Annotated in this window: 50 protein-coding genes (1 of these 50 running past the window's edge); 17 read left to right on the top strand and 33 right to left on the bottom strand. The window is 44.4% G+C overall.

From position 1 onward, the window contains the following. The 3 genes in view from HW45_RS09520 to HW45_RS09510 are tightly spaced (at most 44 nt apart) and all read right to left on the bottom strand, a layout consistent with a single transcriptional unit that may run on beyond the window. Positions 1 to 819: the beginning of a glycerol-3-phosphate dehydrogenase/oxidase gene (locus tag HW45_RS09520; protein WP_038226595.1), read on the bottom strand. 954 nt of this gene lie to the left of the window's left edge; the window shows 819 of its 1773 coding nt (coding positions 1-819); its start codon is at positions 817 to 819; its stop codon lies beyond the left edge, outside the window. A gap of 44 nt (positions 820 to 863) precedes the next feature. Further along, on the bottom strand, positions 864 to 1850 hold the full coding sequence (locus tag HW45_RS09515; RefSeq protein WP_038226594.1) for an aldo/keto reductase: 987 nt from the start codon (positions 1848 to 1850) through the stop codon (positions 864 to 866). Between the two features lie 9 nt (positions 1851 to 1859). Then, positions 1860 to 2819, bottom strand: a complete 960-nt coding sequence (locus tag HW45_RS09510; protein WP_038226593.1) for a sugar-binding transcriptional regulator — start codon at positions 2817 to 2819, stop codon at positions 1860 to 1862. Positions 2820 to 3253: 434 nt separating this feature from the next. On the opposite strand from HW45_RS09510, the gene HW45_RS09505 reads away from it, so the two are divergent. The 6 genes from HW45_RS09505 to idi all read left to right on the top strand — a co-directional run bounded on the left by HW45_RS09505 (position 3254) and on the right by idi (position 9589). Further along, a complete protein-coding gene (locus HW45_RS09505; RefSeq protein ID WP_006070493.1) occupies positions 3254 to 4279 on the top strand; it encodes a sugar ABC transporter substrate-binding protein in 1026 nt (341 codons plus the stop codon). A 148-nt stretch (positions 4280 to 4427) separates the two neighbouring features. Then, positions 4428 to 5936 carry a sugar ABC transporter ATP-binding protein gene (locus HW45_RS09500; RefSeq protein WP_038226592.1) on the top strand — a complete coding sequence of 503 codons (1509 nt, stop codon included), beginning with the start codon at positions 4428 to 4430 and terminating at the stop codon, positions 5934 to 5936. Then, positions 5936 to 6961 (top strand): ABC transporter permease, encoded by a 1026-nt coding sequence (locus HW45_RS09495; RefSeq protein ID WP_088878264.1) that lies wholly within the window; start codon positions 5936 to 5938, stop codon positions 6959 to 6961. Before HW45_RS09500 ends, HW45_RS09495 begins: the two co-directional genes overlap by 1 nt. A 14-nt stretch (positions 6962 to 6975) precedes the next feature. Beyond that, on the top strand, positions 6976 to 8034 hold the full coding sequence (locus tag HW45_RS09490; protein ID WP_038226589.1) for an ABC transporter permease: 1059 nt from the start codon (positions 6976 to 6978) through the stop codon (positions 8032 to 8034). A gap of 189 nt (positions 8035 to 8223) precedes the next feature. Beyond that, positions 8224 to 8865 (top strand): START domain-containing protein, encoded by a 642-nt coding sequence (locus HW45_RS09485; RefSeq protein WP_051867964.1) that lies wholly within the window; start codon positions 8224 to 8226, stop codon positions 8863 to 8865. Between the two features lie 187 nt (positions 8866 to 9052). Next, entirely contained in the window at positions 9053 to 9589 is a 537-nt protein-coding gene (gene idi / locus HW45_RS09480) for an isopentenyl-diphosphate Delta-isomerase (protein WP_038226586.1), read from the top strand. Here the strand turns inward: idi and HW45_RS09475 are convergent. The 5 genes from HW45_RS09475 to HW45_RS09455 are packed head-to-tail and all read right to left on the bottom strand — an operon-like array spanning position 9586 to position 14745. Beyond that, positions 9586 to 10719 carry a hypothetical protein gene (locus tag HW45_RS09475; protein WP_235225485.1) on the bottom strand — a complete coding sequence of 378 codons (1134 nt, stop codon included), beginning with the start codon at positions 10717 to 10719 and terminating at the stop codon, positions 9586 to 9588. The genes idi and HW45_RS09475 overlap by 4 nt on opposite strands. A 53-nt stretch (positions 10720 to 10772) precedes the next feature. Continuing rightward, positions 10773 to 11483 carry an ABC transporter ATP-binding protein gene (locus tag HW45_RS09470; protein WP_038226583.1) on the bottom strand — a complete coding sequence of 237 codons (711 nt, stop codon included), beginning with the start codon at positions 11481 to 11483 and terminating at the stop codon, positions 10773 to 10775. Positions 11484 to 11504: 21 nt separating this feature from the next. Further along, positions 11505 to 12740, bottom strand: coding sequence for an ABC transporter permease (locus HW45_RS09465; protein WP_038226581.1), 1236 nt, complete (start codon positions 12738 to 12740; stop codon positions 11505 to 11507). Beyond that, positions 12730 to 13959 carry an ABC transporter permease gene (locus HW45_RS09460; protein ID WP_038226579.1) on the bottom strand — a complete coding sequence of 410 codons (1230 nt, stop codon included), beginning with the start codon at positions 13957 to 13959 and terminating at the stop codon, positions 12730 to 12732. Before HW45_RS09460 ends, HW45_RS09465 begins: the two co-directional genes overlap by 11 nt. Positions 13960 to 13992: 33 nt before the next feature. Further along, positions 13993 to 14745: an outer membrane lipoprotein-sorting protein gene (locus HW45_RS09455; protein ID WP_038226577.1), complete on the bottom strand. Its 753-nt coding sequence runs from the start codon at positions 14743 to 14745 to the stop codon at positions 13993 to 13995. A gap of 275 nt (positions 14746 to 15020) precedes the next feature. Here HW45_RS09455 and glgC point away from each other — a divergent pair, with 275 nt between their 5' ends. Continuing rightward, positions 15021 to 16265 carry a glucose-1-phosphate adenylyltransferase gene (glgC, locus tag HW45_RS09450; protein WP_327196410.1) on the top strand — a complete coding sequence of 415 codons (1245 nt, stop codon included), beginning with the start codon at positions 15021 to 15023 and terminating at the stop codon, positions 16263 to 16265. A 68-nt stretch (positions 16266 to 16333) separates the two neighbouring features. Here glgC and HW45_RS09445 read toward each other — a convergent pair whose 3' ends face one another. After that, positions 16334 to 18736, bottom strand: coding sequence for a chitinase C-terminal domain-containing protein (locus tag HW45_RS09445; protein WP_235225483.1), 2403 nt, complete (start codon positions 18734 to 18736; stop codon positions 16334 to 16336). Positions 18737 to 19202: 466 nt separating this feature from the next. On the opposite strand from HW45_RS09445, the gene HW45_RS09440 reads away from it, so the two are divergent. After that, positions 19203 to 19808 carry a hypothetical protein gene (locus tag HW45_RS09440; RefSeq protein ID WP_038226572.1) on the top strand — a complete coding sequence of 202 codons (606 nt, stop codon included), beginning with the start codon at positions 19203 to 19205 and terminating at the stop codon, positions 19806 to 19808. Between the two features lie 147 nt (positions 19809 to 19955). Next, the gene (locus tag HW45_RS09435; protein ID WP_038226570.1) at positions 19956 to 21098 is read left to right on the top strand and encodes an iron-containing alcohol dehydrogenase; all 1143 of its coding nucleotides are present in this window, start codon (positions 19956 to 19958) and stop codon (positions 21096 to 21098) included. A gap of 96 nt (positions 21099 to 21194) precedes the next feature. Here HW45_RS09435 and HW45_RS09430 read toward each other — a convergent pair whose 3' ends face one another. The 10 genes from HW45_RS09430 to HW45_RS09385 all read right to left on the bottom strand — a co-directional run bounded on the left by HW45_RS09430 (position 21195) and on the right by HW45_RS09385 (position 31465). Then, positions 21195 to 22199 carry a substrate-binding domain-containing protein gene (locus HW45_RS09430; protein WP_038226569.1) on the bottom strand — a complete coding sequence of 335 codons (1005 nt, stop codon included), beginning with the start codon at positions 22197 to 22199 and terminating at the stop codon, positions 21195 to 21197. A gap of 59 nt (positions 22200 to 22258) precedes the next feature. Next, on the bottom strand, positions 22259 to 23179 hold the full coding sequence (gene rbsK, locus HW45_RS09425) for a ribokinase (protein ID WP_038226568.1): 921 nt from the start codon (positions 23177 to 23179) through the stop codon (positions 22259 to 22261). A 150-nt stretch (positions 23180 to 23329) separates the two neighbouring features. Next, a complete protein-coding gene (gene rbsB / locus HW45_RS09420; RefSeq protein WP_006070510.1) occupies positions 23330 to 24208 on the bottom strand; it encodes a ribose ABC transporter substrate-binding protein RbsB in 879 nt (292 codons plus the stop codon). Between the two features lie 75 nt (positions 24209 to 24283). Next, the gene (gene rbsC, locus HW45_RS09415; protein ID WP_006070511.1) at positions 24284 to 25264 is read right to left on the bottom strand and encodes a ribose ABC transporter permease; all 981 of its coding nucleotides are present in this window, start codon (positions 25262 to 25264) and stop codon (positions 24284 to 24286) included. Beyond that, a complete protein-coding gene (rbsA, locus tag HW45_RS09410; RefSeq protein WP_038226566.1) occupies positions 25261 to 26766 on the bottom strand; it encodes a ribose ABC transporter ATP-binding protein RbsA in 1506 nt (501 codons plus the stop codon). Before rbsA ends, rbsC begins: the two co-directional genes overlap by 4 nt. A gap of 33 nt (positions 26767 to 26799) precedes the next feature. Next, entirely contained in the window at positions 26800 to 27219 is a 420-nt protein-coding gene (gene rbsD, locus HW45_RS09405) for a D-ribose pyranase (protein WP_038226564.1), read from the bottom strand. 229 nt (positions 27220 to 27448) lie between these two features. Then, complete coding sequence (locus tag HW45_RS09400; RefSeq protein WP_160171213.1) at positions 27449 to 29053, bottom strand: sensor domain-containing protein; 1605 nt, start codon at positions 29051 to 29053, stop codon at positions 27449 to 27451. Positions 29054 to 29251: 198 nt separating this feature from the next. After that, a complete protein-coding gene (locus HW45_RS09395) occupies positions 29252 to 29830 on the bottom strand; it encodes a sugar O-acetyltransferase (protein ID WP_038227712.1) in 579 nt (192 codons plus the stop codon). A 180-nt stretch (positions 29831 to 30010) separates the two neighbouring features. Further along, complete coding sequence (locus HW45_RS09390; RefSeq protein WP_038226560.1) at positions 30011 to 30685, bottom strand: type 1 glutamine amidotransferase domain-containing protein; 675 nt, start codon at positions 30683 to 30685, stop codon at positions 30011 to 30013. A 162-nt stretch (positions 30686 to 30847) separates the two neighbouring features. Continuing rightward, a complete protein-coding gene (locus HW45_RS09385) occupies positions 30848 to 31465 on the bottom strand; it encodes a glutathione binding-like protein (RefSeq protein ID WP_038226558.1) in 618 nt (205 codons plus the stop codon). Between the two features lie 117 nt (positions 31466 to 31582). Between HW45_RS09385 and HW45_RS09380 the strand changes: the two genes are divergently transcribed. Further along, complete coding sequence (locus HW45_RS09380) at positions 31583 to 32155, top strand: TetR/AcrR family transcriptional regulator (protein WP_038226557.1); 573 nt, start codon at positions 31583 to 31585, stop codon at positions 32153 to 32155. A gap of 24 nt (positions 32156 to 32179) precedes the next feature. Here the strand turns inward: HW45_RS09380 and HW45_RS09375 are convergent, their stop codons facing one another. The 4 genes from HW45_RS09375 to HW45_RS09360 all read right to left on the bottom strand — a co-directional run bounded on the left by HW45_RS09375 (position 32180) and on the right by HW45_RS09360 (position 36200). Further along, positions 32180 to 32419, bottom strand: coding sequence for a hypothetical protein (locus HW45_RS09375; RefSeq protein WP_038226555.1), 240 nt, complete (start codon positions 32417 to 32419; stop codon positions 32180 to 32182). A 78-nt stretch (positions 32420 to 32497) separates the two neighbouring features. Next, positions 32498 to 33724 carry a sodium/glutamate symporter gene (gene gltS, locus HW45_RS09370; RefSeq protein WP_038226553.1) on the bottom strand — a complete coding sequence of 409 codons (1227 nt, stop codon included), beginning with the start codon at positions 33722 to 33724 and terminating at the stop codon, positions 32498 to 32500. Between the two features lie 114 nt (positions 33725 to 33838). Then, on the bottom strand, positions 33839 to 34882 hold the full coding sequence (locus HW45_RS09365) for a hypothetical protein (RefSeq protein WP_038226552.1): 1044 nt from the start codon (positions 34880 to 34882) through the stop codon (positions 33839 to 33841). 10 nt (positions 34883 to 34892) lie between these two features. After that, complete coding sequence (locus HW45_RS09360) at positions 34893 to 36200, bottom strand: anaerobic sulfatase maturase (protein WP_038227711.1); 1308 nt, start codon at positions 36198 to 36200, stop codon at positions 34893 to 34895. Positions 36201 to 36407: 207 nt separating this feature from the next. Here HW45_RS09360 and HW45_RS09355 point away from each other — a divergent pair, with 207 nt between their 5' ends. The 4 genes from HW45_RS09355 to HW45_RS09340 all read left to right on the top strand — a co-directional run bounded on the left by HW45_RS09355 (position 36408) and on the right by HW45_RS09340 (position 41367). Beyond that, entirely contained in the window at positions 36408 to 37217 is an 810-nt protein-coding gene (locus tag HW45_RS09355) for a formylglycine-generating enzyme family protein (protein ID WP_038226550.1), read from the top strand. A 28-nt stretch (positions 37218 to 37245) separates the two neighbouring features. Continuing rightward, a complete protein-coding gene (locus HW45_RS09350; protein WP_051867962.1) occupies positions 37246 to 38955 on the top strand; it encodes an alkaline phosphatase family protein in 1710 nt (569 codons plus the stop codon). 252 nt (positions 38956 to 39207) lie between these two features. Then, positions 39208 to 40326 carry a bacteriohemerythrin gene (locus HW45_RS09345; RefSeq protein WP_038226549.1) on the top strand — a complete coding sequence of 373 codons (1119 nt, stop codon included), beginning with the start codon at positions 39208 to 39210 and terminating at the stop codon, positions 40324 to 40326. A 90-nt stretch (positions 40327 to 40416) separates the two neighbouring features. Further along, positions 40417 to 41367 (top strand): LysR family transcriptional regulator, encoded by a 951-nt coding sequence (locus tag HW45_RS09340; protein WP_038226548.1) that lies wholly within the window; start codon positions 40417 to 40419, stop codon positions 41365 to 41367. Positions 41368 to 41374: 7 nt separating this feature from the next. On the opposite strand, the gene HW45_RS09335 is transcribed toward HW45_RS09340, so the two are convergent. The 10 genes from HW45_RS09335 to HW45_RS09290 form a co-directional block, all read right to left on the bottom strand. Further along, entirely contained in the window at positions 41375 to 42280 is a 906-nt protein-coding gene (locus HW45_RS09335; RefSeq protein WP_038222099.1) for a LysR family transcriptional regulator, read from the bottom strand. Positions 42281 to 42306: 26 nt separating this feature from the next. Further along, positions 42307 to 43566 (bottom strand): BatD family protein, encoded by a 1260-nt coding sequence (locus HW45_RS09330; RefSeq protein ID WP_038226546.1) that lies wholly within the window; start codon positions 43564 to 43566, stop codon positions 42307 to 42309. After that, positions 43563 to 45251 carry a VWA domain-containing protein gene (locus HW45_RS09325; protein ID WP_038226544.1) on the bottom strand — a complete coding sequence of 563 codons (1689 nt, stop codon included), beginning with the start codon at positions 45249 to 45251 and terminating at the stop codon, positions 43563 to 43565. The genes HW45_RS09330 and HW45_RS09325 overlap by 4 nt, the downstream gene beginning before the upstream one ends. Beyond that, entirely contained in the window at positions 45251 to 46291 is a 1041-nt protein-coding gene (locus HW45_RS09320; protein ID WP_038226542.1) for a vWA domain-containing protein, read from the bottom strand. The genes HW45_RS09325 and HW45_RS09320 overlap by 1 nt, the downstream gene beginning before the upstream one ends. Continuing rightward, a complete protein-coding gene (locus HW45_RS09315; RefSeq protein ID WP_038226540.1) occupies positions 46288 to 46845 on the bottom strand; it encodes a DUF4381 domain-containing protein in 558 nt (185 codons plus the stop codon). The genes HW45_RS09320 and HW45_RS09315 overlap by 4 nt, the downstream gene beginning before the upstream one ends. Beyond that, the gene (locus HW45_RS09310; RefSeq protein WP_038226538.1) at positions 46842 to 47801 is read right to left on the bottom strand and encodes a DUF58 domain-containing protein; all 960 of its coding nucleotides are present in this window, start codon (positions 47799 to 47801) and stop codon (positions 46842 to 46844) included. The genes HW45_RS09315 and HW45_RS09310 overlap by 4 nt, the downstream gene beginning before the upstream one ends. 17 nt (positions 47802 to 47818) lie before the next feature. Next, positions 47819 to 48808 (bottom strand): AAA family ATPase, encoded by a 990-nt coding sequence (locus HW45_RS09305; RefSeq protein ID WP_038226537.1) that lies wholly within the window; start codon positions 48806 to 48808, stop codon positions 47819 to 47821. 104 nt (positions 48809 to 48912) lie between these two features. Continuing rightward, on the bottom strand, positions 48913 to 51168 hold the full coding sequence (locus HW45_RS09300; protein WP_038226536.1) for a multiheme c-type cytochrome: 2256 nt from the start codon (positions 51166 to 51168) through the stop codon (positions 48913 to 48915). A gap of 128 nt (positions 51169 to 51296) precedes the next feature. After that, positions 51297 to 52334, bottom strand: coding sequence for a helix-turn-helix transcriptional regulator (locus HW45_RS28355; RefSeq protein ID WP_051867960.1), 1038 nt, complete (start codon positions 52332 to 52334; stop codon positions 51297 to 51299). 3 nt (positions 52335 to 52337) lie between these two features. Continuing rightward, on the bottom strand, positions 52338 to 53324 hold the full coding sequence (locus tag HW45_RS09290; RefSeq protein ID WP_038226535.1) for a CobW family GTP-binding protein: 987 nt from the start codon (positions 53322 to 53324) through the stop codon (positions 52338 to 52340). Positions 53325 to 53794: 470 nt separating this feature from the next. On the opposite strand from HW45_RS09290, the gene clcA reads away from it, so the two are divergent. The 3 genes from clcA to cqsA all read left to right on the top strand — a co-directional run. Further along, on the top strand, positions 53795 to 55195 hold the full coding sequence (gene clcA, locus HW45_RS09285; RefSeq protein WP_038226533.1) for a H(+)/Cl(-) exchange transporter ClcA: 1401 nt from the start codon (positions 53795 to 53797) through the stop codon (positions 55193 to 55195). Positions 55196 to 55378: 183 nt separating this feature from the next. Continuing rightward, positions 55379 to 56266, top strand: coding sequence for a TDT family transporter (locus HW45_RS09280; RefSeq protein WP_231896692.1), 888 nt, complete (start codon positions 55379 to 55381; stop codon positions 56264 to 56266). A gap of 223 nt (positions 56267 to 56489) precedes the next feature. Beyond that, a partial coding sequence (gene cqsA, locus HW45_RS09275; RefSeq protein ID WP_081875784.1) for an alpha-hydroxyketone-type quorum-sensing autoinducer synthase occupies positions 56490 to 57671 on the top strand: 1182 nt, incomplete at its 3' end.

Below are 57671 nucleotides of genomic sequence, written 5' to 3'. Positions count from 1 at the left end.
CAGCTCTGAGTTATCGACGATAATATGCGACCCTTTCGTCCCCTGCATATACTGGCTAGGTGCAGTAAGTAATCCATTGGTCGTGTCGACCCAAGCACCCGTCGCGTTGACCACATGCTGCGTTTTAACTTGGATGGACTCGGCAACCTCGTGGTTAGAAATAGTCAGCTGCCCTTGCTCTAACCCAGAGACCATAGTGTAATTTAGGGCAACACCACCCGCTTCTACCCCTTCTTGAATCAATTCCAAGGCGAGGCGCTCGGGTGAGCTAATCCACGCATCAAAGTATGTGGCACTGCTCTTTACGTCACCCCCCATCATCGGCCAGCGTTTTTGTGTTGAGCGAGATGAGTGCATCTGGTGATTTGGCATCAATTGATCACGCTTGGTGAACCAATCGTAAAGACTCAGCCCAATTTTGATGACCACAGAACCGCGCTGTGAAGGCTTGTCTTTCAATCCTAAGAACTTAAACAGGCCATCAAACATACCAGACCAGGTAGAGAAAATAGGTATAGTGGTTTCTAAAGGAGCAACAAAATGAGGCGCGTTATCAAGTAGGCGATTTCGCTCATAGAGTGCTTCTTTCACCAATTGAAACTCACCATTTTCTAGATAGCGAAGTCCGCCATGTATCATGCGAGATGGCGCAGCACTGGCCTTAGAACAAAAGTCATCTTTCTCGACTAACAAGACCTTCACACCTTGCAATGCCAGTTCTCGAAAAACGCTAATACCATTGATTCCTCCGCCAATGACCACGACGTCAAAGTTACTATTCTCTTTTAATCGCCTAAAGGCGGTTGAGTTGTTATTCATTGTTGCTCCCTGCCACTGTTTTCCGCTTTCCTTACGATGCGTCGTTACGCCAATTCCAACTCGCCAAAAAACTCACGGGATTTTGCATCAATAAACTTCACCTCTTCCTGAGATAGCACCACATTTCCTGCTGCGGCATTTTCTATTGCTTGAGCTGCATTTCGTGCACCACAGAGGGCATAAGTGATGCCTGGCTGTTGCAGTGTTGCGGCAATCACTAGCTGTGCAACACTTACATTTTTCTGGCGAGCAATCGGCTCAATGGACTGACAGAACTTTTGTACCCAACGGCGGTTTTCGATAGTAAACATAGGATCAGTGATGCGCTGGTCATCGCCAGTGAAAACACGTTCAGGGGTGATTTTTCCGCTCAGCAACCCCATGGCAAGTGAAGAGTAGCTAAGACACGCGACATTAGTTTTGATGGTTGACGGCAACAAGGTTTGCTCTAACTGACGCTCGATGAGGTTATATTTCTCTTGCACCGCGTCGACAACGCCTGTTTGTTGATACTGTTCCAACTCCGCTTGATTAGCGTTGCTGATCCCGATGGCGCGGATCTTACCGGCTTTCTTTAGCGCCAATAATGCTTCCATGGTTTCAGCAATCGGCGTAGTTGGGTCTTGCCAGTGGGTAATGTAGAGATCGAGATAATCCGTTTGCAGACGCTTTAGGCTTTGATCCACTTCATGTTGGATAGCATCAGCACCAAGATAACGATGCACTGGCTTACCATTCTCATCAAAAAAGTGATTACCTTTGTTGGTATGCCAAACCAAACCACATTTGGTTGCCAGTACTACCTTGTCGCGGCGTCCTTTGATTGCCTTGCCCACTATTTCTTCAGACACACCAAGTCCATACGCTGGAGCGGTATCAATTAAAGACACGCCGTGATCTAAAGAAGCATGAATGGCATCAATGGAGGCTTTCTCATCTGTTCCACCCCACATCCAACCACCCATTGCCCACGTGCCAAGACCGATGACTGATGCTTGAATACCTGAATTTCCGATTTCTCTAGTTTGCATGTTGATTCCCTATTCTGCTTGTTCTAATACACTGGCGACCGTGTCTTCGTCCGAGACTAACCCGTTGATCAATCCGCCTCTCAATGCCGCTAACATGGCGGACACTTTAGAGCGAGTTGCTGCTACACCGAAACTGTGTTCGATGCTATCGAGTTCTTGAAGATTGAGGCCGACAAGTTTTTGGTTGATGTGTTCCGCACATTTATCGCCTTGTGCATCATAAAGATGGGCTAGTACTTCCCCTTTACATTGGGCGCTGATCAGCGTTTCAGTTTCATGGCCACTTAACGAGCGCAGGTCATAGTAGCTGTCACTTTCACTGGCGACGGAACCAATACCCACCAAGGCAATATCTGCGTTTCGAGCCAAGTCGAGAACGTCTTTAATGCTACGCATCTCCATCAAGATGTTGCGCTGTTCGTCGGTATCTACAAAAAGCGGTGCGTGGAGTTGCGTACTTGTTCCACCCAGCTTTTCTGCCAATTTGCTTGCTAGGTAGTTCACGTCTGTGAAGTGGTGCCCCTGAATACCCCCTGTAGCCGGAACCACTCTCACATTCGGAAAGTGCATAGGTTTTAGCTGCTCAACAATCTGCGCCATAGTTTTACCCGCACTGATGCAAATAATGCTGTCTGGCTTGATGGTTTCTATAAGTAGTTCACCTGCTGCCTGTGCCACTTGGCGAGTAACGACTTCGTCATCCTGGCTGAGACTTGGCTGAATCACCGCAGTTTTCAAGCCAAATTTTTCCAACAAGCGTTGTTCTAATGTATGCGTTCTTTCTTGTGGAAGCTTTAAGGTAATCTCAACTAGACCATCATCATGCGCTTGCTTAATGACACGATTCACTTTCGCTGTGGACAACCCAAGCTGCTTAGCAATATCCGACTGGCTGCGATTTTCCATATATCGCAACGTTAAGATCTTTGCTGTCTGTCTCAATATGTCGTCACGTTCGTTCATCGTCATATCTCTACCTTTATTACTGCTTTCTGCCTTTATATAGGCTTCACATTTCGCTAACACTCAATAGCTTTTTATCTTGGCAATCTTGGTTAACAAGGTGTGAAATTTATTTCATCTGAGTAAAAAGTAATCATAGAAAAAGACTTTTACAAGTTAAAATGATACCAATCGTATCGTTTTGACCATTTAAGTGCGTTAGATCACAAATAACGACCAAAGTGATACGTATTGTATCGATATAGCATTGACCGGCTACATTTTGTTCACTACCTTTTAACACGTGAAATATATTTCACCTGTCTGAAAGATAATTCACATCATCGAGAACAACGTGTTGTGCTGCTTTTGGCTTAATAAGAACCAAGCTGTTTTATAGAGACGAAGCAGATGTTGCTCCAAAGACGACGAGTGAATAGCAAATACAAATGGAGAAAATTATGAAGTCAGTGACTTTGAAAAAGATATTTAATAAAGGACTTATCGCTACGAGTATTATTGTCGCTTCAAGCCTAGCTGCCACAACACATGCAAATGAACGAATCGCGTTTTTCGTTTCTGATTTGTCTAACGTATTCCATCAATCTCAAGCGACGGAAGCAAAGCGCTACGCAAAAGAGAAGTACGGTGCTGAAGTGGTTATCTTCGATGGCAAAGCCGATTCAGCGGTAATGACGCAAAACGTTGACCAAGTAGCAGCAGGTGCATTTGATGGTGCCTCACTTCATATATGGGATGGCGAAGCAGCGACACCAGGTGTTGAAGAAGCATTAGAAGAGAACATCGCTATGACGTCTTTCTTTAGCCCAATCACTGATACCGGCATTCCAACGGCTCGAAGTGATGAAGCGACCGTTTCTTTCGATATGGGCGCACAAATGGCAAAAGCATGGAAGGAAGCGAATCCTGACAAGCCAATCGTCATGGTTCAACTCGGTTGGCCAAACCATACCGAGGTAAGTTCTGGTCGAACTAACCCATTTGCAGAAGGTGTGCTTTCGGTTGATCCAACAGCGAAAAACCTAGGCGCTCTTGATGCTAGCGGCGGCCAAGAAGCTGCGAAACAGATCATCGTTGACCTTCTTACTCAACAGCCAGAAGTTAACTTAATTTATTCCGAAGCCTCTAACTTAACCGTTGGCACAATGGCAGGTCTTAACCAGCTAGGCCGCGGCAAGTTCAAAGATGGCAAACCGGTGACAGAGATCGTCGCCAGTGTTGACTTTGACTCGGTCGAATTTGGTCAAATCTATGACCCTGAATCAAGCCTAAAAGTCTCTATGGGTCTTCCACCGATTGAGACTGCACGTGGTCGTATCGACTTGGTTATGGACGTAATCAACAAAAAAGTCGCTCCGACAAAAGATCAAGCAGAAGAGTTCTTCTACAAGGCTTACACCATCTCTTACTGGTCAATGCCAAAACCTGATGCAGAGCAATGGCTAGACGCTCAGTTCAGCAACTAACCTAGGCTTAAGGTCGGCGGCTAGACCGCCGACCTTATATGTTACTCATTTATTCAACATCTCAGTGTTAAGGAAAAACTCGCTTCATCTGTCATGTCATCTGTGGCCTAGCAGTATCGAAGGTGCAACCACTGAAGGAGAGATCATCTTGAATAGTCACAATTCAACACCTGTATTATCAATTGAAGGGCTGATTAAAGACTACCCCGGTGTTCGGGCAGTTAACGATGTGAGCTTTGCAATTGAACGAAGTACCGTTCACTGCTTGATTGGCGAGAACGGCGCAGGAAAATCCACATTGGTAAAAATGATCACCGGTGCTATTCAGCCTACTCAAGGCGCTATGAAAGTGAACGGTAAGGATTACCGACCTACTGGCACTCAGTCAGCACGTGAATCGGGCATCGCCACTTTATTCCAAGAGCTACACGTCGTTGATGAATTGACTGTACTTGAAAACTTAACGCTGGGTATGGAACAGAGCCGATTTGGCTTTTTAATTAAATCAGATCTGGAGGATCGCGTAATCGAGACCTTAGCGACCATCGAGCCGTCTATCGACCCATATGCTCGCGTCTCGACCTTAGGTGTCGCTCAAAAGCAGATTATTGAAATTGCCCGTGCCGCGTCATCTGGCGCGAACGTCATCATTATGGATGAGCCAACAGCTGCGTTGTCGGAAAGAGAAGTCGAAAGACTTTTTACCGTTATTCGAAGGCTACAAGAACAAAGCGTGACGGTTATTTATATCTCTCACAAACTGGACGAGATTTTAACCCTAGGCGACCGCGTCACCGTCATGCGCGATGGCAAACACATCGCAACCAAACCCATGTCTGAAGTCGATGGCCGCGCAGAGCTTATCGATATGATGATTGGTCGCAGCATCATGCACGATTATTCCCCGCGCGATGCCATTACCGATGAAGTGTTCCTTGCGGTGCAACGCCTTAATAACCACCGCCTCAAAGATGTCTCGTTTGATATCAAAAAAGGCGAGATTGTTGGGTTTTATGGTTTGGTTGGCGCTGGAAAAACCGAGATTGCACGTGCGATCTTCGGTGCCGACAAAGTCTCTGGCACAATTCGCCTCAATGGCAAAGATGTGGGTAATTCGCCACGTGAAGCCATTGCTGCGGGTATTGCACTCGTTCCTGAAGAGCGTCGTACTCAAGGCTTATTTACCAATTTAACCATTCGAGAAAATATCCCAGTGATGAATCTACCAAGAATGTCTGACTTCGGGGTATTCAGAGAAAATGATGAGCTGAATGCGGCGATTGATTACGTCGATAAGCTATCTATTGCCACCAGCTCAATAGAAAAGCACACAGAGAAACTCTCCGGTGGTAATCAGCAAAAAGTGGTTATCGCTAAATGTCTGTTCTCACAGGCAAAGCTTCTTCTACTCGATGAACCCACTCGCGGCGTAGATGTGGGAGCGAAAAAAGAGATCTATGACTTGGTGAAAAGCCTCGCCAACGAAGGCAACTCAGTCGCGGTGTTTTCAACAGAACTTGAAGAGATCTTGGGCGTTTGTGATCGAATCTTCTTACTTTATGACGGTTCTCTGGTGTCTGAAATCAAGAATGGACCGAACGTCGACACTAACTTTATTTTAAATGCCGCTACGGGTGGCCTTGAGGAGGCAGTATAATGAACACGTCAGTAAAGCCTAATCACTCGCCAGTCGAGTATCGAAGGGTGAGCGACCAAATGTACATCACCTTGTTAGTGGCATTTGTCGCTATCGGACTCTTTCTTGTTGCGTCAGCGTTTGTCCCGAACTTTTTCCAAGTTCAAAACATGCTTAACCTGATTACCAATAACTGGGCAGTAATTTCTCTTGGTGTTGGTGTCTCTTTCTTGTTGATTTCCGGCAACTTTGATCTCTCTGTTGGCGGTATAGTCGCCCTTTCAGGCGTACTGTCGGTTTGGTTTGCTCAAGCCATAGGTGGCGGTTCTGCTCTGTCCACAGGTTTAGGCTTACCTTATTGGTTAGCCGTGGTCGGCGCTTTAATGGGTGCGCTAGCTATCGGTGGTCTGAACGCTCTGTTCGTCGTGAAGTTTCGCATCCCATCCATCATCGTCACGCTAGGTACTATGATGGTGGCGAGAGGTATCGCTCAGGTAATTACTCAAGGCTCGCAACGTAACACCAATTTGCCCGAGGAGTTTGGCTTGCTAGGCAATTTGAAAGTGTTTGGCACCTCCATGCAATTCCCAGTCCTGTTTATGCTCATTCTATTTTTCGTCGCCATTTTTATTGAGCGTAAAACCGTATTTGGCCGCATCACCTATTGGATTGGCGCCAACCCTGAAGCCGCAAAGCTGTCAGGTATCGATAATTCCAAACACATTACTTACTTGTATCTATTTAGTGCGCTAGTGGCCGGCATTGTTGGCATCCTGCTGTCCTCAGAGTTTAAGTCAGGCTTTTCTAATCGTGGTTTACTGATGGAGTTTGACGCATTGGTTATTGCGCTACTTGGCGGTATTGCTATTGCTGGCGGCTTCGGTTCTGTCATTGGCATGTTCTTTGGTGCCATTATCTTGGCGGTGGTAACCTCGGCTGCAACTGGTCTAACTCTCTCACCGGATTGGCAATTCATACTCAAAGCAGTCGCCGTTTTCTTAGCAATTACTGCTCAAACTTGGGCACTGTCCCTTAGAAACAAATAAAGAGGGGAAACGTTATGTCCGATTCAACCAAATCACTTAATTCATCATCTGTCCCGTCGCCAGTACCATCACCTGCACTGGGCGGACAAGTGGCTGAGTTTTTTCGTAACTATTACATCTACTTTGTATTAGCAGCGATTGTTATTTTTCTAAGTAGCGTTAACTTAGATCAGTATGCACTGTTTGAGCGCGGAAACTTTCTTTATAAGAAAAACGTCATCAACATTTTACGCGTCTCCGCCCCACTGTTGGTGCTAGCCGGCGCATTTACCTTGCTAATGGTTTCGGGTTACATCGACTTATCCGTTGGTAGCACCATGGGACTCACGGCGGTCATATACGCCCTTCTCGCCATCAATGGTGTTCCAATGTGGGCAGCTTTCTCCATTACCGTGTTTTGTGGTGTATTGCTGGGTGCATTCAACGGCTTGTTAGTGGTGAAGTTTAATATCACTCCCGTTATTGCCACCTTAATTACCTTGAGTCTGTATAAAGGTATCGCACTGCTTCTCGTTGAAGATGGCGTGTCAGCAATCAAGTCCATGGGCGATCTAAAAATGCCAGCATGGTTTAACGACTATGGTCGCGATGCGGTTTTACTTGGTTTGCCAATGGCGTTTTGGGTAGCGGTGGGGGTTACGGCTCTGCTCATCATCCTACAGAACCGCTCTTTACTAGGTAAGTACGCCGCAGCGACGGGTGGTAACCCTACCGCGGCTAAATTATCGGGAATTAAGACTGGGCTAGTCGTCTTCACGCTCTACGCCATTGTCGGTGCAACAGCTGCGCTTGCGGGTATTGCTCGCTCGAGCTTTATGTCGCTTGGTGACCCACTATCAGGTGACGGTATGGAGTTAACCGCGATTCTTGTGGTGTTAATTGGTGGTACAGCGTTTAGTGGTGGTGAAGGTAAAGTATTGCGTTCGTTTGTTGGTGCGTTGATTATCATGACCTTAACGGTTGGTATGCTCACTCTCGTGCCTGCCTACTACCAAACTTTGGTAATTGGAGGTGCGCTATTAGCAGCGGCGGCGTCAAATCACTTGGTAAGCCGAAAGCGTAACGAAGGCTAATATTCATTACAACCTAAAGAGCCAACAAGTGCGCCTAACCCTGTTGGCTCTTACTTTTTGGGAAGCCTTTCCCTACTTCTACCTATCTACTTCTACTTCCATTCTTTTACTTCAAATGTCTACTACCCTGATTTTTCGAATAAAATTGTATATGCTTAATGCAAGAAATCGACATTCAACAGGTGAAACATGGACGTTTTACGCATCATTTTACTGTTCTCGACGATACTGCTGACAGGCTCATTAAGCGCTGAAGAAAATAGCTATTGGCAATTTGACAGTGATAATGACGGAATCACTATCTACACTCGAGAACATACCGATGGCTTAGTCGAAATCCGAGCGCAAATGTTTACACCAACAACTTATAGCGCCTTCTTAACCTTATTAGAAGATAGTGAAAACGTCCCCAACTGGATAGATAACGCCAGCCATAGCCGAGTGTTAAGGCAAATATCAATCAACGAAAACATCGTTTATACCCAGTTTAAAGCGCCTTGGCCAGCGAGAGACCGCGATATGGTTACCTACTCGAAGTATTGGGTCGACGATTATGGTTTCACTATCGAAATTAACGATGCGCCTGAATCCTCATTACCGATACAAGAGGGTTATATTCGAATTACCTCTGTCGATGCGAGTTGGAATCTACAAAAGCTGACCAACGGTACGACACTTATCGAATACAAAGCCTATGCAGACCCTGGTGGAATATTACCCGACTGGTTGATGAATAAACTCTCGACCCAAAGTGCTAGAGCGACATTCAATAATCTAAGAAATCAGTTACCGAGGTACCAACGCTACTCTCATCCACATCTGAAAGAATGAGCCCAATCAATACATTAATGATCCATCTCTCTTCATCTTTAGTATCAATGTTGTGAATTAATCTTCCCCTTCACTCTTCATCACTGGATCTTTTGTGCTATGATGCGCGCCCTCGCTGGTTGGCGCGGTGAAATAAAAGAAAAACCGCAGTGTTCAAAGCGGTCATTAAGCAAGCGTGAGATAGAATATGAGTTGTGAACTGGTTGTCGTCGTCGATAAATTTGGGAAACCAATCGGTACCGAAGAGAAGCTGGAAGCCCATCGTTTAGGCCTTAAACATTTGGCTTTTTCAGTGCTTATTTATCGTTATAACGCTGGCCAACTTGAGTTCTTACTTCAGAAACGCGCGATCAATAAATATCACAGTGGTGGATTGTGGAGCAATACCTGCTGTTCACATCCACGTCCAGATGAAGAGATTATCTCTGCTTCACAACGTCGTCTTGTCGAAGAGCTTGGCATAACGACCCCACTCGAACTCATCGATATTGGTACCGTTAGTTATTGTGCTAAATTCAGCAATGGTTTAACTGAGAATGAACTTGATCACGTGGTTATTGCTAAATCGAACAAGGTCGAGTTCAACCTTAATGCAGACGAAGCAGAACAGTGTGAATGGTGGCAGCGGTCTGATATCGAGCAAACCATGAAGGCGGAGCCAGCAACCTTCAGTGCGTGGTTTCGGTTAGTTTTAGAGAAAACGACTCATCATCTAAGTAATTAGAATGACCATTTGATGTTGGCAAACAGCAGTGTTGAGGGGGTTGCTCCAAACAAGCTTCCCGAACTGCCATCAAAACGCTGTAATACGGTAAGTAATTGCCAGTCGTCAGACAATGAGTAGCTGTTCGACAAACCAACGAAAAAAGAGCCATCTTGATAGTAACTACCAGACATGGTAAATCGCGACAATGGTGTAATGTCGAAACCTAAATCGGCGTAGCCCGTGAATTTAGTGAAGCTCAGAGTTCTCGCGGTGAGAGGTAAAGTTAAATATACCGCCGCATCAATCGCTTGTTGTGGTTCACTAATATAAAGTACCGATGCTCGCCCTATCCAATTGCGTCTTCCACCAAAACTATAGTCAGTCTCAATACTTGATACGATGGTCTTTTCGTAAGATTGACCTTGATACTCAGACTTCCATGGGTCAAACCATGTCAGCTCCCCTCTAAAGCCAGCGCCATTAATATCACCGGCAAAACCACCACCTACAACGTAATCCAAACCTGAGCGTCCAGCAAGAACCTGCATGTCCCAACCGTTGTGATTAAACAGATAGCGAGCAGAATATCTCTGTAAATTGCTGTCTTTGTTGGGACTGTAGACAAGGTCTATACTACTCGCGAATCCAAGTTTGCGGCTGAGCGATATCGCATCGGTTCCTGGTCTTTCTTCATAGTCAAAGTCGTATATCGAGTACGAGTTATACAGATCGTTAGGATTCCAAATGGTGTTCATCGCCCAATTGACTCGATAACGTCCTATTCTTGAGCTCCAATCATCCCCTTTCCAATCAAAATACAAACGGTCAAACTGACTGTTGATGATCATGTTGTCGTTATCGACGAGGTTTCTTGATAGGTCAAAATATCCATTGTCTGCCGCAATAATCTCTGAATAGTAAGGCGCACTTAAGCTATCGCCAGCGAGTACTCTATTGCGCATGCCTGCATTAAAACGAAATGAGGAAGAGAAGCGATACTCGTAGTTAAATCGCTGATGTATAAGGTGATCTAAGGTATTCTCTCCGTGATCTGGAATGCCTCCTGACGCCATGTATTTCACATAACCGGTTAGGTCCCAGTTCTTCTCTGGCTGTAGCCCCGGTATCTCTGCTTTCACTTCTACCATATAGACAGCTGCGCCAACAATAAAAATGGTGGTGACTAACTTTTTCCACATAACTAGTGTTCTAGCTCCGTGGTAAGCTCAGTTTGCAGTTTGTCGGACGCCAGTTTGCCATCTTCAAACACAATGACACGCTTTGCCCTTTTTATCACTCGAGGATCATGGGTGGAAAATATAAATGTCGTTCCTTCCACTTCGTTAAGGTGTTGCATAATATCTAACAGTTCTGAGGTACTTTTTGCGTCTAGGTTGGCTGTCGGTTCGTCTGCCATCACAAATCGTGGTCTTGGCGCTAGAGCACGTGCGACGGCGACACGTTGTTGTTGTCCCCCAGACATTTTTGGTGGCCGTTTATCTTTCTGATTTTCAAGCCCCACTTGGGCCAATAACTCAATTGCACGCTGCTGACACTGCTTCTCTGCTACGCCTTGTAGTTGCATGACAAACTCGACATTCTCTTGAGCAGTCAGGACAGGTAACAAACTATAGTCCTGGAAGATAAACCCGATGTTGTCACGGCGAAATGCAATGAGTTGTTTCTCAGATAGCTGACAAATGTTACTTCCCTCAATCCATACTTCTCCAGACGTAGGGGTATCAATGCCCCCTAACATATTGAGGATAGTTGTTTTTCCTGACCCCGACGGTCCCATAATGGCGACAAACTCTCCCTGCTCAATCGTCAAAGATAAGTCTTGAACCGCATGTACCGGAAATTCACTTTTTGGGTTATAGATTTTATTAAGCTGCTTTATCTCTATGGTCATCTCAATTCACTTACCTTTTGATTATTTCTTATCAGACATGGCTTCAACCGGCTTCTGTTTAAGGATTTGTCGTGCAGGATAGAGCGCAGCCACTATAGAGGCGATAAACACGGTGACAAATACCATCAGGTATTGTTCATTGGAGACCGTTGGGAACAGTAACGTATCTACGCCATAAGCGCCTAACCCTTGCGCCATAGAACCAAGTGACAACCCCGTGTGACCTAAAATAGCAATAAGTGCTTTGCTAAATACAATACCTAAAACGGCACCTAAGCTACCTAGTAACACAGTTTCTAGCATCACCAGCATAAAAATCTTGTGCTTTTGCATTCCCACGGCCATTAAAACGCCAAATTCTTGAGTACGTTCAAAAACCGACATCAACATGATATTGACGATACCAAACGCCATCGCCACGACAAAAACCGTCAACATCACTTGATTACTGATTTTCATCGTATTAATCATGGTTGCCAATAACGGTTGCAATTGATACCAACCTTGTACCACGTTACCACTTGGAATGAGCGATTGCAGGTCTGAGACAACATGTCGTACTTGCTCTTCACTGTCAGCGTTAGCCTTTGCGGTTACTTGGACGGCATACTCATGAACTCCATTAAGTTGTGCCAGAGATTGGATGTCGGACTTTCGGACTAAGACGTGACCATCATCGTAAGCTGATGATGGCGTTTTAAAGATACCGCGAACTCGGAATGCCGCTCCCGTCACCTCTCCTTCAGGGTCGGTAAACGTAATCACCACCTTAGAGCCCACGCGAAGCTTTAGACGCTGCGCATTTTTGGCCGACACTAATATCGGGTTACGACCTTTTTCATCAAGCCACTCCCCATCAACGAGACGTTCTGCAATTGGTGTAAAGTCACGTTCATTGGTCGAATCTATGCCCAATACCGTTACACCACGGGTGCTGCGAGCTGATGCCATCATGCCATCCACAACGAACCTAGATACCCACTGATTGATATTCGAGTTTGCCTCAAGTGCAGCTTCAATTTGCTTATCACCAATTACGGTGTCTTTAATATCAGGATTCTCATCGAATCTTTGATTATGGATCTGTAAATGACTGGTTTGCCAAGCAATAGCATTATGGACCATGTTGTCAGTCATACCATTCATGAATCCCATCATGGCAACCACCCCCACCAGACCGAATACCATAGCGCCCGCCATGATCCCGGTGCGAATTTTGTTGCGCCATAGATTACGCCACGCCAATTTAATGAGCATGTGATCCCCCTTTTAGCGCAGAAACCAGATTGAGACGATAGAGACGCCAACTTGGGTAGACTAGACACAATAATAAGATGAACGTGACAGCCACGGCTTGGGTCATAAATAACGAAAGATCGAGGTGAACCGGAAGAATCGGCTCGAAGCCGGCTTCAAGCATCATTTGAGCAGCATCACCTGTTATCTCGATAGGATTTAAGAAGAAATAACCTAGAACTGGCATGGTCAATAGCGTACCGATAACAATACCTAAAAGACAAATGAACGCCGATTCAATGAATAACAACCCCAGTAGTTGACGTCGTACCATACCCGTTGCAAGCATGACGCCAAACTCTCGCTGCCGTTCCAGTGTCATCATCATGACAGTCGCAAACAAACCAAAACCAACAATGCCATATAAGATGTAAATTAAGAAAATTCCACCTGCACGATCCAAGGCAATTTGTTGCGCCATTTCAGGGGATAGGTCTTGCCAACCCCTAACTTTCAATTGATCCTGATAATGATCTTTAAGCTTTGTTTCGACAGTTGCAACGTCATCAAGGGAGTCGGTGTGCAATACCCAAGAAGTGACTTGATCACCAGTACTGTATAGCTCTTGTGCAAGCTTGATCGGCATATAAACCATTTGGTTATCCAGTGCTTTCACTGGGAAATGAAGCAATCCATTTACAGTGTAAAGCCCCGCAGCAGTGTGTCCTCTGTAACCTTGACCGTAGAGTATTATTTCATCACCTACGTTCAGTTTTAAGTACGAGGCTAGTCCTTCGCCCAATAAAACACCGTTACTGTCAGAATCGATGAAATTCCCAGAACTGACTTTACCACTAATATGTGAATAACGATCTTCTGCCTCCGGATCCACGCCCAAAACCAACACACCTTTAGAGCGGTCATCGGCCGCAGCCAATGCGACAGACTCAAGTCTCGGCAAAATATAGCTAACACTATTCATGTTCTTTAGATAAGGAAACTGTTCCAGGTCACCCGATATCACATCATCGATACTGTTGCTTTCAGCATATTCTGGGTGCTGTAATTGAATGAGCCCGGTATAAAAGCGTGCCGCGTTATCTATGTTGGCGTTGTAGCTTCCTTCTTGAAAGCTACGAGTTAACAGAGACAAAAAAAGGGCTAATGCCAGCGCCGATGCGGTTAGCAAGGTTCGGCGTTTTTGTCGCCACAGATTTCGCCAAGCCAGTTTTAATAACATGATGAACGCTCACTCCTTGTTTTCATGTAGGCGCTAGTCGCGCAACGCTTTCATTTGGCTTTGAGAGAAGAAGCTGTCTTCAATAGCAAAATTAAACTGTGCCTGATGAGTGATCATTTCTGTCTTCTGTCCGGGTTTATCAGCTGGAATCATCTCCATACGTGTTGCCACTTTACGTCCACCTAATTCCTTGATGTCAAAGGTTTGCATTGTATTTACCTTCTCATCAAACTCATCATAGAACTCCGCTTTACGTTGTAAGAAGGTCTCTTTTGAAATCCACAGTCTTACCTTACTCCAAACTACTGGCGCATCCGGCTTAGCATACGCGTCAATGACCCAAGTTTGCTCACCATCGAAACTCTCTTCTTTCACTAACTCATGTGTGTAATCAACCACAATGGAAGACTGGTTTATGAGGTCATCATTGGTAAAATCCGATCCCATCCATGATTGTCCCAACATAGATGGCGCAATCTTTACCACCCTTTCAATATTCGGTAACCAGTTCCACATTTCCCGTTGACGTTTTAGCGAGGCAGAACCTTTATCTTTTGCAGGTGCCGTAACCAAGACAAGGGAAAGGTCTTGCCCTTTGGTCCAACTCTTCATACTCATTGTTCTCGTCCAATCAGGCCTGATAATGCGCATGGTGAGTTCGGTATAGCTTGAATCGCCTCGCATAGATTGGTCAGATTTGACGACGATATCCGATGGGCTTAATGCCAGGCTCGGTAAGGAAAACAGTAATAGTAAGGCAGCAATAGCGCGCAATATAAATCTCATTGGGAATACCTGTTCTTATCAGTTTGGAAGACTATATCAATTCTATAAATATATATTTGTGATGCATGACATTTCCATAACTATCGAAGTTAAAATTCTGCAAGTTGCACCATATTGAGTCAATGCGATATCACTGCTGCTATTCGGGTGCAACTTTCGAATAGACATCACTAAAATGGTGCAAAGCTCAACTTAAGAAACTCCATAGCGTCGAATAATCAGTAAGTTACGATATGGCTTAGATCTTGTAAGGATTAATAGACCCCCAATAAAAATTGCACACATTCAGGGAGAAGACGATGCAAGATGTTCTTACGATTGTTCTCGCAGGAGGCATGGGTTCACGGTTAAGCCCTCTAACCGATAACCGCGCTAAACCTGCCGTACCCTTCGGTGGCAAATACCGAATTATAGACTTTACGCTAACCAACTGTTTGCATTCTGGATTACGACAAATTCTAGTTCTCACTCAATACAAGTCTCACTCCTTGCATAAACATATCCGAGACGGTTGGTCGATCTTCAATCCCGAACTAAAAGAATTTATTACCGTCGTACCACCGCAAATGAGAAAAGGCGGCAAATGGTATGAAGGCACTGCCGATGCTATTTATCACAACATGTGGCTCCTTTCACGAAGTGATGCTAAGCACGTAGTTGTGTTGTCAGGCGACCATATCTATCGTATGGATTACGCAGCTATGGTTGAAGAGCACAAGCAAACTGGCGCTAAGCTTACGGTTGCTTGTATGGACGTTCCGCGAGATGAAGCCAGTGCGTTTGGAGTAATGGCGACCAATGCTGAGTCGCAAGTGACAGCATTTGCTGAAAAACCGGCAGATCCAGCGGCCATGCCGTCAGACCCTCGTCGTTCCCTTGTCTCTATGGGCATCTATGTATTTGATATGGAAACACTTCAGCAAGCTCTAGAAGATGATGCTGAACTCGATAGTTCAAGTCACGATTTCGGAAAGGATATCATTCCTAAGTTGATAGACTCACAAGGTGTTTATGCTTACAACTTCGGCCAAGATAAAGGCCGCGTGGCACGAGATTGCTACTGGCGAGATGTCGGCACCATTGATTCGTTCTATGAGGCGAATATGGACTTACTAGAGCCTGTTCCACCAATGAATTTATATCAAGAAAACTGGGGAATACGGACATATGAACCTCAGTTGCCTCCAGCACGCACTGTCCCTTCTGCGACAGGGAACGAAGGCATATTTATTAACTCGATTATCGCCAACGGTGTGGTCAATTCTGGTGGTTCAGTCCACCACTCCATTCTGTCATCTAACGTAAGAATCAATGATGGTGCGACCATTGCTGACAGTATTTTGTTTGGAGAGGTTACCGTCGGTGAAAACTGTCAATTAGCAAACTGTATTATCGACAAGCACGTTGTCATTCCTGCCGGCACAGTGATTGGCCTAAACCCATCACAAGACGCGGAGCGTTTTCATATCTCAGAGAAAGGTATTGTTGTAGTACCGGAAGGCTATGTATTTGCAGACTAAAACTCTATGAAATAAATTACAAAAGCCGCCAATATAACTTGGCGGCTTTGTTGTTTAGTTGCTATCTATTAGATAACGCAGACTTGTTCCCAACTACCGTCACTTCCTGGTACCGAGTTCGTCCACCACTTCGCTTTGTAAACCACTCCGTTGTGACTCATTTTATCACCACCACTCGCGTGGCTAGGGTCACCTTTCCAGTCCGTTTGAGGGAAGTTTGGATAAGCATTAACTCCTGTGGTATTACACGTTCCAGAGTTACCACCTCCATCGCCACCGCCATTATTCCCACCACCAGCGTTCAAGTCAGCAAGAGGAAGATCAGGCTGTTCGAACTTAAATGCATAGTCGACACCATTAACATTGACTGCATAATTAGCAGGACCGGAGATAGGTAGGTAGTACACCATATCCAGTTCATAGCTCGTCCCAGCAGCTAAACTCTTCCAGCTTGGTAGCGTAAAGGCGACGCGATGCATTGGTCCGTCTAGACCACCGATATTATTCGTTCTAGTATGACCAGAAGCGATAACTGTTAATCCACCGCCAGACTGGTCTTTAGCGTTGTCCGGTGCCGATACAGGAATATCAAATTGAAACTCAGTGCCACCTGGAATGTCGGTGCCTGTATTGTTGGTGAAAGTGATTTTAGGATTGATTGGGTAATTTTGGTCACCTACTTTGAAACCATCGATAGAAACAGCAATATCAACAGCCTCAGTTGGTATCGCCCCCGTAGCGACTTTATTGCCATACGGGCTAGCACTCAAGAATTTGTCGTACATGGCTTTGGTCATGCTATTACCCATATGATATTCACCATTACCAGTTGCACATGCTTGTTCCGTAAGATCAACCGCTCCACGATTACCATTAACGTCTAGTACATAACAATTGTAGTCACCCGCAAGTTCCCAAAACATGATGCCGCCAATTTCTTTATCAATGACGTATTGCGCTTTTACATCAATAGATTCCACATCTTCGGTAGAAAGGAAAACGTTCTTTTCTGCATTCCACAGCCAGGGGGCGACGGCAACGCTGTCATAGTTACGAGTGTAGGTTCCTACAAGCTTATCACTTGGGTCGTTTACAGGATCTAGACCATAGGCTTGTGCATAGGAGCCCCAGATACCCTTTTCTAAGTTCTTCGCATGCCACATAGGGTTAGAACCTGCGCCCATTTCGTTGCCGTTAGCATCTTTGTCATGCCACATATTGTCGATACCTAAAGCACCGTATCCACAGTTGTTTTTCTCTCCCTCTCCTGTTCCTGCCGGGCATTCAGATTGATTTGGAAGTGGTGCTCGTCCCCATAGGCCGTTGTTGCCACCAGAAACGTTTTGCCATCCTCGGGTATAGTACGGAACACCAATATTGATTCGACCAGCAGGCATGGAACCACGGAAATAGTGATAAGCCCAATCAGTGTTTAGGTACCCGATGCCACCATAAGCTGCCGTACCATAGACGTTCCATTGTGCCAGTTCAGAGTCTTCACCTGTGTCATAAAGGGCTGCGTTATGGCCTACATGGTCATTCCATGCTCCGTGAAGGTCGTAGGACATAATATTCACATAATCAAGATATTGGGTCACCGACATGGTTTCCATACCACGTAGTAAGTAGCCTGAGGATGGTGCCGCAATCGTCAACATATAGTGCACACCATCTTGAGCGCTGACCGCGTCCAGTTTCTCACGCAGTACTTTCATCAACACTTCATACGACTTCCAAAGATGTGCTCTTCGGCTTTCTGCAAACGCTTTGTCATCTGGGTTACCCGCGCCTGCCATAGAGGTAGGATATTCATAGTCAATATCCAAACCATCAAACTGATACGTTCTCATCATTTCAACGGCTGAAGTAGCAAAGGTTTCAATTCCTTGATGATTAATCGATCCATCAGCATTAGTGGTCATAGTATAGAAACCACCGTCAGCAACTCGTGTACCGTCGGTAGCGAAATGGCCACCGGTCTCAGCCCAGCCTCCTATAGAGATCAGGGTTTTTACACCGTGTTTCTTTTTCGCTGTCGCTAACGCCCCAAAATGGCCTTTAAAGCCAAGCACAGGATCAACTTCCACACCCGGCCATTCCTGACCTACCGCAACATTATTCGGATCATTAACGTCACCAATATTAACTTTGCCATCTGAGCCTATACTGACGAACGCGTAGTTGATATGAGTTAATTGGTCCCAAGGAATATCTTTAACTAAGTAGGCAGCCTGAGGATCATCCCCTGAACGCCAACTCGTAAAGTAACCAATTACTCGGCGTGGGTGGTCCGCCCCCATCAACTCTCTCCCCTCTGCATCATAAATAGTGCAATAAGGTACCGTTATGCCTGGTGTCTGATATAAGCCATCTGGACGACAGTCAGTTTGTGATGCGTTCGCTTGAGCATTATTACCATATAGTGAAGCAGCACAAACCAGTGCTAATAAGCTTAGAGAACCTACATTCAATGTAGGTGTGAGCTTTCTAGTATGTTCCATTACGAATCCTTTCTTAACTAGTAGAAAATTTCACAATGATGCAATGAATCATAAGGACTACGACTTTTTTATGAATTTACAATTCAATTACATCTCAGAAACACACTTTAGATACGACAAAAATAAAGTGTAACTTTTGAGCCTTTATTGAGAATTCTATTGATGGTTTTTAAGAAATGTCTCGCAATTAATTGCTGTTACACTGAAATAACGGGGCACTTATTTTGCGTCAAGAATACAGATTAAGAATGATTCGATAGGCCAAATAACAGAGTATTATATTTCTTGCTAATACCACCTAAGCTAGTTAATTAATGAATCCATTTTGCATCAGGTTAGTATGTTAGATACTTCGCTAACATACTAATTAAATGGAGAAAAATTTGCAGTTCCATCCTATACTGGCTCAATAACTATCAATGACAAGGAATTGATCATGAAAGTACGTTCGCTATTAGCTGTCGCCATTTCTTCTGTCGTACTATTCGGCTGTGGTGCCAATACTACACAAGGCGCTGCAGAAGGCGCTGCAGTCGGTGCTGTCTCTGCCGGTATGCTGGGAGCACTTACCGATCTAATCGTTGACGGTGAAGTAGACACCTACCGATTGAGTCGAAATGTTACGGCTGGGGCTCTAGCCGGCGGTACTGCTGGAGCCGTAGATGGATACGCCAAAGACCAACAACAAGAAGCACAACAACAGAAAGCACCGGCACCCGCTAAGCCTTCGTTGGATTTTGGTCCCGATATCGATGCTTCGGTGAACGCATTAATTTCCTGTCAACATGATAATGCTTACCGCTCAGCACTTGCTGCCGAGAGTGCGTCTCAAGAATCTTATAAGGAAGCAGGAGTCGCTATGCAGGCCCTGATCGACTTTGACCGTGATAACACTGAGGGCGTTGATCGAGCGGTGAGCAAATTCGTTAAGATGAGTTCATCCATCAACGATCCTGCCGTCGCACAAACCCAGTTAGAAGCATTCCATAAAGAACTACAGCAAGAACGAGAGATTGCTGGCCTATCTCCTAATTGCTCTTAACTGCGCATTAATTCGTCCATCATTACAGATAGATCAGGTTTAACACTTGAAGCCTGATCTATCTGCCCCAAACATAAGTAGCATAAATGCAATGCACCCTCTCCATAATTAAGGTGCATTTACTACATTGGAATGTGAGGCAATACCATGAAATTTAGCTACGTAAATCCTACAGTAATTCATTTCGGCCAAGGCCAAATTGCACAGATCTCTTCTAGCATACCAACGTCCTCCAAAGTACTCGTTGTCTATGGCGGCGGCTCCATTAAAAGCAACGGAGTTTACGATCAAGTCGTTGAAGCTTTGCAAAATCACAAATGGTTAGAGTTCTCAGGCGTAGAAGCCAACCCTACTAAAGAGACCTTAGACAAGGCTATCGAACTGGTTAAATCTGAAGGCGTTGATTATTTGCTCGCAGTGGGTGGTGGTTCTGTTATTGATGGAACTAAGTACATCGCCGCAGCGTCATTACACGATGGCGACAGCTGGGACTTAATTACAGGCCAATATAAACCCGAAACTGCTGTGCCTATCGGAGTAATACTGACGTTACCAGCAACAGGTTCCGAGTCAAACATGGGGGCGGTTGTCACCAAGAAGTCGACTCATGAAAAGCTGGGCTTCATGACACCACTAGTTCGTCCTCAGTTCGCAGTACTCGATCCGGATGCAATGAAGACATTGCCAGAGCGTCAACTGATTAATGGGCTTGTTGATGCATGGGTTCACGTTTGTGAGCAATACATCACCACTCAGACAGGCAACATGGTTCAAGAAGGGTATGCCGAAGTGCTGCTACGTAACCTGCTTCAACTTGGGGCTAAGTTTGAGCAACGTGACGATGCGTGGCGTGAAAACTTAATGTGGACAGCTAACCAAGCACTTAACGGCTTAATTGGTACAGGGATGCCTCAAGACTGGGCTACTCATATGATCGGCCACGAACTGACCGCTCTTTGGAATGTTGATCACGCTCGCTCACTGGCGATTATTCAACCGTCACTGCTACGCAGTCAGATGACTTTCAAGCGTGGAAAAATTGAGCAGATGGGACGCAACGTCTTCCAATTAGAAGATAGCGATGATCTAGCGGAGCGCACCATCAGTGCAATTGAAGCTTTCTATGCCAGCCTAAATGTTGATGCTCAACTATCCGAAGTAAGCGGTGACAAGTCTGATGCAGTAGAGGCAGTCTTAGCGAAGCTTAAGCAAAATGGCTATGTTAAGTTAGGTGAGAATCAAGCAATTACCCTAGACGTCAGCCGAGAAATTCTCACTAACGCGCTGTAAATTCTCAGTAGAACGCTGTAATTGAAACACATACCAATAACATCAAAAAAGCACCTGCCAAATGCGAGGTGCTTTTTTTATTTTGTCGCGAACAGCCTACAATACTGACTTTACACTGTTTCTCACCACTAGGGTTGGCTCTAACTGTACTACGTCAGGAACCTCTGTCGTTTTATCTATTTTGGCTAACAAGGTTTCAACTGCAGCTTTACCCAACCGATATTTAGGCTGGTGAATCGTTGTTAAAGCAGGCGTCATGTATTTTGCTATGTGAATATCATCATAGCCGATTATAGACAGCTCTTCGGGCACCTTTACGCCTTTGTCATGAGCGATATTTATGGCGCCCATCGCCATCATGTCATTGCACACAAATATCGAACTCGGTAATGCACCACGAGACATTAATATCTCTAGAGACTTAGCTCCACCATCACATTCAAAATCTGACTCAATAATCCAGTCGGGATTTAGTAGCAACGAATGTTCTTTTAGGGCTTTTTTGTAGCCCTCGTAACGCATCAAAGCCTGATGGCGATTCAATGGTCCAGTGATACAACCGATTTCCCTATGCCCACATTCGATCAAGTGCTTAGTCGCTAGATAACCTCCTAGATAAGAGTTATCTTGAATTTTGTCACTTTCAAAATGGATAGGCCCCCAATCCATCACTACCACCGGTATTGTTGGATACTGGTCGAAGATATCCAGTTTCTCACCTTCTAGTGTCGAACACATAAGAATCAGCCCATCAACACGCTTTTGCAGAAGCGTATCGATGGATGCTCTCATGCGCTCAGTATCCCCTTCTGTATTGCACAGAATAAGGTTGTAGTTTTGATGATAACAGCTACGTTCTACCCCTTTTACCACCTCACCAAAAAACGGGTTGGTTGAGGTTGTCACTAACATTCCAATTGTTCGTGTACGGTTCATTTTTAAGCTACGAGCTAGTGCTGAGGGGGCATAGTTCAGCTCTTTCGCTGCGCTATTCACACGCTCCGAAATCTCTTCACTCACAAACCGAGTTTTATTGATGACATGACTCACTGTCGATGTGGATACGCCAGCTAGTCTTGCTATGTCCTTCATCGTTGCCATTGGGCAATGCTCTCCGCTACTGCTTATCCATTGTAGTCGCCTAATATCAGCGCCTTATTTTAAGCTTTTTGCTCTAAAAACTCTTTTACTTCATCTAGCGAAGGAATGGAAGTCTGAGCACCAAATCGAGTCACCGAAATAGCGGCAGCAGCATGAGCAAAAACGATCGCCTCTTCAATCGATTTTCCTTCAATTAAACCAGTAACCAACGCGCCATTAAATGTATCACCCGCAGCCGTGGTGTCCGTAGCATCTACTTTAAAACCAGGGATACGCTCACCGCGACCATTTTGACTTAACCATACACCTTTTGAACCTAGCGTAATCATGACAATTTCAATGCCTTTACGGTGAAGTTCATTCGCTGCTTCTTGTGCTGACTCATCGTCAGTAACTGTAATACCAGTAAGTACTTCCGCTTCTGTTTCGTTTGGCGTGATCACATCAACACACTCAAGCAGAGAGTCTGGTAACGCCATCGCTGGTGCGGGGTTTAGGACTACGTTAGTTTTCGATTGTTTTGCCAGTTTTGCCGCATACTCTATGCCTTCAATAGGAGTCTCAAGCTGTGTCAGCAAATATTTTGCGCTTTCAATCATCGCCCTATGTGGTTCAACGCGAGCAGTAGTTAACTTTGCGTTCGCTTCTGCAGAAATACAAATACTATTCTCACCGCTTTCTGCCACTTGTATCATCGCGATACCTGTTGGGGTTCCTGGCTCCAATTGCACACCCGCGATATTGATACCGTCAGCTTTGAATGCTTCGCGAATGTTAATGCCAAACGCATCATCGCCTACACAGGCAATAAAACCAGTATCTCCACCAAGGCGCGCCGCGGCTACAGCTTGGTTTGCACCTTTACCACCAGGAATCACTTGGTAATTCATACCGTGCAAAGTTTCACCCGGTCTAGGGAAAGAAGGAACTTGCAGCACATGATCTGCATTCACACTACCCAATACGATGAGTTTATTCATACATTGTTCCTTTTTACTCAAATAAATTAACTTGGGGTTGCCTTGATATGACAGGCCGAAATTAACTTAGACGAGACAGGCTTGCTTCATTCAAAGCTCTCCTTTTGTTAAAGGAGAGCTTTACTATCCTCAAAAGAGGGAGTCTGGTGATTATTCAGTCACTACTTTAAGTGGTACAGGAATGTACTCTTCGACTTTTTCGCCTTTCAGTACTTTATCTGCTGTTTCAACACCTAATGCACCGATCATGTCAGGTTGCTGAGCGATAGTTGCAGCAAGCTTGCCACGTTTAACCGCTGCCATACCGTCTTCTGTGCCATCAAAGCCAACAATCATCACGTCTTTACCAGCTGCTTCAACCGCACGAAGTGCGCCCAGTGCCATTTCATCGTTCTGTGCGAATACCGCTTGAACATCAGGGTTAGCTGCTAGAAGGTTTTCCATTACGTTCAAGCCTTTAGTACGATCAAAGTCTGCAGGTTGGCTAGCAAGGAGCTCCATTTGAGAACCTTTTACAGCGTTCATGAAGCCTTCACCACGTTCGCGAGCTGCCGACGTACCAGCAATACCTTCAAGTTGGATAACTTTCGCTTTCTCACCTACTTTTTCCATGATGTAGTGACCAGCCATTTCACCACCTACTACGTTATCAGATGCGATATGACTAACTACGTCGCCACGGCTAGCACCACGGTCAAGAGTAAGTACAGGGATATTAGAACGGTTAGCCATGCGAATTGCGTTAGATACTGCGTCAGAATCGGTTGGGTTGATCAGAATCGCTTTGACGCCACGAACGGTTAAATCTTCAATGTTTGACAGCTCTTTGCTTGGGTCATTCTGAGAGTCCAAAACGATCAGGTTATAACCCAAATCTTTTGCTTTTGCCTCTGCGCCTTCTTTCATGGTTACAAAGAATGGGTTGTTAAGAGTAGATACAACAATTGCCATCGTGTCCTGTGCCGATGCCGTTGCAGACATCGAAGCAGAAAGTACCGCAGCAGAGATAAGAGTTGCTAGTTTTTTCATCGTTTTAGTCCTTTGTGTAGGGGGCGGCTCAACTTAATGTCGAGCCAGTTATTGTTAAATTGTGTTTACGAGTTATTACTTGTTTTTGTTGTCTACCAGTACTGCCAGCAGAATTACCACTGCTTTAGCAATCATTTGGTAGTAAGAGGAAACATCTAATAGGTTCAGAGCATTGTTTAGGAAGCCAATAATAAGAGCACCGATTAAGGTTCCCATGATTCGTCCTTTACCGCCCATCAAGCTAGTACCACCAAGAACAACGGCAGCGATAGCATCTAACTCATAGCCCATACCTGCCGTAGGTTGTGCTGATGATAAACGGGAAGTGACTATGATGCCTGCTAGTGCTGCTAACAAACCACAGATGGCGTACACACCGATTTTTACTTTGTCGACGTTTATACCAGACAAACGTGTCGCTGATTCATTGCCGCCTAGTGCGTAAACATAACGACCAAATCGTGTATGGTTAAGTAGGTACCATGCTGCCGCAAAAACAATCACCATAATCCAGACTGGTACCGGAATGCCCATAGCGTAGCCTGTACCAAACCATGCGAACGCATCAGCGGTATCAGTGAAGCCAGTTGAAATCGGACGACCATCGGTGTAAACCATAGTGACACCGCGTAACAAGGTCATCGTTACCAATGTTGCTATAAAGGCTTGCACCTTACCTTTCGCGATAATGATGCCACTGATCGCACCCAATGCAGCACCTGCAAGTAAAGCAGTAGGAACGGCAATTAATACCGGCACTTCCATGGCAATCAAACTTGCTGCAAACGCACCGCAAAGAGCTAATACCGAGCCAACACTCAAGTCGATACCCGCCGTCAAAATGACCAAGGTCATACCCACCGCGATAATAGCGTTAACAGAGGTTTGGCGTAGAATATTCAGAATATTGTCTACGGTGAAAAAGTTAGGGTTAAGGAATGACACCACGACAATCAAGAAGATCAAAGCGATCAGCGACTTCTGCTCAATTAACCACTCTTTGTTAAAAAGAGGCTTCTTTTTTTCCGTGTCAACGCTCATTGTTTTGTTGCTCATGCTGCTTCCTCACTTACATTTTTGCCGACAGCGCATGCTAATAGTTTTTCTTGGTCTGCTTCGTGTGCCATAAACTCTCCGCTTATATGCCCTTCATGCATAACCAAAATGCGATCACTCATACCCAATACTTCAGGCATTTCTGATGATACGAGAATGATGCTCATACCATCTGCTTTAAATTTGTTGATAAGCTGATAGATTTCTTTTTTCGCACCGACATCAACGCCACGAGTGGGTTCGTCCAGAATCAGAACTTTTGGTTTGGTCATCAACCCTTTGGCAATAGCTACCTTCTGCTGGTTACCACCCGATAAGTTACCGATGATCTGATCACGAGACGGTGTTTTGATGTTAAAGAGCTTAATGAAGTCCTCTACTGCAATCACTTCCTCACCATGTTGAATCTGGGCACCTTTAGACAACTGTTCGAGGGCACAAAGAGACATGTTCTCTTTAACGGATAAACCGAGTACCAAACAGTCACCCTTACGGTCTTCGGAGATATAAGCGATACCATTTGCCAAGCCATCCTGAGGGCTGCTTGGGTTAATGGTTTTACCATTGAGTATCACAGAGCCAGACTCTCGCTTGCGAGCACCATAAATAATCTTCATAAGCTCGGTGCGCCCTGCCCCCATAAGCCCGGAGATTCCCAGAATTTCTCCTTGGTCTAAGGTAAAGCTAACATCATTCACGCCTGGACCTGACAGGTTTTGCACTTCTAAGCTTGTTTTACCGTGAACCGCATCAATGCGAGGATATTGTTCGTCTAACTTACGACCAACCATCATTTCAATAAGTAGGTCTTCATCGGTTTCCGCTACAGTGCGTTGACCGATGAACTTGCCATCACGCAATACCGTGATGTCGTCACAAATCTCAAAGATTTCTTTCAAACGGTGTGAAATGTAAACTATGCCGCAACCCTGATCGCGCAGCTCATTAATGACGCTAAATAGCGACTCAGTCTCGGTGTCAGTTAATGCGTCGGTTGGTTCATCCATAATGATGACTTTTGATTCGAACGATAGTGCCTTGGCAATTTCCACCATCTGTTGCTCACCCAGACTCAACTCACCCAATGGTGTTTTGGAGCTGTGCTTTACATTCAAACGAGCCAACAAACGATCGGCTTCGGCATACATCTCAGTCCACAGAATGCGACCAAACGCGTTCGTTTTTTCTCGACCTAGAAAGATGTTTTCCGCAATAGTAAGCTCGGGAATTAGATTTAACTCTTGGTGGATAATACTGATGCCAGCTTGCTGAGAGTCTCTTGGACCTTGGAATGCAGCTTCAGTACCTTGATAGCGCAAATCTCCAGAGTCTTTAGAATAAATACCTGTCAACACTTTCATTAACGTCGATTTACCAGCGCCATTTTCACCTAGCAAAGCCATGACTTTGCCCGGATACACATTCAAACTGGCTTTATCCAAGGCTTTGACCCCTGGGAAAGCTTTTTCAATATCGCTTAATTGTAATATTGGTTGCAGCATGTTAGTTGTCCTGTACTGTCTGTGCTTGCCGGACTAAAAGACGACGCCCGCTTGAAAAATCACGTTAGCATAAGGTGTACATTCACCTGTTCTCACTACCGCTTTTGAATCGTGTGTTCTTACTTTGAACTCTTCATGTGAAATATATGCAACTGAAATCGCTTTACCCGTTGCTTGCTTCTCTTCTTCTATCGTCGTAATCAGTGCGTCATGGAGTTCAGGGCTTACTTGTTTAAATTCCTCTGCAATTATCACACCTTCGATTTGCGCTTCTCCAAGATAAACTTTAACCGTATCCAGGAAGGCGGGAACTCCGTGAGTTAACGCAAGATCGATGCGCTGCACGTGGTCTGCTATAGGTAACCCTGCATCACAAATAGTCACTTCATCTGTGTGACCTAATGTGGACACTAAATAGGAAAGTTCAGAGTTAATTAGAGCACTTTTTTTCATGTCTTATACCTGCTTCATGCGGCTTTATCGAGACTGTATTCTGGATAAATATTTTTTGATAATTCTGTCATCGAAACGTTTCGATGACAATCCTAGCGTAGTTAATCAAAAGATCGAGAGAGGGAATGGGCAAGTGTGAGCCAGATCGGACTATCGAAACGTTTCGATGAGTTTTCCGTGAATGGTTTCAAATTGTGACAATTGGAATTAAAAGAAGGAAATAGGCAGCTTAGCTACCTTGTTGCATACGAAATGAAATGTAAGGACCTGATGCAAAATGGCAGCCAATCGTTTTTAACGACTGCAGTTGCTGTTCAGTCGTAACCCCTTCCGCAATAGTTTCGATATTAAGCACTTTAGCTAACCCAACAATCGCTTTAGCCACCTGCTCTACCGAAGTATCTTGCGCAATTTCTTCTGTCAGTTGAGCACCTACTTTTAGTTTTTGGATAGGCAGAGCACGCAATTCGGAGATGGAAATATGACCCATTCCAAAATCTGCGACGGTAATTTGACAGCCGAAATCGACTAATTGGTAAAGCTCATCAACGCAGCGCTTTTTAGAAAGCATATCTTCAAACACTTCTAATACTAGACACTGTGGAGGCAATTTAAAGCGCTCAAGAATTTCAATAACTTCTTGAACAAACAAACCGTGACCAAAATTCTTTGAAGACACTTTAACGGCAACCGTTTTTAGCTCACCTACGGTTGCGTATTTACAAGCCTGCTCGATAGTAAATAAATTAAGTTTGCGAACCAACTGCGACTCTTCCGCAATAGGAATAAACTCAAAGCGATCGACGTTACCAAGAACTTTATCCACCCACTCTAAACGGCTCTTATAAGCAACCACTTCATTCTTATGAAGATCGATGACTGGCATAAAGCTAACTTCTAGCTTATGCAGCTCTATAGCCTCAGCAAGCCTTTGGGCTAGGGCTTTTTTACGTCCCCACTGGGTTCCCATCTCTTCGTTATAACTTACCCACATCGTTTGGCATTGCTTGGCACGATACATGGCAAGGTCAGCTTGCTTAAGAAGCAAACTGGTTGGAATACGCTTACTCTCGTTCGTTGTAATACCAACCGCAGCTGAGCCGCGCTCGGATTTATTACCGATTTCGATGTAAGCGATGGCATCCAATAGATTTTGGGCAACACGCTCTGCAACGTCTACATCACACTTAGGCAATAACACAACGAACTCATCCCCGCCTAGACGAGCAACAACTCCGTCTTCCCCTACCACATTCTTAAAACGTCTGGCGACATTTTGTAGAAAGAGATCACCATAATCATGCCCTTTACTGTCATTAATTGATTTAAATTCGTTTAAATCAATTAACAGCAACGAATATGGTTCAGTGGACTCTTGGTGCTCTACTAAGAAATTCTGAAGATGATCGAAAAATGACGTTCTATTAGGCAAACGAGTGAGTGCGTCAAAGTACGCTAAATCACTTAGTTTTTCGGTTAAGTTCTTTTCGGAGGTAACATCTCGTTTGACCGCAATATAGAATTTTTGGCCTTGATACTCGAATGGACTAATGTGTGCTTTTTCCACAAACAACGTACCATTCTTTTTTCTATTTATCAGCTCACCATACCAATCCTTGCCGGAAAGAAGTTTCGACCACATATCACGGTAGGTTTTTTCGGTTGTTTTTCCAGAGCGAAGAAAATTAGGATTTTTCCCGATCACTTCTTGCTCACAGTATCCAGTAAGATTATAGAATTGTTTATTAGCGTATTTGATATGTGCGTTGACGTCAGTAATTAGGACAGCAGCAGAAGCACTTTCCAACGCTTTTTCCATCAAACCTAATGACAATTCAAAATCCGAATACTGCAACGCCAAATCCACTACAAATAGAAACTTATAGAACTAACGCCGTTATGATAAATTTTTATGGAATGGACATCAAACAAAACGTCAAAAAATCGTTATCCAATCAACAATTTTTTGACGCAAAGTTAAATTACTGTTTTTGCTTTATTTTATTCTTGCGTTAAGACGCAAAATAGGCATTTATTGACTGGACCGTTGGCCATTATCGATTTCCTTAATAACCTTACAAGGATTGCCTACCGCCAAACTATTAGCCGGAATGTCCTTTGTTACCACGCTTCCTGCACCAATAACAGCATTGTCACCAATAGTAACGCCTGGACAAACAATAACGCCGCCACCTAACCAAACATTGTGCCCAATTTTAATAGGTAGACCAAACTCCACTTCATCCTCGACTCGACCTTTAACATCCAGTGGATGGCCTGCCGTATATATTTGTACATTAGGAGCAAAAAGAACATTGTCGCCTATCTCAACCACATTGACGTCTAAGATGACGCAATTGAAGTTAGCGTAAAAGTTTTTTCCAACATGAATATTTTCACCATAATCACATCGAAATGGTGGCTCCAGATATAGATTACCAGAGCGATTAGGAATTAACGCCTCTTGAGCTTGTTTCCATTCCTCTGTGTTAGGGATACTATCATTGAGTTTTTTTAGAATTTTTCGGCAGTTTACACGCGCTTGAAGCAGCTCTTCATCCCAAGCTTGATAAGCTTCACCCGCTAACATCTTTTCACGTTCAGTTTTTATAGTCATTGCTAGAACCAGTAGAGTAATTAACTAAAATATATTGCTCTAATTGAATCTAATACACTATTTACTATGTCAACAAAACGTCAGATATAGATCAACGAAAGCAAACAATTTCGCTGTCATCACACTTTGTAGTGAGCCTTTCAACAGTAAAAGTAACTAAATTGTGTTTCATATCTAACGTCCTGAATTAAGATGATCCACGACAGCTTCTGCGGTAGCTGCAGAGCTTGCGGGGTTTTGACCCGTGATTAATTGCCCGTCTATTTCAACGTAACAACTCCAGTCATCACCCTTAAAATAGAGCCCTCCGCAATTGGTGAGTTCTTCTTCAACAAGGTATGGCACAACTTCACTCAAACCAACGGCTTGTTCTTCACTATTACTAAAACCAGTCACTCTTTTGCCCTTTACTATCGGCTCTTCGTCATCTCCAACAACATTGATAAGGACGCCGGAGGCATGACAGACAGTCGCTACGGGCTTGCCTTGACTGAAAAAATCATCGATAAGAGAAACAGAATCTGGGTCACAGGTTAGATCCCAGAGGGGACCATGCCCACCAGGATAAAAAACAGCATCATAATCTGAGGCTTGAACTTCTACTAGTCTTAGAGTTTGAGCTAGGTGGGTTTGCGCGACTGGATCTTGCTCGAATTTGGTGGTGGACTCAGTTTGAAACTCTGGAAGTGTGCTCTTGGGGTCAATTGGAGGCTGTCCCCCCTTAGGAGAACAAAGAGTAATATGTAAGCCAGCGGCCTTAAAGACATAGTAAGGAGATGCGAATTCTTCAAGCCAAAAGCCCGTCTTCTCATTTACATCGCCAAGACGGTCATGGGATGTGATGACCATTAGTATTTTCTTTTGACTCACTAAGAGTTCTCCTACTAGAGCTTTCTTTTAAACCTAGTGAGTTTATGAGAATTTTCAAATCCAAACACGAGATGACTAAAGGTTGGCATCCAGCCTAGAGCGATGGAAACCAACCTAAACAACCTTAACCTCGCACTTACGTTAACCTTGCATGGCAGGACGAGATGACACAACCTCAAACCAACGCTTGATATTTAGGTAAGGCTCTAACACTTCAATTTTCAGTGCATTGATAGCCACAACAACAAATATATATGCACTAATATCAGCGATAGTATAGCGCTCTGTCGCTACATAATCGGATTGAGAGAGCTGCTTATCAAGTTTCGGTAAAAAAAGCTCCACCCGATGCTTCGCTTCTACGCCCCAAGCCTCTATACAATTCTCTCGGTCTTTGTACAGCCCAGTCGTATTTCGAAACGCTTGAAATGCATTTTGAATTCCATCGATTTCAACGATGCGATTCCACATTTCAACCTTGGCACGAGCCGCTACGCTATCTCCAAACAAATCCAAGCCGTTCGGTTGCAACTCATCAAAATACCGACTAATAGCAACGGTTTCACTTAAGAAACTACCATCATCAAGCTCTAGCAATGGCACCTTACCATTGGCACTTTTTGCCTTATAGGCGTCGCTTAAGTTGTCCCCTTCTCGAACGTTGATTTCAACTCGCTCAAACCCTGTTGCATCAATTTCACGTAAAAATAAATTGAGTCGCTTACAGCTTACTGTTGCCGCTTGTTCGTACAGTTTCATTACTATCCCTTTTATCTAACCGATCGTTCAGATATAATCTACGAAATAACTAAACGATCGGTCAAGAATAATTTTCTGTAATATTGAACGATTAGAACCGTGTTTAAGAGTATTGAAATGGCGAGAAAGGCAAACTTCTGTAAACAAGAGAAACTGCAGCAGGCAATGACGTTGTTCTGGAGTAAAGGGTATGCGAATACCTCTATCAATGATCTTATCGAGACTCTCGGAATCAATCGGTTTAGCCTGTACAACACGTTTGGTGACAAAGAATCGCTTTATTATCTCGCGCTCGACAATTACCTAGAGCAAATTTCGTTTCCCAAGCTTGCTACACTTCGAGAACCCGATTCCGGGTTGGAGGCGCTCCGTGACTTCTTAATCCTTTTTGCCGATAAACAAAAAGAAAACACCTGTGGCTGCTTTATACAAAATGCTGTTGTTGAACATGCCGCTACAAACTCCATGGTACTCAAACGCAGTGATTCCTTATTTGACACATTAGAAAAGGCAATCGCAGATGTACTCAATAACGCTAAACAGCGCCAGGAACTGGAATCGGACACCGATGTAAGTACGCTTACGCAGTTCATTATCTGCCATATGCAAGGTATCCGAGTATTAGGAAAAGCAAAACGTTACAACAACATTGATATCGCAACCAAAATGTTAATTGGTGCAATCAAATAACGTCTAACCTTGATTAGCTGAATGTCATTGTGTCCTAAGTGAGCTTTTATAAAGGGCTTCAAGATAGTGAGTATCTCTACAAGGCATTTCTTGATATTCATTTAAGCGTATTTGGTTTACCGCTGACTTGAGTTGTTGCAGTGAAATGTCGTGCTCTTTACAAAGCAGATGCTTATTCGAACCTTGATAGAGTTTGTCTGCAAGCTGCTGTGCTAAAGTACTGTCGAGTGGATGATGGTGAGTGTTTCGTTGTCTGTTCGTCATGGCTGTATCCCCTAAGTCATAGTACCTAGGGTATACAGCGTAAGATTCAAGTTCTAATCAGATACCGTTCAAAAAAACTTACATAAGAACACCCATGAAATACGGGATGATAAACGCATTGGCAAGGTCGATAAAAAACGCACAGACCAATGGAACTACGATAAATGCTTGATGAGAATTCCCATACTTTTGCGCTACCGCCGACATATTTGCCATTGCCGTGGGCGTAGAACCTAACGAAATACCACCAAAGCCCGAACAAATAACCGCTGCATCATAGTTTTTGCCCATTGCTGGAAAGATAACGAAAAGGTTAACTAATATCGCCACGATAAATTGCGCTGCTAAAATCGCGAAAATTGGTCCGGCTAAATCCACTAATGTCCATAACTGCATGCTCATTAGTGACATCGCAAGGAAAGCCCCTAAAGACATATCGGCAATCAAAGCAACTGCAGGTTTGTTAGCAGGCCATGAGGTTCCAGTGATTCGCGGATAATTATGAGGAACAAGGTTAGAAAGAATGATACCGGCAAATAGACAGGTTACAAAAAGCGGAAGCTGTAAACCTAACTGCTCGATACCTTCATTTAGGAACACACCAACGATGATACAGGTATGAATAGCTAACATGGCGTCAAGAAAATCGTAAGAGGTAATCTTAGGCTCTGGCTGAGTGTCGGAGACACCGATATCTAACGACTGTTGCTCTTGTGGTTTAAGGTCATATCGCTTGATAAGGAATTTAGCAATGGGGCCCCCCATAATACTCGCAAGAATAAGACCAAAAGTTGCACTTGCGATACCCAGCTCCATCGCTGAATCTAAGCCAAACTGCTCCTGTATTTTTGGAGCCCACGCGATCGCAGTACCATGTCCACCAATAAGAGACACTGTGCCACTGAGTAACCCAGCTACTGGTTCCAAACCAAAGGCTGTAGCAACGGTAATACCCGTTAAATTCTGGACTATCATGTAGGCAATTGTCACTGCCAACAGTATAACGAGTGGTTTTCCGCCTTTTTTCAAGTCCCCCAAACTGGCGTTAATACCAATAGTCGTGAAGAAATAAACGAGTAATACATCACGAGCCATAAGATCAAAGCTGACCTCGATTGATGTCGCCATATAAAACAGCGCAAAAAGAACCGAAAACACAATTCCGCCAGAAACCGGCTCAGGGATGCTGAACTCTTTTAAGAACCCAACAACTTGATTCAATCTTCGGCCAACAAAGAGGACAATAATACCCAGTGTAACGGCTAAAAACGAATCAATATGTACAACCCCATCTTCAAATATCATATGTTCCACATCCTGTTAGAGAATACTACCGTACAGAATGCCTTTATTTTTGATGATCTCCAACTGTTTCCTAAAGAAAGGAATAACATTAATAACCATTACTTACCGTTACCATTACTTAATTTTCTTTTGCTTACTCTTTAGTTCTTCAATGACGTATGGAGGCGCGACTTGCTCGAGTTCAGTCAAACACACTTCCGCTTTCTCGTGCCCAGTTCGCACATAAATGTCACAAACCGCGTAGAGTTGTTCTGGCGCACCAGAAATCAAGTACGCTTTTTCAAATGAGTCCGTCGCTTTCGCTATATCAAGCGGTTCTTGAAGTACGCCATTTAAATACCAATAATAACTGTTGTCAGGCGCGTACTTCGTCGCCTGTTCGATAGCAATAGCCGCCTCGCTCTTGTTGCCTATCCTGACTAACGTTAACGCTTTTGAATAGTATAATTGAGCTGAAGTGCTGTCGTTTTCTATGGCACGATTTAACACTTCTAGCGCATTCTCATCTTGTTGTTGCGCTCGATAATTATCCGATAGACTCAGAGAGACCTGCGTCGCCATTGCAGGGTTCGTTATCAACTGTTGGTAGATTAATTCAGCGCTGCTGAAGTCTTGATGCCAACGGTAAACATCCGCCAGAAGTAACTGCTTTTCACTACCAGAGTGCTGCTTCAACTGCTTAATAGCGCTTGGATAAATCTTATCAAGCTCTTGTTGCTGCTGCTCATGCATATTGGTGTAATCAGGGATCAAATTTACCAAAGCTGCCAACTGCACGTCACTGCTTTCATCGTTTAACAATGGAGCAACCAACTTCCATCGATATTCAAACTGATAAGGTTTGGCACCTACGATGGCTGCTTGTCGAATATCAGAGTTTGAGTCTTTAAGAGCTCTTGAAACTGCAACCAGTGCATTCTGGTTTGGAAACTGACTAAGCTGATGCAAAGCATCAACGCGACGTTGTACGTTCTCTGACTGATTCTGCGCCGTATAAGACAGGCGCTGAATTTGTTGCGCCGTACTTTCTTGAGCTGAAGCAGCGACGCTTTGTGGTTTGGTTTTGGTAACTTGATCTTTCTGTGGTTCGGCACTGACTGCCGAAAGACTAAAGATCGTTGCCATCGCACCTAAAGCGATCAGATGTCTATTTTTCATTGGTAGGCTCCTAGAACTTGGTTGCAAATCCAACATTGCGAATCGCTTGGTCGCTGTACTTTCCATGAGCTACCGGATTGCCGGTGGCACGTAAGATATAGGCAATCGCTTTATCTGCGTGCGAGAAAAACTTTTTCCACCCTGCACAAAGGTAGTTGAGCCCAGGCTCACCTGTACGGGTCTTAATAAATCGGTTTTTGGGACATTCGCCATAGCATGCAAACTGATAGTCACACTGCTGACACTGCGCCGTTAACGTCTTAGATTTAGCGAATCCGAAATTTTGTTGTGCTTGGCTATAAGCCATTGTTTCCAATTTAGTTTCGTTAATATTGCCAATTTTGTACTCGGGGTATACATAATGGTCACAACTATAAACATCGCCATTAGGCTCCATTGCTAAGCCTTTGCCACACAATTGACCAAGCGTACATAACGGGTTTTTTCGTCCCATCCATGTTTCTACACTCGCTTCAAAGTACTGAACAAACACACGGCCGATATCTCGTTGAATCCACTCATCGAAGATGGCAATAAGGAAATTACCCCAAGCCTCATCAGAAACGCACCATGATTCCATAATCGAGTTGGCGTTACCGGGAATTAGTCTTTTGTCTCCTTGCTTGAGCTGCTCATTTGATTTCCATGTTTGCGGTGCGGTGGTTCGGAACGACTTCTGCTCAACAATTGGAATAAACTGCATTTGTGGTGAACGCACTTCATCACGCAAAAAACGATACACTTCTAAAGGATTCTTGCTCGTGAGGTTATTAACGCAGGTCAAAGTGGCAAAGCTCACCTTGTGTTTGTGCAGCAGTTCAACTGCCTTCATGACTTGCTTATGTGTACCACGCCCTGCTCGGTTGGTTCGGTAAGCATCGTGTAGCATCTGTGGGCCATCAATACTCAGTCCAACAAGGAATTGGTTCTTAGCAAGAAACTCACACCATTTATCATCAAGCAGTGTACCGTTCGTTTGCAGGTCATTTGAAATCTTAATACCTACAGGCTGATATTTCTTTTGTAGTTCAACCACTTTTTCGAAATAACTGAGGCCAAGCATAGTTGGCTCCCCACCCTGCCACGAGAAGATAATTTCCGGCGTATTCTGTCCTTCAATGTAGTTTTTGATGTACTGCTCTAAAAGCTCTTCGTCCATCTCTGGAGAACAGCCTTTTTTGTATTCCAACAGGTCTTGTTTACTCAGGTAATAGCAATAATTGCAATCAATGTTGCACACAGCGCCAATGGGCTTCGCCATCACATGCATTCTTTTGGAAGCTTTCCCTTGGAACTGGGGACCTTGCGATAAGTGGATTGACTGTGAGGACTCTGTCTTTCGGGAATCGCCTATCGACTGAGCTGAATTCACACTTAATACCATAACTCATGCACCTTTTATGTTGAGACTCATCGCATTTTATATCAGGGCGAAATACGCGGGCGTTATAGTGCTTATAACCAAAAAGAAAGTGGGCAGTCGTTAAAATTGAGGAGATGTTTCTTAACACTACAGAGCCAAACTATGACTGATTACTCAGAGGAAAAAAGGGCATGGAATACAACAAAACTACTTGTTGTTTTAGCCATCATTGCGCTACCTATACTACTTTCTGGCTGCGCGAGTCCGTCCAACCATCCTATCGCTATGAGTATCAACCAAGATATGGTTCTCGTTGAAGGTGGTGAGTTTACTATGGGCTCAGATTCCAAAACTGCTGCGAAATCAGAGCGTCCAGCCCACTCTGTTCGAGTCGATAGTTTTTACCTATCCAAATTTGAAGTCACCCAAGAGCTGTTCGAGTCCGTCATGGGTTCATCGATGAGTTACTTCGCAGCACCTAATGTGCCAGTTAACAATTTAAGTTGGCAACAAGCCAACTACTTCGTTGAGAAACTCAATGAAATGACCGGCGAAAACTATCGTTTACCGACAGAAGCCGAGTGGGAGTTTGCAGCGAAAGGCGGTATCCACTCTAAAGGATATATCTACGCGGGTTCCAACAACATTGATGACGTCGCCTGGTACTCAGAAAACGCTAATAATCGCGCTCACCCAGTTGGAATGAAACAACCTAATGAGCTAGGTTTGTATGATATGACTGGAAACGTAGGTGAGTTTGTTCAAGATGCTTTCGATGACGGCTTCTACCATTTTTCTCCTGTTAACAACCCAAATAACGCCAAACATTCAGACTCAGGGCTTTCACATAAATCCGTAAGAGGTGGCAGTTTCTCTTACGACGCGAACGAATCTGAAAACTTCCGACGCGACTTTGCGAGTCAATCAATCATCATGTCGGATATGGGCCTTAGACTCGCGAAAGACAAATAAGCTTTCATCGTCACGGCAAGGACAGACTATGCATAAGAATAAACTCATAAAACCAATAGTGACAGCATCACTTTTGGTGACTTTGTGTTTCAACGCTAGCGCGGCGTTAGCAACAGAGTCTAAACCCAATCTCGTGCTGCAGATAACCGTTGATGGGTTACGTGCAGATCTGATTGAGCGTTACAAACACAATTTCTCAGACAATGGTTTTAAATACCTTATGGACCAAGGCGTTTATTATAAAAACGCCAATTATGAACATGCTAATACCGAAACCATCGTAGGCCATGTTTCCCTAGCAACCGGTGCACCACCAGCCGTACATGGCATGGTCGGTAACGTTTGGTTTGACCGAGGATTAGATAGGCTTGTCTACAACGTCGAAGATCCCAACTATTCAATGTTAACATCTGGTGCAGGCGTTGATAAATCCACTGAAATAGACCCAACACAGAAAGCAGCTGCAGGCGATGGTCGTTCACCTGAACCTATTCTTTCGACCACATTTAGTGACGAGCTCGTTATCAGCAATAATGGACAATCACGCGTTTTCTCTGTTTCAGTGAAAGATAGAGGTGCAATTTCCCTGGCTGGACATGGTGGTAAAGCCTTTTGGTTCTCAAAAGCACAGTCTCAGTTTGTCACCAGTGATTATTATTACGACACCAACCCATTTTGGGTTGATCGATGGAATGAAAAAGCCATTCCTGCCAAATACTCAGGAAAGCGATGGGAGTTGTCACTACCTAAAGACCAGTACTCTCTGCAAGAAAACAGCAAAGATCATAAAGTGGATTTAGGCGGATTTGCCCGTACCTTCCCTCACCCTTACGGGCCTGCATCTTATAAGTACTACTCGACGATGTTGACAGTAAGTCCAGCTGGCGATGAAATCACAGCTGACTTCGCCAAGACACTGCTGGCACAAGAAAAGTTAGGAAGCGGAGATGCAACGGATTATCTGGCTATCAGCTTTTCTTCCAATGATTACGTCGTTCACCTTTATGGCGCATCGAGCTTAGAAACCGAAGACAACCTCATCCGATTGGACAAAACACTCGCCGATTTATTCAAATATGTTGACGACTCGATTGGTCTAGAGAATACCCTCATCGTGCTCTCTGCGGACCACGGAGTCCCCGAGGCATCTCCAACTGTAAACACGCTTGGTTTTAGACAACCTTTTTATTTCAATAAGGATGCGTTGTTGACTGACGCTCTTATGACACGACTTAAAAACGAATTTGGTCTGGAAAAAGACGTGATTAAGCTCTACGCACAGCCGTATATTTACCTCGATCACGAACTTATTGCTGCTAAAAATGTATCACTCAGCGATGTGCAAAAAGTTATTGCTGAAGAAGTAATGAAAGTAAAAGGGGTGGCTACTGCAGTAACGAGTGAGGATATCGCAAGCAATCGAGTCCCAGATTCACGAGTTAATGAGCTGATTCGCAACAACTATCACCCTCTTCGCTCCGGCGACGTCTATATGGTATTTGGTCCTCGTACCTATATTAATGATATGGATGGACTCACTATTGCATCAACGCATGGTTCACCATGGCGCTACGATACGCACGTTCCCGTCATCTTTGCTGGTCACAACCTCAAGCCCCAAACGGTTACGCGCCCTGTCACACCTTATGACATCGCCCCTACACTATCTGGATATTTAGACGTTAGTGCTCCAAGTGGCGCTACAGGCGTGATGTTAGAAGAAGTATTTCAAGATTAACTTATCCTAACCTCCAAGAGAGCGTTACGCTCTCTTGGTCATAATTTTCTCCTTGAGCACACTAAAAATCGTGTAGGAAAACATGAAGTTTTTGCCATGTTTAGTGTACAAAACACCGTCACCCCATTCAGAAAGCCAGCTCTAAATAATTGATTTTAAGATCAATTATCCCATAAGTGCGCTCTTCGGCTTTTTTGGCTTCAGCATTTTCGATACCATCGTGCATCACTTGTCATCACAGATAGCCCATTGATGTCTAGCAACCAAATCGAGCTTTTTCCTTGGAACTCCAATTTCGAAACTGGAATAGCCAGTATTGACGAGCAACACAAAAACCTATTTTCGTTAATCAATAAACTCGCTAATGCCTTGGTGTACGATAACCAGCTTCAAGTTTCTACCATTTTTGATGAACTGGCTAACTATGCTCGCTACCATTTCACGGAAGAAGAGCTCGTTTGGCAACAATACTTTGAGCAAGATTCTTGGAGTGAACTTCATAAAGGCAACCACGAATCCTTTGTGCCAGAGATTATTAGACTACAACATCGAACGAAGAGCGTAGGCTGGCATGAAGCGACCGAGCAAATTTTGCATTTTCTTATTCGCTGGCTGCTACTGCACATTCTCAATGAAGACAAAAAAATGGGCTTGGTGCTAAACGCACTTTCAACGGGTACCCTCGACTTAACTCAAGCAAAAATCGAAGCCGAAGCCGCCCTCGTTGGTGAACATGGAACACTGACCGACACCATTTTAAATATGTACTTTGAGCTCTCCTCTCATGCGATTGAGCTTATTAGAGAGAAGAATCGTCGCATCGTTGCGGAGAAAGAACTAAAAGCGCTCAATGACAAGCTCCAGCAACTGGCAGTCACCGACGAGTTATCTGGTTTATTCAATCGCCGATACTTTATGATGATGGCACAAGAAGCCTTGTTAAGAGCGAAAGTAGAGAATAGTTACTTAAGCTTTATATCTCTCGATCTCGACAACTTCAAGCATCTAAACGACACACTCGGGCATGCTCGAGGGGACGAAGCCATCACTCACTTTAGTCACGTATTAGCATCAAATTTCTGCCGTAAAAACGACTTTATCTTTAGGATGGGCGGCGATGAATTCCTGGTAGTTGTGTGCTGCGCTGAACATCAACAGGTCATTGAAATAGCGGAACAAGTGAGAAGTACGCTCGAACAACAATGTCTGATTGATACGTCAAATTCCAGCGCTATCACAACATCCATCGGGGTATTCACACACATCCCCGAAGAACACGAAGATTTTATGTACTTTATGGAGCGAGCAGACCAACAGCTATACAAAGCCAAAGAGCAAGGTCGAAACTGCGTACTTTCAGTTTTGGAGTGATGACCTTGACATCAAACCTTATGACACACCTTCCAATCAGGAAGCCAGTCCACTAGTATGAAGACGTTTCCCCAAAAATAATTGGTCAAAATGTCTATTACTCATCAGCTTCGGCTCTTCGTGGATGTCGTCCAGCAAGGTTCATTCGCCAAAGCTGCGGCGCTCAATAATATGGATAACTCCTCGCTCTCAAAGCAGATAAAAAAGCTCGAGGAGACATTGGGCGTGCAGTTGCTCAACCGCTCTACTCGTTCGTTTTTTCTTACCTCGGCTGGGGAGGACATTCTTGCTGAAACTCATGTGCTGTTAGAATCGTTGGATAACATAAAGGGAATTGCTGATTCTTACCATTCTGAGCCGAAAGGGATAATACGGATTGTCTCTGCAGTATTCTTGGGACAGCAATATGTTCAACCCGTTATTAGCTGCTTTATGAGAAAGTATCCAAACGTTCAAGTAACGTTGCATTTAGACGACAGAAAAACCGATATCATCGCCGATCACTTTGATCTAGCTATTCGAATGGGCAAGTTAACGGACTCGAATTTAATTGCTAAAAAGCTGGCTAAGACTAACTTTGCCATCGTTGCCTCTAAAGAGTTCCTTAAGCAACATGGGACACCACAAACACCGGAAGAGCTCATTACCCTGCCCGCCGTCATCTATAATAACGGCGATGTATGTCTTGATAGTTTTAAAATGAGTAGAACACCGAGCTGCAAAGAAATGACTAGCTATAAAATGCAGGGGAACTATAAGGTCAATGACGTTCGAACCATGATGTCTGCAACGCAGAATGGAATTGGTTACTGCGTTATTGACCTATTTAATTTGGAAAAACCCATTGATGAATTAGGGTTAGTACCATTACTCACCGACTATACCCTATCTACTCAGGACACAGGTATTTACGCTATTTATCCACATCGCAAACAAACCTTACTGGTTTCCGAGTTCATTAATCAGTTGAAGAGCTACATTGGAGAGCCAGCTCGCTGGGAAGCCCATATTCCTGACTATCAGCATATGTACAAGCAATGACCTTAGATTAATTAACTTGAGAGGCAATCTTAATAATCTGTTGCCTTAACCATTGATGCGCCGCATCCGAGTTGCGACTCGGGTGCCAAACCATGCTTAGTCCATAATCTGATGCGCCAAATGGCATCATCAATGCCTTAACATCTAGACCAACAGCAAACTTGTTGAATGTTGAGTGGGTAATAATACCTATTGCGTCAGTTTGGCTAATCGCTGGCAACATATCTACCTCACCCGCCGCTCGGTACATAATTTTACGTTTACCGAATTCGGGGAAGTCCTTTTCATTAAAGAAGCTTTTACGTGTCTGCCATTGAGACATCACCACATGCTGCTCTGCTAAATATTGCTCGGTAGTAATCGTGTCTCCGGTTATACGTGGGTGATTATTGGCGACTACCACGTACAGCTTTTCCCTAAAAATCTCTCTAACTTTCAACGTTGGAGTTTCACTTCGAGTTCTATCAATGACCAAATCGTATCGCTGCAGGCGTAAATCAGACTCATGGTCCTCAGTAAACAAAGGATGAACTTCTAGAGATACTTTGGGTGCAATTTTGGAAATACGAACCAACAGCTCTGGCAATATCGCATAATTGGCAGCGGACACTGAGGCTATCGAGAATGTCTTGGTCGATGTCTTTGGGTTAAAGTCTCTAGAAGCTTCTAGCGTCGAAGTAAAGTTCTTTAAAGAGGTGGCTAACGCCGGATAGATATCATTGGCAAACGTAGTTGGCTCTACGCCGCTAGCGTTGCGATGAAATAGCGAGTCATCATAGATTTCTCTTAGTCGCTTTAACGCCTTGCTGACGGCAGGCTGACTAATTCCCAACCTTGAAGCCGCGCTAGAAAGACTTTGCTCTTCATAGATTGCAACGAATACGGGAATTAGGTTTAGCTCAGTATTTTTCATTATTACCTTAACTTAACGCATGGTGCTCAGCGCCATTTATCAAGGCCTTTTAAGTCACTTACGCGCTGTTGTTGTTTGCTACTTTTCAACTGACGCCACAGCCAATAGCTATTTTCTTTGTTTGGCGTCTGCCTCTGAATGTACTCACTTTCCGCTCGCCACTTATCACTGTCGTACATTCGCTTTAGTTCTAGGTTGGCAGTACGCTTTCGACCTTTTAGATAAAGTAACGTTCTTACCTTAGGCCAATCTTGTCTTCTTACGGCTTGTTGGAACAGCCACCAAGGCGGTTTAGGGTGAAGCTTATAATAGCGATTTACAAAGATCGTCAATCCTATCAATACAATAGAGGCACTTATCAGTATAGCTATCTGCGACCAATAGGTATTCAATAAAGATCGCCAAGTGTGAGCAACGGTTATTTTTTTAGTCGCTAGTGTGACTTCTTTGACAGACTGCGACTCGCTATCCCACCAACGAATCGTCTGCTTTGGAAACGTGATCTCACCACCTGTTGTCAGTATATAAACGGTCTCATCGGTTCGGGTCGATTGATAGTTTCCACGAGTCTGACTATCAGTCAGCACACTTGGTTTGGGGTAAGACTTAGTGCCCACGATGGATTGTTCACTGTCTAGTGGAGGCAATAGTATTGATAACGTGTCATCAGCCGTAATGGTTACTTTTCTTGTCAGGCTATCTCCTGCTTCCAGCTTCTCAGATGACTGCTGCCAATGTTCCGAAACCTTGACGTTGCTGGCAACAAACCAAGGCTTATTTGGAGTAAAGGACGCATCTGGAAGTTGAGTAAAAAGCGACATCGGCTTGGTATAGAGTGTACCTTGCACGTTAGTTCCATCAGGTGCTGACACTTGAACTCTGACGGGAACTTTAGGTAAACGATATTCACCACTTTGCTGGGGGTAAAGCGTAATCTCCCAACGCTGACGTGACCATGTTTGGCCGTTTTTTCTCTCAGTATAATTGGTCGCGAGCTGATTTCGCTGTTTGACAATAAGATCGGGCATACCAAAAGCCGAAATGCGAGTACCACCTGTAAACCAACGAGGTGTCGATACCTCAATGTACAATATCACCTGTTCTCTAATGGCAGCCGGTTCAGACGCGGTAGCTCCTTTACTGAGCCAAGATTTGATTTCTACGCCTCCTACACGTTCAAGTTCGTTGATGGTCATAGCTGCATTCGATTGTACAGAGAACGTCAGCAAGAAAGTGCTAACAAGCAGTAAGCTCAATCGTTTTACATAGCAAAGTCGAAAAATCATTGAGTTTGACCTCTCTGAGTGTCACGCAGTTGAATCTGGAATTTATTGCGTAAGAAGTTTTTAGGATCGGCTTCCACTCGGCTTAGCCATTTATCAGCCAGTTCTTCACTTCCTAGAATTTCCCGTGCATTGAGCGTCTCTTTTAGCATCATTTCCGATGTCGTCGTTTCATCAGCGCCATCTGCCGTTTGAGGATTATCACCAAGCTCTGTAGATTCTTCTGGGCCATCTGTGGTCCCTTTTTGGCTTTCACTGAATCGGTTTATTTCGTCAACAAGCGATTGCATCACCTGATAGTTATGCGTCGCCATTTCTGCAATATCATCAGATTGTGCGTCTTTGGCGAGTGCACGATAGAGATTTTTTGCTGCCAAGTATTCTCGTTGTCGTGCTAATGCATTGCCCAAGTAAAGGGTACCGAGATCGTTATTTTGAACTTGCAAAAACTGCGCTTGTGCTGACTTAAAATCGCGGCCGTAGTAATAAGCGATACCTTTGTTCAAAGGCTCTTGATAGTGCTCTGCCGCTTTTAGAAACTCTCCACGCTCAAAATACCTCTGCCCTTGTTGCTCTGGTGTCAGCCAAAGATTCATCCACGCTTGTTTCGTTGATATCCAGAATTGATCCACTTGTGAGACTGGTTGTGCCGTTATCTCGGTTTTCGCCACCGACGACACCGTTTCCGCTTGTGCTTCTGGAACCAAAATATTTGGACTTAATAAGGTTGCGATGAACATCCATTGCACCAACCAACCCTTTCTGAACCAAAGCAAAGCTAGCAGCATAATCGGAAAGACCAGATAGTAGCCCATATCGCGCCAAGGCATAGCTGACTCTCCCGAGATTTGCATGTGCCTTTCAACATCAGTAGCAATTTGTTCAACATCAGTGTTGTCGATACTCAACGCGTAGTACCTTCCACCAGTGTCATTGGCAAGCTGCTTTAGGCTTTCCCAGTCTGTTGCTGCGCTTGATTGGTTGCGTTCACTGCCTACCGCCATCACCATGACGAGCACGTTTGAGTCTTCAAACGCCGTCTTATACTGGTCAATCGCCTCTGATGCTACGCCATCTGAGATAATGAGCACTGAACCCGATGAACTGCCTTTAAGCTGCGACTGTATTTGAGGGATAGCGGCTTGGGCACTCTTACCCTGAACAGGAATCACTTCTGGTGAAATAACGTTTAAGAACGGCAAGAACACCTGATTATCTTCTGTCATTGGCATCGCGGTGTGAGCGCTGCCAGCAAAGACAATAAGCGATGTTTTTCCACCTTGACGAGCTTGCAGTAAGTCACGAATTTTGTACTTGGCACGCTCGAGTCGAGAAGGCGGTAAATCACTTTGCATCATCGATTGGCTGGTATCGAGTACTATCACTAACTCGCCTTGATCCTCACCAAATGGTGAGGCCTCACGCTGCCAAGTCGGCCCTGCACAAACAATAATAGCTAAGCCAAGAATCGCGCTAAGGAGTTTAAGTGGCAGCTGGCTTTTCCACCCTTGCTCGCCAATAACCAATGCCTTTTGCAGATGCTCAGGAATGATGGTTTTCCAAGCAGTCGATGATTCTCTGCGCCAACGAAGTAGCAACAGCAAGGCTAATGGCACAAAAGCAAGCAACCAATAGGGACGCATAAAATGGAACTGAGAAATAATTTGCTCGACGACTAGGGAGTTCATTAGATGTTTCTCCCTGTTTGATTGGTCTCGTTAAGTTCGCGAGGTTGACTATACCGACGGCGTAGCGTTGCGGTTGAAAAGGCAATCAAATACAAGATGACTACTACCATCAATAAATACTGGTGCACGGTTTGTTTAGGTCGGTATTGAGTACTTTCGTACAACTTCGGCTCTAACTCACCAATCGTTTGGTACGCTTGTTGAAGTGCTTCTTGGTCTAGTGCCTGAAATGCCTGACCACCTGATTGGCTAGCAATATTATCGATCGTGGCCATATCCAGAGCCTGTTCACCGATGGTGGCGGGATCGCCCATCGCAATCACGTGAATACGCACACCTTTTGCCGCCGCGACAATAGCTGCATCTTTAGGTTCTACAAAACTGCCAGTGTCATTACCATCGGTCAGTACCACGACTACTTTCTCTTTGTCTTTTGACGATTCAGATTGTTCAAATACCTTAATCGCCAGACCTATCGCATCCCCTAGATGCGTGCTCTGCCCTGCCATCGCCACTTCAGTCTGATCAAGTAACGCAAGCCAGACATCGTGATCCGCGGTGAAAGGCGTTTGAAGATAAGCCGCATCACCAAACAGTATCAGACCAAGTCGATCACCTTCTCGCGTTGCAACGAACTCATGCAGGACACTTTTGACAGCATCAAGCCTTGAGACCGCCCGACCATCTGAAGAAGAGAAGTCCATCTCAGACATAGAGCCCGATAAATCAACCGCGACCATCACGTCTCGACCAAGCTTCTCTCTCGTTTGTGGCTCGCCCAATACCGTAGGCTTGGTCATTGCAATAACCAATAAGCACCATGAAACGATCAGTATTCCACGTTGCCACCAAGAGGGTTGCAATTGGCTGGCACCAAGTTCTGGCTGCTCACCCAAAATATCCAGCAACTTATTAAAGAAAGGGACTTTGATGGCACTTTGCTTGGTCTTGTATGCAGGTACAAATCGATAGATAACCACTGGCAGCGGCAGAAGCAAAAGCCACAGCGGATACGTCAGTGTTAAGGTAGACCAACTCATCGCTGACCTCCTTGAATACCAATTCTACTAAGACTGCGAGCAATCACTTGTTTTGCCTGCCAATACTGTTTAAGCCAATTAGGTACGGGGTGACGTTCAATCCACCTATGTACTTGTTGATAAATATGTTCTGATTCCGAAGCGTCTAGTGTCACTTTTGAACTCAGTAAAGTGCGTAACCATTTTCCACCCAACTCAACATTAAATTGAGCATCAGAACTGACATAGCGGTTCAATTGCTCTATCCATGCTGTTCCATATTGCTGAGATTGAGAGATCTTGAGGTACTGCGTGACACTTTTTAGTACGTCGTAACACATCTGGTCGCGCTGTTTTGATGTTTTGTTGCTTTGCAGTATGTCGAGTGCTTCTCTTCGGTAACGAAGCATAGAATGGCGACAATAGCCGCGAAAAAGTTTAACGCCAATGAATAGAACGATGAGTAATCCGATAAGTTGCCATCCAATGGTTTGTGGCAACCAACTAACAGGATCAGGATTAGGCACTTCGAGCATATTACGCAAAATGTAAGAGCTAGGTGCAGGTTGAGTCATGAGCTAAACCCTCCTACAGCTCGTTTAAACCTGGCAATGTGGTCACCATCGGTCGTCAGTTCAATCACAGGTAATTTTTTTATCGACATAAGCTGGCGTAAGCTTTCCAGTTTGCTTTGAGATTGGGCGGCCAAACCAGCATTGGCGGCATTGAGTTTATGTTTCTCTGTCACACTTAGCTGATACTTACCATCGCCAAACACTAACGTTGACGCATCAAGAATCTCATCAGGTAGTCGACGTTCTAGTGGGTCCGAGATGATTACGCTGAGGATGTCATTGTGCTGTTGTAGGTATTTCAGTCGGTCAATATCATGCTCTGTCGCGTCTGACCAATCCGATATGAAAACTACGGTGGCGTTTTTTAACCCCAGATTACCAAGCATAGATATGGTCGCCGCAAAGCCTACGTTGTCACTGTCTTCACTGTGTAAGCCAAGGGATTGATTTGCGTGACACAAGCGCTTAAGTCCATGTAGCAGATGATTTTGCGAGCGCTGTGGTTTTATGTACTCGATGTGGTCACTATGATTAATGATAAAACCCACACGGTCGTTGTCTTTTATGATTCGCCAAGCAGCCAGTGCGCCAACTTCAGCTGCAACAACCGATTTCATCGTATCGACTGACGAAAAACACATCCCGCTTCGCTGGTCAATACACAGAATAAAGTTACGATCTTTCTCTTCGGTATAGGTTCTGACATGTGGTTTACCAGTACGCATCGTGACCTTCCAATCGAGATTACGAATGTCATCACCAAGCTGATAATGTCGCAATTCTTCGAAGTTAAGACCACGACCGCGAAACGGAGAACTGTGTCTGCCAGACATTGCCGACTGCGCCATCAAGTGTGGCAATAGTGAGAAAGCTTGAACTTGCGATTGCAGTTTCACCAATCGGGCGTATGGAGTATAAATGCGAGTATCGAGTGGCGCCTCGGTATTGTGAGCCATATTATCTACCTCTGCGGTTAGCCAATAGCCACAACATCCAATAGACGGTCGACGACATCCTTCTGAGTGATTTGCTCTGCGAGCGCGTTGTATGACAGCGCTACCCGATGACCCAGAACCATATGAGCCACGGCACGCACATCATCTGGCTCTACATGAGAGCGGCCTTGTAACCACGCATAGGCTCGACTGCATTTATCCAGAGCGATAGACGCACGAGGCGAAGCGCCCACTAAAATCCAATCTTGTAACGAGGAATCTGGGTAACGGTGTGGCTGCCTCGTAGCCATCACTAATCCCACAATGTAGTTTTCAACGATGTCAGATACTTCTATCTTTGCCATTTCTTCACGAGCAACAAACACCGACTCGGGTGAGATGGAAGATTCAGAGCTATTGCTCTTTGTTGTACTCGAACGCGCTCCCAGTTCTTCATCACGAACTAGGCGAATGATGTCTTTCTCGGCTTCGTCTTCTGGATAATCCACCGTCACTTTCATGATAAAGCGATCCATTTGTGCTTCTGGTAATGGATAAGTCCCTTCTTGCTCGATAGGGTTTTGTGTCGCTAGCACCATAAATAGCTCCGGGAGAGAGTGACTTTCGCCACCCACGGTGACCGTGCCTTCTGCCATTGCTTCCAACAAGGCGGCTTGAACCTTAGCAGGAGCTCGATTGATCTCATCCGCCAACACAATGCTGTTGAAGATAGGTCCGGATTGGAAATGTAGCTGAGGTTTCCCATCCACATCTTGATAGATTTCGGTGCCTGTCACGTCGGAAGGCAACAAATCAGGGGTAAACTGAATACGACCAAAACTTGTATGTAGACGATCCGCTAACGCTTTGATAGAGCGCGTTTTGGCCGTACCTGGCAAGCCTTCTAGAAGAATATGACCATTGGTAATAAGCCCAACCACCAGTGCAGTGACCACATGCTGTTGTCCGATCACTGACTCACCAACTTCAGATATTAGGCGGTTAAGCTCTGTTTGTGCTTGATTCATTCGTTTACCCTTCCAGCTACACTTAATTTAGGCGATAACACATACCCTTCATACTATCGTTAGCGGTCATAACTTTTAGTTATATTGATAATGCTCATCGCACTTTAATAACGTGATTGTAGTTGCTCTATTACTTCCTTAGGTGCGAATTGCGACAATTGCTGCAAACAAGCCTTCGATTCAGGCTTTTGGTATTTCAACAGCATGTCACATTGTGCGTATAACTGTTCTGGATTTCGACTGAGCTTGAACGCTTGGTTCAGAGCAGAGATTGCCTGCCCTAGATTAATAGACTCCATCGATAAACCATAAACGTACCAGTACTGAGCATTGTCTTCTTCTAGGTCTACCGCTTGTTTTAATAAGTCAGATGCTGCCAGTTTTTCACCCTGTCTTAGTTTGGAAAGCGCGGCGCTGTAACGAATTGCCGCTGAGTTTGGCTGATTTTTGATGCCCAACTGTAGAGTCTGCTCGGTCAATGCCTCTTGACCCTGAGCACGATAAAGGTCCGCCAGATTGATATAACTATTGGCAAAGTATGGTTCAACAAGAATGGCACCTTCGTACTCTGCAATGGCCAGCTTTGTCTTACCTTGAGCGGCGTAAACGTTACCTAGATTGGTGCGACCAAAACCTCTGTCAGAGTTAAATTCTTGTACTGCTATATATTCTTTTAACGCAGGCTTTAGTTGATCTTTTTGAAGAGGATTTAGCTCCTGCCAATAACGCGCTAACGCGCCAGCGGCTTCAGTTCGAACAGCTAGTACTGGATCAGTCAATAACGGCGAGATAATTTGCCAGCGTTGGTGTGAAGGATAAGGCTCACTGCCTTGGATAGCCCCTACCCGAACCATTGCATCGCTGTTTTTTACAGCACGCCCGAGCGCTATCAAACTATTTTGGCCAGGATAATTGGCTAGACGTTGCAACGCTGATGCTCTTACGATTGAAGCTTCAGAGTTATCTTGCCCAATGTACGATAAGGCATCCGCGGCAGCGCGGTGCCCTATGGCACTTGCATAGAAGGCAATTCCATAATGCTGGCTATTTTGGTATTCAGATTCAGGGAACCATACCGCAAGCGTTTTACTAGCCCACTCAGGTGACTCACTTTCATGGCAAGTCGTACAGACATTGGGCGTTTTGATATGTTGTGTGAGGTCTGGACGAGGAACGTGCCAACTGTGGTCTCTTCTTGGGTCGACGTCCATATAAGTAGTTTCTGGCATGTGACAAGTCGTACACTTGTCTGCTTCACTACCTTTTTGATGGAATGTATGATTTTCCGAGCTATATTCAGACGCGATGTGACATTGTAAGCAAACACTTTCTTCCGGGATTTTAAGCTTGGCTGTATGTGGGTCATGACAATTGGTACACGTGACGCCCATTTGAGCCATTTTCGACTGTTCGAATGAGCCAAGCACATACACTTCATCGTAGATTTGACCATCGGCGTGATAAAGTTCTTGCGTAAGGTTGGAAACCAAATAACGGTCCAAAATCTCGCCTTGTACATGATCGTAGTCTTCAGTGAGCTGGACACGTCGACTATGACACTGAGCACACACCTTTACCTGTTGGGTCGATTTAATATCACTAGGTTGTAACGTCGATTTCCCTTGCTTGAATACCCAGCTTGTCACCGCTTGAGATAAATCACGATTGAAACCGTAGTGGTCAACAGTCCTAAAGCTCCCGTCACTGCCTTGCTTTGCAAGCTCTATATGGACACTAGCAGGACCATGACAGGCTTCACAACCGACATTAATCCCAGACCAAGTGGTTTCATATTGATTGGTGGCTTTGTCGTAGCCTTTGTGTAAGTTTGTAGAATGGCAATCTGCACACATGAAGTTCCAATTTTGACCAGAGTTGGTCCAATAAAACTCATCGTTTGGCGTCGTATCTGGGTAGAGGTGATACCACCTTTGTCCGCCAGACTCCTTGTCTCTCGAATCCCATGTAAAAGGTATCAGTTGTACACGACCGTCATCAAACTGGACCATATATTGTTGAAGTGGATAATGACCGAAAGTGTAAAGAATTTGATAGTCGTGGAAGTCACCGTCAGGTCCCTGAATATTGACCCAGAATTCGTCGTCTTTCTTATAGAAGCGATTCGTGTTCCCTTGATACTTGAACTGAACATTATTGAAATCGGCTAGAACACTCTCCGACGTCGCGTGATCCATGGCTCGCTCATGGTCAGAGCCTGTCCATGACTCGACTTCCTTAGCATGACATTCAATACAAGCATCACTGCCAACAAAGGAAGCCCCTTCAAGTTCAGAGCTAACTGACGACGATGTGAAACCGACACTAACTAGTGCTAATAAAACTCTTACCATCACACCCATTTAGCTTCCCTTCTAACACGTGCAAGTTATTGTTATTTCAATAATAACAATAGACTACCCAGTCATAGGTGCAAGGTGTTCTTAAAAGATAAAAGCCAATTGGTTGAGCGAGTTAGTAAAGAGGTGATTTATCGACTATTGAACAGCGATTTCGGTGATTCCCCAGTCCAACGTTTGAAAGCTCTGGAGAAGGAGCTGAGATCTTTAAAACCAACTTCTAAGGCAATTTGAGTGAGGTTTGTGCTTGGGTTGGCGGACAACGAAATCGCTCGTTCTAATTTGTAACGGTCTAGCAAAGTTCGAAACGACAAAGACTGCGCACTGAGTTTTCGCGTTAGTGTTCTACTACTCATATGAAAATGCCGAGACACAGAGTCAATCGTTATATCTGTGACCTCATACTGCTTAAAAATGGCAAACACCTGCTCAGCTAAACTCGAATCCATGGTGCTTTCGGCACTGTAATGCATCGGTGCCACTAATGTCGAGTTAAGCTCAGAGTTTGCGTAGGTGCATGGCTTGTTGACAAACCAGCTTGGTAAGGTAATGCGTCGGATTTTATGCCCATAAAAAATCCGGCAATTAAATCTCTGTTCTAATGACTCTATGACGTCGTCATCTAGAGGATCTCGTCCAAAGAAAAACTCTACAGTGCACGCTTCCTTTTGTGTCGACCGAATAAAAGTAATTAAGGCAATACAGTAATAACTGAAGCCTAGGTTGGAAAAGGTCGGCATACCTTTGTCGTTATCGTGTCTGAGCATCCAAAGTTCAGACTTCTCATTAAGGCGATGAATAAACACCAACTTTACAGCTGGACAAAACACTAATGAAAATGCTTCAAAGAACTTCAACATCACATCAACACTGGGAGCGCTATATAAAAATGCACCAAGTACACCAAGATGATTTGCCGTAATACTGGTACCAGCATCTATCACAATATCAAACGCGGCAGGGTGCGCTTCCACCAGCGCGATCGCTTCTTCCAGCAAATCGAGGGAGACTTTTGGCCTCTCCATTTGTTCGTGCCAATCCTTAATGCCGCCGCGATACGTTGCAATATCGAGACCGTAGCGCTTAGCGGCCTCGTCAAGAGACCGAAGCCACTGCACATCAATGATCTGTCTGGTAGAAGCCGTCTTTAGAAGTTCATTTGAGTCCATACCTTAACGTAAGCCACATAAGCGAAGGAGTACTGTCTCCAATTGCTCCCATGGCAGGAGCTCACTATCGATGACTTCAATTCGCGATTCATAGCCTTCTAACGACATTTGATTGACGGAAACAACGCGATTAGCAACGTTAAAGGCATAACAACCTTTATCTGTGTTTACTACTGCCTTAATGCGCTCTGCATTCAAATCACTGAACATTGAGAACAACTGGTCAAAATCGAATGTATGTTCCGCACCAACAATCCAACCACAACTAAAGTAACCTTGTCCCTGATTCTCGCGGCGGATAAATGGTTTTTCAGGAGATAACTCGAACACCGGTTCAAGATCGCTATGGTCGTGAAAGTCGTGAGAGTGAGCAGAAGATTCCGTTTCTTGAACTCGTCGCTCTATATCCAATACCTCTATCGGAAGCACGCCGTTTTTTACCAGTTTGTGGAAAATCTTGGCAGGCGTTTGATCCGTAACCCAATCATTGAATACATCGACATCTTCAGCGGTGCATTGATCCACTTTATTACCGATCACAACCTCTGCGACACTAAGTTGGTCATTAAAGTTGGCATTAGATAAATGCCTATCATCGGATAAATTACGCGGGTCCACCAACGCAATCGTCGCTTTTAAATCAATATAATCAGTGTACTGCTCTGATGTTAACGTCTTAATGACCTGTTTGGGATGCCCCAACCCCGTAGGTTCGATTATCAAACGATCTGGCTTTTGTCTTAACAGAACGTTGATGCCTACCGACATCGGAACACCTGCAGTGCAGCACATACAACCGCCAGGGACTTCTTTGATGAGTGCACCACCTTCAGCCATCATTGCGCCGTCAATACCGACTTCGCCAAACTCATTAACGAGTACCGCCCAGTTTTCATTCTCGGGTTTTGATTTAAGTAGATTAAGTATTGTGGTGGTTTTACCCACACCAAGAAAACCAGTGATGATATTGGTAGGTACTTGATTTGACATGATGAACTCTCTGAATATTGCTTTGGTATGAGTATATACCTAAGTGACTCGTAGGTTCTATATTGAATAGGTTTAGGAATGAGTAAAAAAGACCAAAAGACAAAAGGCGCACTTTGCGCGCGCCTTGATCCCCCGTTACTCAATCGTGAGTTTGCGAATCTCTGAACCTTGTTAACGCGGCTGAGATAATTTACGGGGCAGTAGTATGTGTTTGTTGCACATCCAAATTGTACGTAGGGTTTTCAAATCCTCCATGCTCGTCGAATACAATCCCTACGCTTTAAATATGGTACATATCTGGATTATTGCAAGTACAGAACATTGAGGTGAATCACAAAATGCTGCAACACTGAGCAACATTAAATTTGGAATACTACTTTTCATCTTTACCACTGTTGCCAATTGTTCTAAGTCGTATAATTTTACTTATACATTCCCGCCAATCCGAAGAACCAAGGTCTTTAAATACAATGACAAAGAGAGAAAGAATCAAACAGTCGTTACTTGCCCATGTGCCACGCGGAACGATTAATCAATTTCTCTCGAGGGACACAACACCTATCTCAGTGCTTTTGCTGTCTTGTGTTGTGGGTGTACTTGCAGGTTTGGTAGGCACATTGTTTGAACTTGGTGTTCACTTCGTAACTGAGACCCGCACAGAGTGGCTTCGCGACGAAATTGGTTCAGTCCTTCCTCTGTGGTTATCAGCTTTTCTAATTAGTGCATTACTCGCCTTCATTGGATATTTTTTGGTCCATAAATTTGCACCAGAGGCCGCTGGATCAGGTATTCCTGAAATTGAGGGTGCGATGGATAATATGCGACCAGTTCGTTGGTGGCGCGTGTTACCCGTTAAGTTCTTTGGTGGCTTAGGAGCTCTTGGTTCAGGTATGGTACTTGGTCGAGAAGGCCCAACGGTACAAATGGGCGGCAACTTAGCTCGGATGGTGACAGATATTTTCCGAGTAAAAAACGATGACAGTCGCCATACCTTACTTGCGTCCGGTGCCGCAGGCGGTCTCGCGGCTGCGTTTAACGCCCCTCTTGCCGGTATCATGTTTGTTGTCGAAGAGATGCGTCCGCATTTTCGCTACTCTCTTATTTCTATTAAAGCCGTACTGATCTCAGCAGTAACCGCGACGTTGGTTTTTCGCTATATTAATGGCCAAAGCGCCGTTATCTCCATTCCACAATATGGTTCACCAGAACTTAATGTGTTGTGGTTATTTCTGGTTTTGGGTGCACTTTTCGGTGTATTTGGTGTTGCGTTCAATAAGCTAGTTACCGTGTTTCAGGACTTGTTTGTACGCATTCATAAAAACGACCTTAAGCGCTTCCTATTTACGGGCTCTATTATTGGCGGATGTTTCGGACTGCTCCTCCTTTATGTACCGGAATTAACTGGTGGCGGTATCGGTATTATTCCGGATATTACAAATGGCAGTTTTAGCGCTTCCGTCTTGGTATTGCTGTTTATCGGTAGAGTGCTTACTACCCTTATTTGTTTTGGTTCTGGTGCACCAGGCGGTATTTTTGCACCTATGTTGGCATTGGGAACGTCCTTCGGCTATGCCTTTGGATTAACAGCAAAGGCGCTATTTCCTGAATTGCCAATAGAACCGGGGGTCTTTGCAATCGCAGGGATGGGCGCACTCTTCTCTGCAACGGTACGAGCACCGATTACTGGGATTTTACTAGTCATTGAAATGACTAATAACTACCACTTGATCTTACCCCTTATCATCACAGCGTTAGGCGCGACTGTGATTGCTCAAGCAATGGGTGGTCAACCTATCTATAGTCAACTACTACACCGAACCATCAAAAACGAAAAACTGCGACAAGAAGATCTACCACGCAAGGAAAACTGAGCGCACTTTCTATCCAAACAGTGTATAATTAGACGGCTAGACTGCTAGTTCTTCCCGAAGAGCTAGCAGATAATAATAAGGATATTAAAGAGAGCTCTCCTCGTGACAACAAGTCTTGCTGCCCTAAAACGACTGACACAGTTTCACAGTGTCCCCACCTCTCAAGCCTCGTTGGCTTTAGGAATGATCGGCCTCGGCCACGCTTGGGCGATGTATGTACCAGAACTTGGTAAGACTATTCAGCCAGTCTTAGCCACTATCGGCGCCTTACTGTTAATTCCCGTACTGTTAAAATATCTGCTCAATCGCCATATATTTTCTGCTGATATAAAGCACCCATTAACAGGCAGCTTAATGGCTCCAATGAGTATGGCGTTATTAATCCTGTGTGATTACTTAGCCGTTATAAGACCACTCATCGCCTACCCTCTTTGGTTTGCCGCGTTGATGTTGCATATACTCATGGCGATATTATTCTTTTTCTATCAAATTAAGAATTTTAAAATTGCCAATATAGTTCCAAGTTGGTTTCTTTATCCTGTTGGACTTATTAGTAGTTCATTAGCAGGAACTCAATTTGGCCATACGGTATATTCCGAAACCATTGCTAGTGTATGCATCGCAATATATTTCTTTATGCTACCACTGGTTCTATATCGATTGGTGTTTGAAGGTATGCTTCGCAAGAGAGCCAGGCCTACTATCGCTATCATGGCAGCGCCGATCAACCTCACATTATCAGCATACTTAGTCAATTTCCCTGAACCTGATCCTATACTGACGGGTGCGCTAGCTGGTATCGCCATCACGATGACGTTACTTATCTACTTGTGTTACTTCAGATTATTAAGACTGAAATTTCAACCATCCATCGCTGCGATTACCTTTCCTTCAGTCATCAGTTCGATAGCGATGTACAGGTTAACGGATTTCTTCGAGGGTGAGTACCCACATTGGCATTGGTTGCACAACTTCGGCTTTTTGGAGTTATCTGTAGCAACTTTGGCGGTTATCTGGGTGAGTTTTGGTTTTATAAAAATGTACTGGCCGGAGTTAGGACAAGAAAAATAACTTTTTGTAACACAAATATCAATAAGTATCAATTGAGCACAGAAATGATATTGCTTAGACCCCGTACAGGTATAAGCAAAATTAATAAATTCACAGAGACTATAGTTCATTTTGCAAAGATAACCAAAGAAATAAATATCCACTAGTGACAGTTATTCTTTATTCGGCAATAAATTAATGCATCGGCCGACATATGACTTCAATTACATAGAGAATAACTGTTATGCACTTAACAAAAATCAAGAAGGCTCTCCCAGACTTTATTTCACAGAAGCATGACTTCTTCATCGCTGACAGAATTAGTTCTAATTCGGACCAGAGGCCAGTTGTTTGCGGTGGTCGCCCATCAAAGGGTGACGTTGTGATGCAAACAAATGATTATTTGAATCTCAATAGTCATAGCGAAATCAAGGAAGCTCATATCCAAGGAATCATGGAGAATGATGAAAGCTTACTGATGTCTGGCGTTTACTTACTCGGAGCCGAAAAAGAAACCGACTTCGAAACTAAGTTAGCAACTTTGACGGGGTTTGATAGTTGCTTAGTTACTCAGTCAGGTTGGACAGCAAACGTTAATTTGCTTCAAGCAATATGCGATAAAGACACCAATGTATACGTAGATTTCTTTGCCCACGCCTCACTTTGGGAAGGTGCTCGTATCGCAGGTGCCAACGTTCACATGTTTATGCATAACAACGTGCGTCATTTAAAGAAGCAACTGAACAAACATGGTAGCGGCATTATTCTTGTTGATTCTATCTACAGCACAAGTGGAACTATTGCCCCATTAGTCGATCTGGTCTCTCTTGCTTATGAATACGACTGCGCACTCGTCGTTGATGAATCACATTCATTAGGTACTCATGGACCAAATGGTGCAGGTCTCGTTGCTGAGCTAGGCCTAACCGAGCATGTCGACTATATCACTGCTAGTCTAGCGAAGACCTTTGCGTACAGAGCAGGTGCTATACTTGCAAACAACAAGACAAATTATTGTGTCCCAATGGTCGCGTTTCCCGCTATTTTTAGCTCCGCAATGTTACCTTATGAACTAAAAAGGCTGAGTAAAACGTTTGATGTCATCGTCGCTGCCGATGAAAAGAGAAAGACATTGGCGAAAAATGCAGATTACCTCAATCACAAGTTACGTGAAATAGGGTTTAGCATTCCGAGTGAGTCCCAGATTATTGGCATTGATACTGGTGATGTTGAAAACACTATAAAAGCGAGAGAGTTTTTCGAAGACAACGGTATCTTTGGCTCTGTTTTTGCTCCACCAGCTACTCCAAACGGTAGACATATTCTCCGTTTATCCATAAATGCAGATCATACAATTGAAGAGCTTGCGAGAGTCGTAAATGTTTGTCAAAAAGCTTGGGACAATGAAGGTAACTATTCACCCGCG

The organism is Vibrio sp. ER1A, from assembly GCF_000733315.1.
GTDB classification, from domain to species: domain Bacteria; phylum Pseudomonadota; class Gammaproteobacteria; order Enterobacterales; family Vibrionaceae; genus Vibrio; species Vibrio mediterranei.
Note: the sequence above shows the minus strand (reverse complement) of the source record. Positions and strands in the feature narration are given on the sequence as shown.

Coding starts and splice junctions, on each gene's coding strand:
- HW45_RS09505 (WP_006070493.1), top strand. CDS start 3,254: ATGAAGTCAGTGACTTTGAAAAAGATATTTAATAAAGGACTTATCGCT.
- HW45_RS09440 (WP_038226572.1), top strand. CDS start 19,203: ATGAAAGTACGTTCGCTATTAGCTGTCGCCATTTCTTCTGTCGTACTA.
- HW45_RS09495 (WP_088878264.1), top strand. CDS start 5,936: ATGAACACGTCAGTAAAGCCTAATCACTCGCCAGTCGAGTATCGAAGG.
- HW45_RS09280 (WP_231896692.1), top strand. CDS start 55,379: ATGATCGGCCTCGGCCACGCTTGGGCGATGTATGTACCAGAACTTGGT.
- HW45_RS09455 (WP_038226577.1), bottom strand. CDS start 14,745: ATGAGATTTATATTGCGCGCTATTGCTGCCTTACTATTACTGTTTTCC.
- rbsB (WP_006070510.1), bottom strand. CDS start 24,208: ATGAAAAAACTAGCAACTCTTATCTCTGCTGCGGTACTTTCTGCTTCG.
- clcA (WP_038226533.1), top strand. CDS start 53,795: ATGACAAAGAGAGAAAGAATCAAACAGTCGTTACTTGCCCATGTGCCA.
- HW45_RS09515 (WP_038226594.1), bottom strand. CDS start 1,850: ATGCAAACTAGAGAAATCGGAAATTCAGGTATTCAAGCATCAGTCATC.
- idi (WP_038226586.1), top strand. CDS start 9,053: ATGAGTTGTGAACTGGTTGTCGTCGTCGATAAATTTGGGAAACCAATC.
- rbsA (WP_038226566.1), bottom strand. CDS start 26,766: ATGCTGCAACCAATATTACAATTAAGCGATATTGAAAAAGCTTTCCCA.
- HW45_RS09310 (WP_038226538.1), bottom strand. CDS start 47,801: ATGGCTCACAATACCGAGGCGCCACTCGATACTCGCATTTATACTCCA.
- HW45_RS09490 (WP_038226589.1), top strand. CDS start 6,976: ATGTCCGATTCAACCAAATCACTTAATTCATCATCTGTCCCGTCGCCA.
- HW45_RS09380 (WP_038226557.1), top strand. CDS start 31,583: ATGGCGAGAAAGGCAAACTTCTGTAAACAAGAGAAACTGCAGCAGGCA.
- rbsD (WP_038226564.1), bottom strand. CDS start 27,219: ATGAAAAAAAGTGCTCTAATTAACTCTGAACTTTCCTATTTAGTGTCC.
- HW45_RS09460 (WP_038226579.1), bottom strand. CDS start 13,959: ATGTTATTAAAACTGGCTTGGCGAAATCTGTGGCGACAAAAACGCCGA.
- HW45_RS09340 (WP_038226548.1), top strand. CDS start 40,417: ATGTCTATTACTCATCAGCTTCGGCTCTTCGTGGATGTCGTCCAGCAA.
- HW45_RS09355 (WP_038226550.1), top strand. CDS start 36,408: ATGACTGATTACTCAGAGGAAAAAAGGGCATGGAATACAACAAAACTA.
- HW45_RS09390 (WP_038226560.1), bottom strand. CDS start 30,685: ATGGTCATCACATCCCATGACCGTCTTGGCGATGTAAATGAGAAGACG.
- HW45_RS09325 (WP_038226544.1), bottom strand. CDS start 45,251: ATGAACTCCCTAGTCGTCGAGCAAATTATTTCTCAGTTCCATTTTATG.
- HW45_RS09305 (WP_038226537.1), bottom strand. CDS start 48,808: ATGAATCAAGCACAAACAGAGCTTAACCGCCTAATATCTGAAGTTGGT.
- HW45_RS09330 (WP_038226546.1), bottom strand. CDS start 43,566: ATGATTTTTCGACTTTGCTATGTAAAACGATTGAGCTTACTGCTTGTT.
- rbsK (WP_038226568.1), bottom strand. CDS start 23,179: ATGAATAAACTCATCGTATTGGGTAGTGTGAATGCAGATCATGTGCTG.
- HW45_RS09385 (WP_038226558.1), bottom strand. CDS start 31,465: ATGAAACTGTACGAACAAGCGGCAACAGTAAGCTGTAAGCGACTCAAT.
- HW45_RS09320 (WP_038226542.1), bottom strand. CDS start 46,291: ATGAGTTGGTCTACCTTAACACTGACGTATCCGCTGTGGCTTTTGCTT.
- HW45_RS09475 (WP_235225485.1), bottom strand. CDS start 10,719: ATGGTAGAAGTGAAAGCAGAGATACCGGGGCTACAGCCAGAGAAGAAC.
- HW45_RS09485 (WP_051867964.1), top strand. CDS start 8,224: ATGGACGTTTTACGCATCATTTTACTGTTCTCGACGATACTGCTGACA.
- HW45_RS09430 (WP_038226569.1), bottom strand. CDS start 22,199: ATGGCAACGATGAAGGACATAGCAAGACTAGCTGGCGTATCCACATCG.
- HW45_RS09435 (WP_038226570.1), top strand. CDS start 19,956: ATGAAATTTAGCTACGTAAATCCTACAGTAATTCATTTCGGCCAAGGC.
- HW45_RS09465 (WP_038226581.1), bottom strand. CDS start 12,740: ATGCTCATTAAATTGGCGTGGCGTAATCTATGGCGCAACAAAATTCGC.
- HW45_RS09365 (WP_038226552.1), bottom strand. CDS start 34,882: ATGAAAAATAGACATCTGATCGCTTTAGGTGCGATGGCAACGATCTTT.
- HW45_RS09470 (WP_038226583.1), bottom strand. CDS start 11,483: ATGACCATAGAGATAAAGCAGCTTAATAAAATCTATAACCCAAAAAGT.
- HW45_RS09350 (WP_051867962.1), top strand. CDS start 37,246: ATGCATAAGAATAAACTCATAAAACCAATAGTGACAGCATCACTTTTG.
- HW45_RS09375 (WP_038226555.1), bottom strand. CDS start 32,419: ATGACGAACAGACAACGAAACACTCACCATCATCCACTCGACAGTACT.
- HW45_RS09315 (WP_038226540.1), bottom strand. CDS start 46,845: ATGACTCAACCTGCACCTAGCTCTTACATTTTGCGTAATATGCTCGAA.
- HW45_RS09510 (WP_038226593.1), bottom strand. CDS start 2,819: ATGACGATGAACGAACGTGACGACATATTGAGACAGACAGCAAAGATC.
- HW45_RS09290 (WP_038226535.1), bottom strand. CDS start 53,324: ATGTCAAATCAAGTACCTACCAATATCATCACTGGTTTTCTTGGTGTG.
- gltS (WP_038226553.1), bottom strand. CDS start 33,724: ATGATATTTGAAGATGGGGTTGTACATATTGATTCGTTTTTAGCCGTT.
- HW45_RS09345 (WP_038226549.1), top strand. CDS start 39,208: ATGTCTAGCAACCAAATCGAGCTTTTTCCTTGGAACTCCAATTTCGAA.
- HW45_RS09300 (WP_038226536.1), bottom strand. CDS start 51,168: ATGGGTGTGATGGTAAGAGTTTTATTAGCACTAGTTAGTGTCGGTTTC.
- HW45_RS09335 (WP_038222099.1), bottom strand. CDS start 42,280: ATGAAAAATACTGAGCTAAACCTAATTCCCGTATTCGTTGCAATCTAT.
- HW45_RS28355 (WP_051867960.1), bottom strand. CDS start 52,334: ATGGACTCAAATGAACTTCTAAAGACGGCTTCTACCAGACAGATCATT.
- rbsC (WP_006070511.1), bottom strand. CDS start 25,264: ATGAGCAACAAAACAATGAGCGTTGACACGGAAAAAAAGAAGCCTCTT.